This window comes from Psychrobacter sp. C 20.9, from assembly GCF_001921765.1.
GTDB classification, from domain to species: Bacteria; Pseudomonadota; Gammaproteobacteria; order Pseudomonadales; family Moraxellaceae; genus Psychrobacter; species Psychrobacter piscatorii_B.
This window is the reverse complement of sequence record NZ_MRYC01000025.1, coordinates 1-42,367: the sequence shown is the minus strand read 5'-3', so window position 1 is coordinate 42,367 and position 42,367 is coordinate 1. Positions and strand designations below refer to the sequence as shown.

At 43.7% G+C, this 42,367-nt stretch carries 33 protein-coding genes; 16 read left to right on the top strand and 17 right to left on the bottom strand.

Annotated elements, in window-relative coordinates; translation table 11 throughout:
- Nucleotides 1-139: 139 nt before the first annotated feature.
- Nucleotides 140-895: a ribosome biogenesis GTP-binding protein YihA/YsxC gene (yihA, locus tag BTW00_RS13115; protein ID WP_058024225.1), complete on the bottom strand. Its 756-nt coding sequence runs from the start codon at nt 893-895 to the stop codon at nt 140-142.
- A 392-nt stretch (nt 896-1,287) separates the two neighbouring features.
- Between yihA and BTW00_RS13110 the strand changes: the two genes are divergently transcribed.
- From BTW00_RS13110 to BTW00_RS13095, 4 genes are all read left to right on the top strand, one after another.
- The gene (locus tag BTW00_RS13110; protein ID WP_075107766.1) at nt 1,288-1,623 is read left to right on the top strand and encodes a cytochrome c5 family protein; all 336 of its coding nucleotides are present in this window, start codon (nt 1,288-1,290) and stop codon (nt 1,621-1,623) included.
- Between the two features lie 319 nt (nt 1,624-1,942).
- A complete protein-coding gene (locus tag BTW00_RS13105; RefSeq protein WP_075107765.1) occupies nt 1,943-2,611 on the top strand; it encodes a cytochrome c in 669 nt (222 codons plus the stop codon).
- Nucleotides 2,612-2,902: 291 nt separating this feature from the next.
- Nucleotides 2,903-4,033: a hypothetical protein gene (locus BTW00_RS13100; RefSeq protein ID WP_075107764.1), complete on the top strand. Its 1,131-nt coding sequence runs from the start codon at nt 2,903-2,905 to the stop codon at nt 4,031-4,033.
- The gene (locus BTW00_RS13095; RefSeq protein WP_075107763.1) at nt 4,021-4,392 is read left to right on the top strand and encodes an RnfH family protein; all 372 of its coding nucleotides are present in this window, start codon (nt 4,021-4,023) and stop codon (nt 4,390-4,392) included. The genes BTW00_RS13100 and BTW00_RS13095 overlap by 13 nt, the downstream gene beginning before the upstream one ends.
- A gap of 50 nt (nt 4,393-4,442) precedes the next feature.
- On the opposite strand, the gene BTW00_RS13090 is transcribed toward BTW00_RS13095, so the two are convergent.
- A complete protein-coding gene (locus BTW00_RS13090; protein WP_058024230.1) occupies nt 4,443-4,862 on the bottom strand; it encodes an outer membrane protein assembly factor BamE in 420 nt (139 codons plus the stop codon).
- A 327-nt stretch (nt 4,863-5,189) separates the two neighbouring features.
- Between BTW00_RS13090 and fur the strand changes: the two genes are divergently transcribed.
- On the top strand, nt 5,190-5,624 hold the full coding sequence (gene fur, locus BTW00_RS13085) for a ferric iron uptake transcriptional regulator (RefSeq protein WP_058024231.1): 435 nt from the start codon (nt 5,190-5,192) through the stop codon (nt 5,622-5,624).
- Between the two features lie 136 nt (nt 5,625-5,760).
- Here the strand turns inward: fur and BTW00_RS13080 are convergent, their stop codons facing one another.
- A complete protein-coding gene (locus BTW00_RS13080; protein ID WP_071002369.1) occupies nt 5,761-6,882 on the bottom strand; it encodes a PilT/PilU family type 4a pilus ATPase in 1,122 nt (373 codons plus the stop codon).
- A 119-nt stretch (nt 6,883-7,001) separates the two neighbouring features.
- Entirely contained in the window at nt 7,002-8,057 is a 1,056-nt protein-coding gene (locus BTW00_RS13075) for a type IV pilus twitching motility protein PilT (RefSeq protein WP_075107762.1), read from the bottom strand.
- A gap of 314 nt (nt 8,058-8,371) precedes the next feature.
- Here BTW00_RS13075 and BTW00_RS13070 point away from each other — a divergent pair, with 314 nt between their 5' ends.
- Nucleotides 8,372-9,100: a YggS family pyridoxal phosphate-dependent enzyme gene (locus tag BTW00_RS13070; protein ID WP_075107768.1), complete on the top strand. Its 729-nt coding sequence runs from the start codon at nt 8,372-8,374 to the stop codon at nt 9,098-9,100.
- Nucleotides 9,101-9,148: 48 nt separating this feature from the next.
- On the opposite strand, the gene BTW00_RS13065 is transcribed toward BTW00_RS13070, so the two are convergent.
- Together BTW00_RS13065 and BTW00_RS13060 are read right to left on the bottom strand one after the other, a co-directional pair.
- On the bottom strand, nt 9,149-10,423 hold the full coding sequence (locus BTW00_RS13065) for a hemolysin family protein (RefSeq protein WP_075107761.1): 1,275 nt from the start codon (nt 10,421-10,423) through the stop codon (nt 9,149-9,151).
- A gap of 221 nt (nt 10,424-10,644) precedes the next feature.
- Nucleotides 10,645-12,336, bottom strand: coding sequence for an NAD+ synthase (locus tag BTW00_RS13060; protein WP_075107760.1), 1,692 nt, complete (start codon nt 12,334-12,336; stop codon nt 10,645-10,647).
- An 822-nt stretch (nt 12,337-13,158) separates the two neighbouring features.
- Between BTW00_RS13060 and BTW00_RS13055 the strand changes: the two genes are divergently transcribed.
- The 3 genes from BTW00_RS13055 to epmA all read left to right on the top strand — a co-directional run bounded on the left by BTW00_RS13055 (nt 13,159) and on the right by epmA (nt 16,615).
- Nucleotides 13,159-14,316, top strand: coding sequence for an AI-2E family transporter (locus BTW00_RS13055; protein ID WP_075107759.1), 1,158 nt, complete (start codon nt 13,159-13,161; stop codon nt 14,314-14,316).
- A 77-nt stretch (nt 14,317-14,393) separates the two neighbouring features.
- Complete coding sequence (locus BTW00_RS13050) at nt 14,394-15,512, top strand: 4-phosphoerythronate dehydrogenase (RefSeq protein ID WP_075107767.1); 1,119 nt, start codon at nt 14,394-14,396, stop codon at nt 15,510-15,512.
- Nucleotides 15,513-15,598: 86 nt separating this feature from the next.
- Nucleotides 15,599-16,615 carry an EF-P lysine aminoacylase EpmA gene (epmA, locus tag BTW00_RS13045; RefSeq protein WP_075107758.1) on the top strand — a complete coding sequence of 339 codons (1,017 nt, stop codon included), beginning with the start codon at nt 15,599-15,601 and terminating at the stop codon, nt 16,613-16,615.
- 160 nt (nt 16,616-16,775) lie between these two features.
- Here the strand turns inward: epmA and BTW00_RS13040 are convergent, their stop codons facing one another.
- The 6 genes from BTW00_RS13040 to BTW00_RS13015 all read right to left on the bottom strand — a co-directional run bounded on the left by BTW00_RS13040 (nt 16,776) and on the right by BTW00_RS13015 (nt 21,937).
- The gene (locus tag BTW00_RS13040) at nt 16,776-17,417 is read right to left on the bottom strand and encodes an NAD(P)H-binding protein (protein ID WP_075107757.1); all 642 of its coding nucleotides are present in this window, start codon (nt 17,415-17,417) and stop codon (nt 16,776-16,778) included.
- Between the two features lie 235 nt (nt 17,418-17,652).
- Complete coding sequence (locus BTW00_RS13035; RefSeq protein ID WP_075107756.1) at nt 17,653-18,102, bottom strand: DUF188 domain-containing protein; 450 nt, start codon at nt 18,100-18,102, stop codon at nt 17,653-17,655.
- A complete protein-coding gene (locus BTW00_RS13030) occupies nt 18,102-19,430 on the bottom strand; it encodes a 5-(carboxyamino)imidazole ribonucleotide synthase (protein WP_075107755.1) in 1,329 nt (442 codons plus the stop codon). The genes BTW00_RS13035 and BTW00_RS13030 overlap by 1 nt, the downstream gene beginning before the upstream one ends.
- Nucleotides 19,431-19,628: 198 nt before the next feature.
- Nucleotides 19,629-20,180, bottom strand: coding sequence for a 5-(carboxyamino)imidazole ribonucleotide mutase (purE, locus tag BTW00_RS13025; protein ID WP_075107754.1), 552 nt, complete (start codon nt 20,178-20,180; stop codon nt 19,629-19,631).
- Nucleotides 20,181-20,279: 99 nt separating this feature from the next.
- Entirely contained in the window at nt 20,280-21,245 is a 966-nt protein-coding gene (locus BTW00_RS13020; protein WP_075107753.1) for a metallophosphoesterase, read from the bottom strand.
- 83 nt (nt 21,246-21,328) lie between these two features.
- The gene (locus BTW00_RS13015; protein ID WP_058024243.1) at nt 21,329-21,937 is read right to left on the bottom strand and encodes a rhomboid family intramembrane serine protease; all 609 of its coding nucleotides are present in this window, start codon (nt 21,935-21,937) and stop codon (nt 21,329-21,331) included.
- A 414-nt stretch (nt 21,938-22,351) separates the two neighbouring features.
- On the opposite strand from BTW00_RS13015, the gene BTW00_RS13010 reads away from it, so the two are divergent.
- The gene (locus BTW00_RS13010; RefSeq protein WP_075107752.1) at nt 22,352-23,974 is read left to right on the top strand and encodes a hypothetical protein; all 1,623 of its coding nucleotides are present in this window, start codon (nt 22,352-22,354) and stop codon (nt 23,972-23,974) included.
- 458 nt (nt 23,975-24,432) lie between these two features.
- Nucleotides 24,433-26,025: an OmpA family protein gene (locus BTW00_RS13005; RefSeq protein WP_075107751.1), complete on the top strand. Its 1,593-nt coding sequence runs from the start codon at nt 24,433-24,435 to the stop codon at nt 26,023-26,025.
- A gap of 153 nt (nt 26,026-26,178) precedes the next feature.
- Here BTW00_RS13005 and nagZ read toward each other — a convergent pair whose 3' ends face one another.
- Nucleotides 26,179-27,264 carry a beta-N-acetylhexosaminidase gene (nagZ, locus tag BTW00_RS13000; RefSeq protein WP_058024246.1) on the bottom strand — a complete coding sequence of 362 codons (1,086 nt, stop codon included), beginning with the start codon at nt 27,262-27,264 and terminating at the stop codon, nt 26,179-26,181.
- Between the two features lie 556 nt (nt 27,265-27,820).
- Here nagZ and BTW00_RS12995 point away from each other — a divergent pair.
- Nucleotides 27,821-30,031: a carboxy terminal-processing peptidase gene (locus BTW00_RS12995; protein ID WP_075107750.1), complete on the top strand. Its 2,211-nt coding sequence runs from the start codon at nt 27,821-27,823 to the stop codon at nt 30,029-30,031.
- A 550-nt stretch (nt 30,032-30,581) separates the two neighbouring features.
- Here the strand turns inward: BTW00_RS12995 and BTW00_RS12990 are convergent.
- Nucleotides 30,582-31,067 carry a peptidylprolyl isomerase gene (locus BTW00_RS12990; protein WP_075107749.1) on the bottom strand — a complete coding sequence of 162 codons (486 nt, stop codon included), beginning with the start codon at nt 31,065-31,067 and terminating at the stop codon, nt 30,582-30,584.
- Nucleotides 31,068-31,394: 327 nt separating this feature from the next.
- Here BTW00_RS12990 and BTW00_RS12985 point away from each other — a divergent pair, with 327 nt between their 5' ends.
- Nucleotides 31,395-33,419, top strand: coding sequence for a M61 family metallopeptidase (locus BTW00_RS12985; RefSeq protein WP_075107748.1), 2,025 nt, complete (start codon nt 31,395-31,397; stop codon nt 33,417-33,419).
- Between the two features lie 109 nt (nt 33,420-33,528).
- On the opposite strand, the gene BTW00_RS12980 is transcribed toward BTW00_RS12985, so the two are convergent.
- Together BTW00_RS12980 and BTW00_RS12975 are read right to left on the bottom strand one after the other, a co-directional pair.
- Complete coding sequence (locus tag BTW00_RS12980) at nt 33,529-34,380, bottom strand: DUF305 domain-containing protein (protein WP_075107747.1); 852 nt, start codon at nt 34,378-34,380, stop codon at nt 33,529-33,531.
- Nucleotides 34,381-34,653: 273 nt separating this feature from the next.
- The gene (locus BTW00_RS12975; protein ID WP_075107746.1) at nt 34,654-35,268 is read right to left on the bottom strand and encodes a pseudouridine synthase; all 615 of its coding nucleotides are present in this window, start codon (nt 35,266-35,268) and stop codon (nt 34,654-34,656) included.
- 617 nt (nt 35,269-35,885) lie between these two features.
- Here BTW00_RS12975 and icd point away from each other — a divergent pair.
- Nucleotides 35,886-37,145: an NADP-dependent isocitrate dehydrogenase gene (gene icd / locus BTW00_RS12965; protein ID WP_075107744.1), complete on the top strand. Its 1,260-nt coding sequence runs from the start codon at nt 35,886-35,888 to the stop codon at nt 37,143-37,145.
- 259 nt (nt 37,146-37,404) lie between these two features.
- Here icd and BTW00_RS12960 read toward each other — a convergent pair whose 3' ends face one another.
- Complete coding sequence (locus tag BTW00_RS12960; protein ID WP_058024254.1) at nt 37,405-39,624, bottom strand: NADP-dependent isocitrate dehydrogenase; 2,220 nt, start codon at nt 39,622-39,624, stop codon at nt 37,405-37,407.
- Nucleotides 39,625-40,244: 620 nt separating this feature from the next.
- On the opposite strand from BTW00_RS12960, the gene BTW00_RS12955 reads away from it, so the two are divergent.
- A complete protein-coding gene (locus BTW00_RS12955) occupies nt 40,245-41,588 on the top strand; it encodes a GNAT family N-acetyltransferase (RefSeq protein ID WP_075107743.1) in 1,344 nt (447 codons plus the stop codon).
- A gap of 76 nt (nt 41,589-41,664) precedes the next feature.
- Nucleotides 41,665-42,168: a chorismate lyase gene (locus BTW00_RS12950; protein ID WP_075107742.1), complete on the top strand. Its 504-nt coding sequence runs from the start codon at nt 41,665-41,667 to the stop codon at nt 42,166-42,168.
- Nucleotides 42,169-42,367 lie beyond the last annotated feature (199 nt).

The following is a 42,367-nucleotide window of genomic DNA, read 5'->3' as shown; positions in this document are numbered from 1 at the left end:
GGGACAGGACTCTTTTTTGCCGCTTCATCGTTAAAAATAAGCGCTTAGAATGACTAAACTTATTATTTTTAACATCGAATCGCCTAAAAAATAGTCGCTGTCAGTGCCATGGTCGAATGTTCAACACGCCCTATAATTTCTATTTACTTTCTTCTTGACTGCTTTCTTTTTCAATGGCGTCTTCTAACTCATCGCCTTCTAATAACGCAAAAGACGATTCAATGATTTTGTCATTATCCAGTTGATAATCGTACCATCTACCCATGACACCAGCCAGCTCATCCAGACCTTCTTTTCTCAAGGCTGAAAATAACTGGATAGTACAGTTTAAGCCGAGTTTTTTGAGTCTTTTGCGGGTATTGAGTAAGGCATTTTTGGACGCGCCATACTTAAGCTTATCCGCTTTAGTCAGCAAGATGTGTACGGGTAGGTCACCATCTTTTGCCCAATGCAGCATCTGCTCGTCAAAAAACTTGAGTGGGTGACGAATGTCCGTCATAAGTACTAGGCCAGCAAGGCTTGAGCGCGATACTAGATACTCTTCTAGCTCGACCTGCCATTCTTTTTTCATCTCAAGTGGTACAGCGGCATAGCCGTAACCTGGCAAATCAACCAGTCGTCTATCAGGGTTACCGATACTAAAAAAGTTAATCATTTGCGTGCGTCCTGGCGTTTTGGACGAGCGTGCAAGCTGGCGCTGATTGGTCAAAGCGTTGATGGCTGAGGATTTACCAGCGTTCGAGCGTCCTGCAAAGGCAACTTCTAATCCCATATCAGGTGGGCAAAGCTTAAAGGTAGGCGCTGATGTCATAAATTCAGTCTGCTGAATTTTCTGACGGGATTTGGTGTTGAACAGCGCATGTTCGGCAGCAACATCGGTAAACGGGGTATTCATAAATGGCTCATTAATCTTAAAAAATTAGATACGGGTATAAAATTCTGGTTAGCTGGTGGGTTGGCTTAAGCCATGACTTCAATTCAGCAAATATACAAAAAGTGGTAAGAGGCTCTTCTTTATCAGCGCTTACACCTTGTAAAGTTAGCGATTTGATATTATCCGCTATTCTATACTATTACCTGTCTTACTTATTGAAATAACTGCGATTAGCATCATATAAATAGTAGGATAACATTAAAGTTAATTGTTGATTAGAATAAGTTTTTAGTGTTGACAAAGCTGAATATAATTTATCTATGTTTGCATGACATATATTGTTACAATATTTAATAAAAGACATTTAATAGAACGATTGATGTGACACGTGAAATCTCACGAGGAGGTGCTCTATGTTTCCAATCAATAGACTTCTTAGTAAGGGCTATCATGCTCTAACAGTTGGCAGTGCTGCCTTACTGCTAAGTGGCATCATGATCAGTAGCGCAGGTGCGGCTGATATTGCTACTACTTATGATAACTCATGTGCAGCCTGTCATGATAGTGGCGCACTAAATGCTATCAAAAAAGGCGATAGTGCCAAATGGCAGAAACTTATTGAGCAAAAGGGCATGCCGACACTCATTAAATCTGTCAAAAGTGGCATGATTCAAATGCCAGCAGGCGGTCTTTGTAACACCTGTAGCGATGATGACTACCGCAAGCTTATCGAGTATATGAGCAAGTAGTCCATTTAGACATGAAGCTTGAAGCGATAAAATAGAGCGCTGGGTTTACAACCTGAGTGCGCTTTTTATTTTTGCCCTATACTTTAGGCTATGCTCATCAGAAAACTGATGAATACTACGATTAAGTAGGCAAATGATACAAAGTCTTGCTATAATAATCGAAAATAAACCCTGATGTTAGTAAGTACTTTCAGACTGCTTGTGTCCAAGACCTCAAAATATATGCCACGCCTATGATTAAAGAGGCGACTATATTAGGTATCTTATCCGTGCAATCACTCTAAATAATGCTTACGCCGAGCTAGTAGGATTTGTATCAATGAAAAAGTTAATCGCTGCTGCCAGCTTATGCGTTGCAAGTTTCAGCGTACAAGCTGCTATTATTGTTCCTGAGTATGACGTCGATGCAGGTCAGAAAATTGCAGAAACCGTTTGTGCTGCTTGTCATGGTCTTAATGGGGTCAGTATTGTTCCTGCGCAGCCAAACCTTGGCGGCCAAAATGTAAAATATCTTTATAAACAGTTAGTTAACTTTAAAGCAGGCTATCGCAAAAACGGTATCATGCAGTCACAGGTTGCTAACTTGTCTCAGCAAGATCTAGCCAACGTGGCAGGTTACTACTCTAGCCAAGCGCCTTGGGGTGTTGGATACGGCAACCCTGCAACGAACCAAGAAGCCACCAAACTATTCTTGGGTGGCGATAAGTCACGCGGTGTGATTGGTTGTGCTGGTTGTCATGGTCCGGACGCTGCAGGTAACCCTTGGGCGGCGTTTCCAAAATTAGGCGGACAGCATGCTCAATACATTGCCACTCAGCTAAAACTATTCCGTGCCGCTGGACGTGCTGATGATATCGATAGCGATGATCAAAAACGTGTCAATGATGCTGCGAAAGAAGGTGAGATGGGCATGATGCAAACCGTTGCATCGAAACTATCAGATCGTGACATTCGTATCTTGTCAGACTATGTGAGTGCTATTCACTAATTAAACGGCACTGATGATCACTATCTGATACGCACGTTGTAGATAGAATTATTGATCATGTCTGAATTACTAAACCCCGATTTCGGGGTTTTTTTATAACTGTTTGTCCCTTATATTGAAAAGACAGTGTACAGCTGAATTCCTTTACAGAGGCAACTCATTGCTCTGTATAATTATAAATTACCGTTATTCACTTTATGCCATACCCAAAAATGCGATTAGCTGTATCAAACTCGTTTTACTTGCTGCTGTCGTCCTTGTAAATGGTATTAGATCGTTTGGATTGAGATTATGATGATCCGTTATGCTTCTTATTTTATCGCGGTATTGTTACCGTTATTATTATTTCGCTGGTTTGCCCCTGCTTCAATCGGTGAGATCGATTTTTGGTTATTATGGCTGCTAGCAATGGTGTTGGTCGCGTTGCCAGTTATTTATGCTGAGATAGCTTTGGCTTATCGTAGTGTCGAGGGACCTTTGGCAGGTATGCAAAAGCTCACTCGCGAATCAGATGCAAGCCCAATATGGCGAAGCTTTGGTTGGCTGGCTGCATTGGTTTCTATTGTGATTGCAGCATTGATCATATCAAGTGCCAGTACAGGGATATTAACCGCTTTGACTGAGCTTAATAGTACCCCTGATGTACCAAGTTTTGCGGTTGCCGCAGGGTTGATGGTTATTACTGTGCTATTAAGTCTGCTTGGGACCGCGCCTTTGCCTATTGGCCTCGGATTGATGGTCGTTGGATTAATATTGAGCATCGCAAATGGTGTGCCTAATATTAGTTTTGCTATGACCGATATCAGCTTGGTTGAATGGGCGAGGGCAGTGGCGCTAGCATTGGTCAGTGTTGGTGCGGGTACAGGGTTGTACTGGTTCGGGCAAAACTTGGTCAGTAAGCAGACGGTCACCGCCGTGGAAGCAAGCAGCCAACAAGCACAAAGTAGGGCTGCTCGTGATGATCGTGCCACTAAATTGGTATTGCCAATTTGGATTTTGCAGCTATTAGTAGGGGTCGTCGCGTTATTTATTAGTGGTATGTCGTTACCACCGATTGGACAACTACTCTATTGGGCTGGCGTACTATTCGTCGTTAGCTATTTGCTGCATTACAGTACTCAGCAGTTAACGCATAAGTTTGGGCTGTTAGTCAGCTTGATAATAACTTTTGTTTTAGCGTTGCTACTGGTGGTTGCGATTCCGACGACTTGGCTGGTAGGCATTCTAGTTATAGTGAGTAGCATAGCGGTACTACTACTATCAGTATTTGCAGGATGGCAGATGAAGATCAGTCATTTGCGCAAATCATTGAACTTTAGCAGCGAAGCATTCTATAACTTATGGCGAGTCGCGATACGTCTCGTCGTACCGCTGGCATTGCTATTGGCGTTAATAGGTTGGGTGATACAGTGGTTGAGCTAACAGGTGATGGCAGTAAGCATAGTAATAGTAATGCGCTGCAATCGGAGTTAATGACAGTCTATCTGGCGTATGCGGAAGATGAGCAGCGCCAGCATTATCTGGTGTTAAAGGTTACCCAAGGTACGAGTCTGTATGAGGCACTAGGTCAAGCTGGCTGGCTTGAAAGGTTTGCTGAGCTGGCAAAATGGTGTGAGCAAGCAGTAGACATTACAACGCCAACCGCTAAACGTTGGCATGTGGGCATCTATGCACAAAAACAGCCGCTGAATTATCTATTGCAGCCTTTTGACCGTATCGAGGTATATCGCAGTTTAAGCGCTGATCCAATGTCTCAGCGCAAAAATAAATCTCGCGGTTAAGTTATTATTAATTTTAACTGTTAGTCATTCGAGCTGATAAGTCGTACGGATTACGATGCTGGTAAGCTCTCGATACCTTCGATGCGAGTGACCAAACCATTATCATCAAAGTAAACGACTAAGTGTTGGCTTGCATTTTTGACATCAGCAATGCCTTTACGGCGGCCTTCGGTGCCTGCTTGGTAATCGTAAATGTAATCCCAGCGCTTAGGCTCAAGGGTGTCCCTAATCGCAGGACTGCCAAGGATATAAAGTACTTGGTTCTGATTCATCCCTACTTTTAGTTTTTGTGCTTGGGTTTGAGTAATTGCTGTGCCTTGAGGCAAATCAATCTTATAAACGCTCAATAGTGAGCAGCCAGACATAGCGACAGTAGCGCTCAGCATACTGGTGATAACAATGTTACGTAGTACGCTGGCATGGCTTAACGGACGAAAATTTAATGTCTTTATCATGGTAAGATGACTCATAAGAAATGAATTAGGCGCGGCCAAAGTTAGATGGTGCGAGTCTGACCGACAATCTTGGACAAATGATACGTCATTTACTTGCAATTGCCTACCACTTACGACATTATTTACCAAACACCACCTGAATGGTTTTATTATTTATATTTTAAATTCATAGGCTTGCACTGCGGTTATTCAGGGAATTATAAAGCAGTCCGTCACCTCATCAGCACTGTTTTGAGGGTGTTAAAACCACTTATATTTAATAAAGAATAATCAGCAACGATTATTTATCTCATATTTTTTAGTTTTTCATTTGCTAAGACTGTCACAGTCAGAAGGGATATTATGGCTTCTTTTACCAATCAAGATTTACGTAGAGCAGGATTGAAGGTTACGTTACCTCGTATTAAGATTTTAGAGCTGCTAGAAAGCGCCGAGTTACACCACATGAGTGCAGAAGAAATATACAAAGCGCTCATCGAACAAGGTGAAGATGTTGGTCTTGCCACGGTCTATCGTGTACTCACACAATTTGAGCAGGCGGGCATCGTTGAGCGTCATAACTTTGAAAATAACTTGTCAGTGTTTGAAATTACCCAAGAAGAGCATCACGATCACTTGGTTTGCGATGTTTGTGGCAAAATCATTGAATTCCATAATGAGATGATCGAGGAAGAGCAGCTGAAAGTCGCAGAAAAGCACGGCTTTAAACTATCGGGTCACTCGTTAGTCTTATATGGTATCTGTGCTGACCAAGCTTGCAGAGACAGTGCCAAATAAAGACCTTGGTTATCAATTAAAGCTTTATTTTTATACATGACTCTAAGATCTCTTATATTAAAAAGCCCTCATTATCAATAATAAGGGCTTTTTTGAGTTTAATTTTTCAGTATGTACTGACATCACTCTCAATAGCTTAACTGATGTCTAACGATAAACTATCCGCACCTTCATCTAAATTAGCCTTACCGTTTTTGCTACTGAGCTTAATTTTCAGACGTAAGTCGTTAGGGGAGTCAGCATGCAAAATTGCCTCTTTATAAGTGATCTCTCCTTGTTCATACAAGTCAAAAAGCGCTTGATCAAAGGTTTGCATACCGCTGTCTCGAGAGCGTGTCATGACGTCTTTGATTTCATGCACCTCACCTTTACGAATATAGTCGCTAATTAGCTGTGAGTTTAATAAAATCTCAATAGCAGCACGGCGTCCTTTGCCATCAGGGGTTGGAATGAGCTGCTGAGCGATAATGGCCTGCAAGTTCAGCGACAAATCCATAAATAGCTGATTATGACGACTGGTTTCAAAGAAATGAATAATACGGTCAATCGCTTGGTTGGCATTATTGGCATGCAAGGTTGCAAATACCAGATGCCCTGTCTCAGCGTACTGGATAGCGTAGCTCATGACCTCACGGTTACGAATCTCACCAATCAAGATGACATCTGGTGCTTGGCGCAGCGTATTTTTTAGTCCTGCTTCAAATGAATGAGTGTCGATACCGACTTCACGCTGAGTGATGATACAACCACGATGTTTATGGACAAACTCGATAGGGTCTTCTATGGTAATGATATGCCCATGAGAGTTTTGGTTACGATGTCCAATCATAGCCGCGAGCGTAGAGGATTTACCTGTGCCGGTCGCGCCGACCAGCAAGATAATGCCGCGCTTTTTCATGGCCAGTTCTTTGAGCGCTGGCGGCAAGCGTAGTTCCTCAACAGTTGGGATCTTATTCTCAATTTTCCGTAAAATCATTCCTGCCATATCGCGCTGTATGAATGCACTGACCCGAAAACGTGCTTGCTGTGCTTCATCAGATATAGCAAACTGACACTCGTTCGTCTCTTTAAATTCTTTTTGCTGGCTAGGGGTCATCACTCCTTTGACTAACATCATAGTTTGATCAGCGGTCAAAGGGGTTTTACCGACAGGTAAAATTTTTCCATTTACTTTCATGGAAGGCGCTACATCAGCAGTAATAAAAAGGTCAGAGCCATTTTTATTAATCATCAACTGCAATAATTTATCAATGTCCATATCGTACCTGCATTCGATGTAAGTCGATTAAAAGTTATTTAGAGTAGTGTATTAAAGGTCATTCATAGAGACCAATAACAATCTAGCACCATTCACGCTTTTTTGTGATTTGGCTGAGACTATAAAAATGCCTCAGGTTGCTTGGCATAAGGACGAGCCACATCTTTACTGATGGTGCCTTTGCCAACCAAGTTTTTTAGCGTTTGATCGAGTGTAATCATGCCTTCGCCTGCACCCGTTTGGATGGCAGAATACATCTGAGCAATTTTGTTTTCACGTATTAAGTTACGGATAGCGGGTGTGCCTAGCATGATTTCATGAGCTGCCACACGTCCACCAGCTTGACGACGCAATAGGGTTTGTGAAATAACGGCTTGTAGTGACTCCGATAGCATGGCACGAATCATATCTTTTTCGGCGGCAGGGAATACGTCGATGACACGGTCAATTGTTTTAGCGGCTGAGCTAGTATGCAGAGTGCCGAATACTAAATGTCCTGTTTCTGCTGCCGTCAGTGCCAAACGAATGGTTTCAAGGTCACGTAACTCACCAACCAAGATGACATCTGGATCTTCTCGCAATGCTGAACGTAATGCAGGCTCAAAACCTAAGGTATCGCGGTGCACTTCACGCTGGTTAATCAGGCTTTTTTTCGATTCATGGACAAATTCAATCGGATCTTCAATCGTTAAAATATGCTCTTTACGACTTTCGTTAATATAATCAATCATGGCCGCTAGCGTCGTCGATTTACCCGAACCAGTTGGGCCGGTAACTAACACCACGCCACGTTTGAAGTCTGAGACACGTTTGAATACATCGCCCATCCCTAAGTCTTCCATGGTCAATACTTTAGAAGGGATGGTACGAAATACCGCGCCTGCGCCGCGATTTTGATTGAATGCATTGACCCGAAAACGTGCTAAGTTTGGAATCTCAAAAGAAAAATCTGTCTCAAAAAATTCTTCAAAATCAGCGCGCTGCTTGTCGTTCATAATGTCATAAATGAGCTGATGAACCACTTGGTGCGTCATCGCAGGCATATTGATGCGTGTCATCTCACCATCGGTACGAATCATCGCAGGCATGCCAGCTGAAATATGTAAATCCGATGCTTTATGTTTGACCGTAAAACGTAGCAAGTCTTCGATACTTAAGGGGTTTTTTTCAGCCATAATCCGATATTCCTATCAATTAGTCAGGGTAAGACAAAAGAGCACAAAGGCACGTGGTAAACTATCCATCAATCGCTTTGTTCAAGCGTAAAATATGGAAGAGTGAACTAGGATGCAGTCTTTACCACCGCTATCATATTCAGTAGCATATGTTAAAGCATGTAACAATATCATAACAAGACTGTGAGTATTTAACCATCTACTCCTTTAAGAAAATATGAAATTAGTCATTTTTCAGCTAATTTCATCTATGAATGATGGGTTATTTTTTATTAAAAATTAAGTAAATTTTGAGAGCCTTATATATGACTGATATGAAAGAGACAAATCAAAGTATTGATAATCAGACGCTTGTCGCTAATTGGCAGCAGGTCAAAGAGCAAATGACCCAAGCCTATGAACAGGCATCTGAGCGAGATAGTAGATCTGCCAATACTACCATTTTGCTAGCCGTGTCAAAAACCAAGCCTGCCAATATGATTGCTACTTTGGCGAATGAGGGACAGCAGCACTTTGGCGAAAACTATCTACAAGAAGCCATTGAAAAAATAAATACGCTAAAATCGAATCCTGCATGCGCGGATATCGTCTGGCATTATATCGGCAGTATCCAGCGTAATAAGACACGCGATATTGCCGAGCATTTTGATTGGGTACAAACCCTTGAGCGCGATATCATTGCCAAACGTTTAAACGATCAACGCCCAGATGAGCTCCCAGCATTGAACGTATTAATTCAGGTAAATATTGATAACGAAGACAGCAAGTCAGGTTGCCTACCAGCAGAACTGCCAGCATTGATCATAGCGATTAAAGGCTATGAGCGCTTGCAACTGCGCGGGTTGATGATTATCCCTGCTAAAGCAGACACAGATGCTTTTGCACGAACAAAAGCACTATTTGACGATATAAAAGCCAGCCATCCAGAGTTGGATGCTTGGGATACACTCAGTATGGGGATGAGTGGCGATATGACAGAGGCGATAGGCAATGGGTCTACTATGGTTCGTGTTGGTACAGCTATCTTTGGTGCGCGAGGCTAAAATCCTGCGTCCTAGGCCAATCGAATAAATGATTAATTGGCCAATCAATCAAACCGTATCTTCTCGTTTGGTCACTAGCATTTGCGTGATTTTTAGATTGTCCGTTGCAATGATTTCAAACCGATAATTGGCATACTCGATCGTATCGGTCTTCTTAGGAATTTTGCGAAGCATATACATCATAAAGCCACTGATGGTCTCATAGTTCTCACTGCGCGGTAAATCGACGATATCTAATGCGCGAATGACGTCCTCAATGGGTGTCATTCCATCAATCAGCCATGAGTTGTCTGTGCGCTGAACAATAGGCTGTTCCTCAAGCGTTACCAGCTCACCCATCACGATACTCATCACGTCTTTGAGTGTGATAACACCAACCACAAGCCCATATTCATTCACGATGACAGCGAAGTCTGCGCCAGTCGATTTGAACATCTCTAATACTTCAAACAAAGACAAGGTATCGGGTACAAATAATGCCGGTTTTAATAGAGATTTGTCTGTCAGATTGACCTCTTGCTGATTTAAAACCAAGGCTAGAAAGCTACGAGACTCTACATAACCCACGATATGTTCTAGGTCGTCATCATGGCAGACCAAAAACTTATTGTGCGGCTGCTCAATCATGATATTTACGACTTCTTCGGTACTGGTTTTGGTATCAAAATAAACGATATTTTCGCGTGGGTTCATCACTGAGGTGACGGTACGCTCCTGCATATCAAAGATATTTTCTATCAGATGATGCTCTTGTTTTTTGATCACGCCCGCTTCAGCACCCGCATCCATGACAGCATAGATATCTTCTGGTGTCATATCATCTTGGCGGATGGTCGAGATACCAAAGGATTTAAAAAGGATATTTGCAGCACCATCGAACACCCATATGATAGGCTTTAATACAAAAATCAAGAGAATCATAGGGCGTACCAGTCGCACCGCTATTGCCTCAGCACTCGACATTGCCAAGCGTCTGGGCATCAGATCTGCAAGTAATGAAAACAGACTGGTGATGAGTACAAAAGATATCACTGAAGCCACCGCTTCACTATTAAACATCTGCTCCAGATAAGGACTGATGGCTGATTCACCCACGGCACCAGCCGAGATAGCAACCGCATTGAGTACTATCTGTACGACCGTGATAAAGCTCCCAGGGTGATCCTGCATATTGAGGACATCAAGTGCGCGAACATCGCCTTCTTTTGCCATTATTTGCAGTTTGATTTTGCGTCCTGCGGCAATCGCAATTTCAGCAGCAGAGACAAAGGTACTCAAGGCAAGTAGAAGGAGAAGAAAAACACTGGCAGTTAGCAAGCTCATGACATACTCGAAAAGAAGTAAAGAGGAATTGGGTCAAAAATAGTCAGTAGGTAAAGGGAGAAGATCAGAAGGTGGACGGTAAATTTGTTCATGTATAAAAACCAAAAAAGCTGGGCAAGCACCCAGCTAATAGGAAAAATTCGACGTTTTGTCAAACGATCTGACTTGCACCTTTCAACTCATAAATTCGTAAATCATATAAGCTGAAAGGCAAGTGCGATTTAGCCTTTAATTGACCACTTATTGACCAACGGATAGCGGCGTTCACGTCCAAAAGCTTTGTGGCTGATCTTTGTACCGATGGGCGATTGCAAGCGTTTATACTCGCTATTGTCTACCATCTTGATGACTTTTGCGACCATCTCAGCATCAAAGCCTTTATCGATAATTTCCTGATAGCCCATATCTTCATCGATATAAGACATCAAGATACCGTCCAATACATCATAATCAGGCAAGCTATCCTGATCCTTTTGATCTGGACGTAGCTCAGCAGATGGCGGACGAGTAATAACGCGCTCAGGGATGACAGGCGTGTCTTCTAGGCGATTGCGGTAGCTTGCCAATTTATAGACTTGTGATTTATACACATCTTTTAGTACATCAAAGCCGCCAGCCATATCGCCATACAAGGTTGAGTAACCAACCGCTAATTCTGATTTGTTACCTGTCGTGATGACCAAATGACCAAACTTGTTGGACAGTGCCATCAAGACAACACCGCGAGCACGGGCTTGGATATTTTCTTCGGTTGTATCCGCTGGTGACTTATTAAATAGAGGCGCTAACGTATGACGGATACCTTCGACGGCATCGAAAATAGGACACACGGTATAAGAGACATTTAGGCGACGTGCCTGAGCTTGTGCATCTTCTAGACTGATCTGAGAGGTATATTCATACGGCATCATGACGGCATAGACCTTGTCAGCGCCCAACGCATCAACCGCGATACAGAGTGTCAGTGCTGAATCAATACCACCTGACAATCCGACGATAATGCCAGAGAATCCTGAGTGATTGACATAGTCGCGTAGACCGACGACTAACGCTTGATACATCTCTGACTCACGGCTTAGGGTCAACGGCGCTTTGGCTTGATTGTTGAATTTAGCCGTTTTGACATCTAAAGTGGCCAATAATAACTGATTCATGAAACGCGGTGCTTCATGGGCCACGCTGCCATCGGCTTGCACAGCCATAGAGCCGCCATCAAATACAAGATCGTCTTGACCGCCAACTGCATTGACATAGACGATAGGCAAGTTGTTTTCACGGCTGCGCTTGGCAAGCATGGCTTTGCGGTTGACTTGCTTTTCAATCTCAAAAGGTGAGGCGTTTAAGCTAACAATGAGGTCAGCACCTTGTTTTTTGAGTTCAGCAATCGGGTTTTTGTCCCACAAATCTTCACAAATGAGCAAGCCAATCGTAATGCCTTTATAGTCAAATAAGACTTGATTGCGACCTTTATCAAAATAACGGCGCTCATCAAAGACGCCATAGTTTGGCAACATCTGCTTGTGATAGAAGCCCTTTTGATGACCATTATGTAAGATAGCAGCGGAGTTAAAAGTACCGTGATGATCGACATGCGGATAGCCGACAATCATGACGATATCGTCGATATCACTCAAGGTAGATAAGGCGCTTTTGACACGGCCTGATAGGCTTGGGCGTAGCAATAAATCTTGCGGAGGATAGCCTAGTAGTGCCAGCTCTGGAAATACGATAACGTCAGCACCTTGTTCGCGTGCTTGTAATGCAAGCGTGCGCATTTTTTCAACGTTGGTTGCGATATCGCCTACCAAAAAATGTGACTGCGCTAAAGCAAAAGTGACCGTATCTTGTGGTTTGTTGGTCTTGCTGGCTTCATGTGAGGGGTTAAGATTGGGATTATCAGTGTCTTTTGACATTGTTATTGTTCCTATCGATATATTATTAAAATTTGGTGAGTCTGTATTGATTTAAAATAAAATCAAAGTAAGTCCGAAATTCATTCAAAACTGCGTGCTTGCTTATCAAGCTCGAATGTTGAGTTGATATGACAAGCCTAAATCCTACATAATCGCTTAGACAATGCTTAAAAGCATAATTGCTTATGCCTCCTATCCCAAATGATCGTGCCATCCTAAAATGAGATCTTATGATAGTCTAGAAGAAGACGATACAAGAGGGTCTGGAATCTGCTTTGATAGATGCGATGTTTATGCAACGACAAAAATAAAAGCGTACAAATGCACTTAACTATATTGAAAAGCTTAAAATAATTGCTTTAGTATAACATCAATTGTCGTGACAAATAGAACGCACCAGTGAATTCCCTGATAAGATTGCAGTTTAATAGCTGAATATAAAAGCAGCTGCGATGGCACTGTTTTTCACAGTAAATCCATGCATTATGCGCTAGTCATTCCGGTCATCATCTAGTAAGCTTGCATAGACAAAGTTGTAAGTAAAGATTACAACATAGCGTTATATAATTCGTATAATCTATTGCATAATAAAGCATACTGGTTGCGTTTTTCACCATACTCTTTATGAGAGTGTTGGTTTGTAAGCACACGATATTATTATGTGATTTGATGACGCTAATACCGTTTTTTATGTCAACCTTTAAACCCACCTTCGCTCATGGAAATCAGCTGATAGATTAGATCTATAAGCTGATGTTCATCACACATTGATAAACTTGCCAGCAAAGTTGGCATTTGCTGTCCGCTCTTGGTTTATACGCTATGATTGAAAACTGGACAAAAGAATTTATTATTCAGCGCTTGCTTGCGATTACTTTGTTAGTTGCGCTGTTCGTATTATGTTTCCAAGTGGTGCAGTTCTTTATTGTACCGGCATTGTGGGCGGCAATTTTGGCGTATGTGACGTTCCCTATTTATGAGTTTTTTCACGAAAAGGTCAAGCTAAGTCCAGATTTTAGCGCTGCCATTATGACCGTGAGCATCTCCTTGATAATAGGTGTGCCATTGGTTATTGGTGTGTTTATTTTGCAGCAAGAAGCGTTGAGCTTAATCAGTAATTTGGTCTATCGTATTAAAGTGGGCTATTTGGATGTGCCTGACTCATTTAAAGACTTACCGATTATCGGTCAGCAAATCAAAGACGTACTGTGGCGAATCAATAAAAACCCAGAAGGCACGCTAGAAGCCTTCCGTCTTTGGGTTCAGTCGCACTTGTATTATGGCAAGGTAGCATTTGACGTGGTGTTCAGTGGTCTGGCTAAGCTGGGTATGGCGCTGATGACACTATTCTTTTTTTATCGTGATGGCACCAGTCTGGTTCGTCAGATTCGCCAAGCGCTGCGTAACATCATCGGCAATCGCATCGACGGTTATATTGACTCTGTAGGTACAACCACGCGTGCGGTGGTATACGGCATCGGGCTGACGGCATTGGCTCAGGCGCTATTGGCTGGTATCGGCTATTACTTCGCTGGTGCGCCAAGTCCTATCTTATTGACCATTGTCACGTTTATTATTGCGTTGATTCCCTTTGGTACGCCATTTGTTTGGGGCGGTGTGTCTGTCTGGCTACTGAGTCAGGGACATACTGCAGAAGGGATTGGCTTGGCACTATGGGGCGTGTTTGTTATTAGCTGGGTGGATAATCTCATTCGACCTATTGTTATTAGCGGCGCAACCAAAATCCCATTTATTATTATTTTTATCGGTGTGTTGGGCGGTCTAACCGCATTTGGGTTTGTTGGATTGTTCATCGGCCCTGTGGTACTGGCTATCGGTCTTGCCGTATGGCGCGAGTGGATATCGCAGCATAAGAATGAGATATTTGCGCCGCAAGACGTCACGCTCTCTGACTCAAATGCCATAGCGCCAGTACATAATCCAGCACAAGACACAGTCAGTGGAAATGAGTCTACATAGAAAACCCTTATCGATAGAGAAAATTGCCAATGACAAACAATGATATTGCAGATGCTATGGACAATAAGATAAACCAGATGGCCAAAGGCATCACGATCGTTGCTGATAGCAATATCGCTAGCCTGAATGATTTTTTTAATGACGCTACATTAGGTCAGTTATCTGGGCAAACAGTCAAAATTATACCGGTCGCTGGTCGTGATATTGACGCAAAGCTGCTGTCTGAAGTACAGCCAGATATTTTGTTAATACGCTCGGTCACGCAAGTCAATGAGGCGCTGTTGGCTGAAAATCACAGTGTGCAATTTGTTGGCTCAGCGACTATCGGTACAGATCATGTCGACCAAGACTATTTAGCAACGCGCAATATTACTTTTGCCAATGCCGCTGGTTGTAGCAAGCACTCGGTGGCTCAGTATGTACTGACGGCTATCTTGACCATACGTCCAAACTACTGGCAGCAGCCTGTGACACTCGGTATTATCGGCCTTGGCAATATTGGCAGTACGCTTGCTCAGTATGCCATTGACTTGGGCTGGCAGGTACTCGGATACGATCCATTATTACCAAGCTCTACTATTAATAATGCCAGCCTTGATCAGGTGCTTTCTCAAAGTAACGTGGTGAGTTTGCATGTGCCACTGACAGATGAGAAAGTTGCCAGTAATTCTAAAGGCAGTGACTATCCAACGCGTCATCTCATCAATGCAGAGACATTGGCCATGATGCCTGCTGATACCATATTGATTAATAGCGCGCGCGGCCCTGTGGTCAATGAAAATGATCTCAAGAACGATATTGCTCATACTGGGCGGCAAGTGGTTTTGGATGTGTTTGAGCATGAGCCAACGGTTGCTGATAGCCTCCTATCTAAGCTCACAATCGCCACACCGCATATCGCTGGCTACACATTAGAAGGCAAGCTACGTGGCACACAAATTATCTATGATGCATTGTGTGAGAAGCTAGGGATCATACCTACTCAGTCTATGTCCAACCTGCTACCGCTTAACTTGTTTTTGTGGTCTGAGCTAAAAGCACATCCAGACAGATTGTCAAAGTTTTATGACATTATGCAAGATGATGCCTCATTGCGAAGCAAAATATCTGGTGGAAACTCTGATAAACAAGTGAATGGTCCTGATTTTGACGGTCTGAGACGTGATTACCACTTGCGCCGTGAGTGGCAATCCTAATCTAGCAACTTAAAAATACTATTCTTAAAAACATAAATAATCTACGTCATTGAGGCATTATTATTTATGAATCACGGTAGACAGTCATGAGCCAATCAAGCAGTACATCTAGTCATCAACCTAACTACGCACCCACCATGACACTGGCAATGGCACAACAACGCGCCAAGTTTATCGGTGATATTCGCCAGTTTTTTATCAGTCGTCAGGTACTGGAAGTACATACGCCGCTTTTATCGCAAGCGGGGAACACCGACACTTTTTTGCAATCAGTGGCAGCGCACGTGACCTATCAAGATCGTCCTAGTACTTATTATTTGCATACGTCTCCTGAGTTTGCGATGAAGCGTTTATTGGCTAGCTGGCAAGTGCCTATTTATCAGATTTGTCCTGTCTTTCGGGATAATGAGATAGGCGTGCGTCATAATATCGAATTTACGATGTTAGAGTGGTACCAGCCCAATTACAGCCTCGATGATATGGCAGGTGAGCTTAATGAGTTACTTACGGCGCTGTATGGTCATCCAATGGTGATGAGCCATTATCGCTATGTCGATGCTTTTATGGATTTTGTTGGTATACATCCACTGACAGCGAGCCTATCTGCGCTCCAAGCGGTAGCAGAAGATAGAGGGCTGATAGGGTTTGATTTTAATGATGCTGATGATAGCGAAGAAAACCGTCGTCAGAACTGGTTAGACTTACTATTTAGTCATGCAGTAGAGCCAAATTTGGGACATGATTTGCCGACACTGATCATAGAATATCCACCTGCGACAGCCGCATTGGCAAAGACAGCGCTAGATAAAGAAGGCAATAAAATAGCGAAACGCTTTGAGCTGTATATCAATGGGATTGAGATTGCCAATGCCTATGATGAGCTGGCAGATGGTCCAGCATTGCGAGCACGTTTTGAGCAAGACAATCAATTACGCCAGCGTCATCATCTGCCGCAAATGCCGATTGATGAGCATTTAATTGCTGCATCTGATGATTTGATCCCTTGTAGCGGTATTGCGGTCGGTGTTGATCGATTGCTCATGGTGATAACGGGCGCAAAAACTTTAGAGGAAGTGATTGCTTTTCCGAGCGGTCAAGCATAACCAACAGATAGTTTTTATTCATAGCAGCAAGAAAAAAGGTCGTTACCGATTTACCAATTAAATATTGGCGAATCGATAACGACCTTTTTTATAATCTGATTCAGTGATTTGACTTACGTAGTTATAGCTTGGCAGTCAAATCTATCTAAATAGTGATGGTTTATACTGTAGCAATGGCTTCATTGATGTCGATATCACCATTGTGCAAGTTGAATACTTTTCCAATAGTATTATCGGCGGTTAGGACAGATGCCAGCGTCGTCGCGACATCTTCAATAGCATTTTCACCAGAGCTGGTATCATTGATAGTGATTTTGCCTGTACCGTCACGCTCTTTCAGTGCACCCGGCTGTACGATTGTATAGTCGAGTGAGCTATTATTCACGAGCCAATAATCAGCGTAATGCTTAGAGATATAGTAGTCTTTTAGATCTGCAATGTTAGGGTTGTTATCCCATTTCTCAGTTTCTAGCGAAAAGACAGAGCTAAGCATAATATAGCGTTTGATACCTTTGTCTTGCGCGGCTTGCATGGTTTTTACTGCACCGTGTAAGTCGACCTCTAATACATCTTTACCACCAGATCCTGCAACAAAATAGACAGCATCAATATCTTGATCCAGTTGTTTCTCGATAGACTCTTTGCTGGCGGTAATATCCAAATCTAGCTGAGTATAGCTGTCATTGTCAAACAGCTTTTTTTCTTGGCGAGTCGTACCAATTACTTGATGTTCGTCAGCTAATAATTGCTTAACCAATTCACCACCGACACGGCCACTGGCACCAACGACTAAAATTTTCATAATCATTCCTATTTTTATTTGAGTTCTGTTATTTAAGTGATTCAGTGAATGTGTTTATCTCAAAAACTGACTGTATCCTAACAAAGATAGGCAACACGCTTCGTTATAAAGCGTGCTGATTGAATAGGTTTTGGTTATAGAGTGTATACAGTTTGCAAGGAGACATATGTCACTTAGAAGACATCGTTTTAATAAGTGGTAAGCAGGTCAGTGTCGGATAGGATGATAAAGCGTACTAACGAACTAAGCGATTCAGACCGTCGGCAAAAGCTTTTTTATCGCGGTCGCCGTAGGGTTTTTGACCGCTCATTTCTTGCAGCTCTAGGACACCAGTGCCGCGCATGGTGTCCATAAAATCGCGCATATTGAGCTTTTGTTTGATGTTATTTTTGTCATAGATCACGCCGCGTGTGGTTAGCACCAAGCCGCCTTTGTCCAAAATATCATTGGCCAAGGGAATATCACTCGTAATCGCCAAGTCGCCTGCCTGTATCTGCTCGACGATATAATCATCAGCCTTGTCAAACCCTGATGGCACAACCGTCATGATGAGCAGAGGAGATTTGCGTAGTTTGATTGGCTGGTTGGCGACGAATATCGCCATCGTCTTGGTGCGTTCAGCCGTTTTGATAATCAAATCTTTGGCGATTAATGGTACGGAGTCGGCATCCACCCAAATTTGCATTATTTCTTCGCCTTTTCTGTCTTTGGCGACAACTCTGCCAGACTGTCTGCTTCACCACTGTTATCTTCTAAGACATCGTTTTTAGCTGCAGCATCTGCGGTATTAGATTGAGTATCGATATTCGCGTACTCTTTGTCTAAACCCACTTTATTTGGCAATACGGCAACCAGCTTTGCCATAGCGGATTCTAAGTCAGTCACGTCATTAGGCATCAAGGTAATATGAGCAATTTTACGATCGTCACGCTCGGCTTTATGATAGCTATGATAGTGAGCGCCATCGATATTTAGCACGGCACTGATATCAGGATATTGGCCAAGTACGTTGACCATAATCGCTGGATGGACGTTGTCCGTATCACCGAGTGGTAAGTTGACCACAGCACGGATATGGTTTTCAAACTGGCTAGTAACCGCGCCTTCGATGCTCCAGTGGCCAGAGTTGTGTACACGTGGTGCGATTTCATTGGCCAGTATCGTGGTATGACCGCGAGCATCTTTGGTGACAAACAGCTCAAGTGCCATGATGCCCACATAGTCTAGATGGTTCATGATCTTTGTGATGGCGTCTGTTGCCTGCTGGAGCAAGTGGCTGGTACCGACCGCAGGAGCTTGAGTTTTTGCCAAAATACCGTGATGATGATGGTTTTCGACCAAATCATAACAGCGTATCTGACCATTTTGCGCTCTTGCGGCAATGATAGAGACTTCACGATTAAAGTTAATGAAGCCTTCAGCAATCAGTGGCGCAGGCGTTGGCGTGAGTGACCCTTTGCCACTGACCGCGTCTTTTAGCGCAAGCCAAGCAGTTTTAATATCATTGTCTTGTTTGATCACGAACTGACCTTTACCATCGTAGCCACCGCGGCTGGTTTTCAAAACGATAGGCAAGCCTAACGCTTCACAAGCTTGTTTTAACTCAGCTTCAGAATGAACTTCCATAAATGGCACGGTGGCAATATCGAGCGTATTGAACATCTGCTTTTCTTTTAGACGGTCTTGGGCGATATCAAGCGCAATCAGTGGTGGGAACATACCTTGCTTGCTGCCAGATTTTGACAAGCTCGTTAATTGCTCGACCGTAGACGTTGGTGTGTTCTCGAACTCTAAGGTAAATACATCAGCGGCTGCGATAAAGTCTGTTAGTTGATCGCTATGAAACACGCGACCATATAGGCTGGCAGGGCATTCTGAATTGTCTTCTAAAAACACGCATTGATAACCAAGTGGCATCGCGGCTTCGGCAAGCATCATACCAAGCTGACCACCGCCTAAAATACCGATGGTACGAATGGTTTGGGTAACAGGATAAGCGTTTGCTGTAGTCATGAAAGGCTCTTTGAATAAAAGTGAATGAGGTCTGTGTTGTATTACAATTTAAAACGCAATGGGTGAAAATAGGAAAAGGTGCACTATAGGCACCTTATCTCTAATCGGAATTTCTTAAAAATTATATATTGATAGCTTCAATCGGTAAGCTATCAATATAAAAGACGCTGCTATAAAAGTAGGTCATTTTATATTTATCTAAGGATTGATAATACCTGGTGTTGGGCTAGCAAGAATAGTCTCAGTCTGAGACTGGCGCATTTGATCAAGCTTGGTAGCGATCGTATCATCATGCAATGCCAATACTTGAATTGCAAGTAGAGCAGCATTATAAGCACCAGCAGTACCAATCGCCAAAGTACCAACAGCGACGCCTTTTGGCATTTGTACGATAGACAGTAGACTATCCCAACCGCTCAGCATAGATGATTTTACAGGGACACCAAAGACAGGTAGCGGCGTTTGACTGGCACACATACCTGGGAGATGAGCGGCACCGCCTGCACCAGCAATGATCACTTGTAGACCATTATCTTTTGCGCTTTTGGCATAATCAAATAATCTGTCAGGCGTACGGTGTGCAGAGACAACTTCACAATCAAAAGCAATGTCAAAGTCTGCAAGCAATTGCGCAGCAGCACTCATAGTTGCCCAATCAGATTGCGAACCCATAATAATGCCGACTTTTGGTTGACCAGCAGGGGAGGTGATTGGACCGTTCTGGTTAGCCGCAGTATTGGTGGTGCTCATGATTGGATATCCTCAAAAAGACCATCATACAAAAATTTTGCTACACTCGTAAAGCCAAGTTTGACTTTTAATAATGATATGGTGTTAATAGCATTTATATCACTGGTTTATCTCTGCTTTTTTGTCATGATAATGCTGCACAAAGCGAGAAGCTGTCAGTGGTAATGGCCGTTCGGTATCCAACTGATAGCAAGTCAAGTAGCCACTATCTACCGCTGCCGAATAATCAGTACAGGCGACTTGTGGACTGAGTGGCTCAGGCGTGCCCGTGAGCCAATAGTGACCGACAAATACAGGTTTGTGAGTTTGAATCGCAAAGTCAATATTTTCAGCCAGTGCCTCTACTGGTATCTGTGCCAGCGCCGATGTGGGGGCACGAGCGACCTCACGAAGCGTGCGCTGGTTCAACGCATCAAGCCACCAACGCACCCGTACTCGTCTGCGTTCAGTGCCTTCTTTATCTACTATCACAATACCATCAGGCAAGCCCGTCTCGACCCCTTTTAGTACACGCTCTAAAGCATCAAAAGCGATAGTATCTTCTTTAGCGGTTGCGATTAGACCTTCAGAGGTTAGGCAGTTATTATCCGTCAGCAGTGGCTCTAGAACCGCCATGCTATCTACATCCCAGCAAGCATGGACGAAACAGGCATAATCTGTCTCAATCCACAGAGGTATCTCATATAAGCGCTGCAACCAGTATTCGTGCTGCTCTGAGCCGAACGGTATCTCTGCCAAAAATGCTTCATGTTGGCGTTGATGTACCGCATTATGTGAGCGCAGATACTGGCTAGAATCCTCAGGATCGAGCGTAGCATAAGCCAAGGCATTGTATTCATGATTGCCCATCACCGCATCGGCCACGTCTGCGTCTAACATCGCAAAGACAATCTCTAATGTCGCCAGTTGCTGCGACCCACGGTCAATCAAATCGCCAATGAATAAGGCCCTGTGACCTGCTGGTGGCACAAAATGCTGACCGTTATGCTCGTAGCCCAGTTGATTTAATAAACCAACGAGCTTGTCTGCATAACCATGAATATCACCGATAATATCTATAATCATAATGAAGTATTAAATCTCAAATGTAAAAGTAAGCAACTTGCTTAATTGTCCTGATTCAAAGAATTTCTATTTGAGAAAACAGTTTAAAAACCAGGCGACAATAAAGCATTTATAAAATGGGGTAGTACTTTAGGCTCTAAAATAATCGTAGCAATGACGCCAAATGCGCCGCCCCACATATGTGCCATATGATTGATTTTTGAGCCACCGCGTTTGTCCGCGTAAATACTATAAAATACATAAGCGACGGCAAACAGTATCGCAGGAATAGGAATAATGGCAAATAAGTAAATTCGCTCCCACGGTGCTAGCAAAATAAAGGCAAATAAGACTGCCGACACACCGCCTGATGCCCCAAGACTTAAGTAACTGGCATTGTCTTTATTTTTAAGGTAGCTTGGAATCATGGCAACAACAATAGCCAATACATAAAAAACCACAAAACCATAGCCGAACAAAAATGAACGATATAGCCCTTCAATAGCCCGGCCAAAGAAGTATAACGTAAACATGTTGAATAGCAGATGCATACTGTCGGCATGAATAAAGCCATGCGTGACAAAACGATCCCATTGTCCGTTATTTACAGCGGGTGGATAAAAGATAAGACGGTTGAGTAATTTCTTGTTTTGCCATGCTAATAAGCTGACAATAACAGTAATGATGATAATAAGGGTCGTATGGTTTAACAAAGGAAAATCCTTAGGCCGCGCCTGATAGGTGACAATGCAATAAATGGCAATGCGATAAATGACAATGTTCAAAGCCTAAGCGTTAGGGCTGAGTAAAAACAAATATGACCATTAATTAATATATTGATACTAAGTTAATATATTGATACCAAGTTCAAGTTGCTCGTAACGTAATTAGTTAATACTAACAGCAGTTATGCTGATACAGATATCTATTATGTGACAAAACGATGCATTTTTATGCTTTTATAGTGAGTAATGTAGCAGTGTATCATGTGAGATAAGTGAAACCGCTATATAGACGTCGATGCTGCTAAAGAACGCTTGACAGTTTCAGGACAAGTAGCCATATATACAACGAACAATAAGTGCTTAATTTTTGCGGATTTAAAAAGTCGAGAGAGGCAGTGATCCATGAGTATTATCGATCAATTAGAACAGACCGTTACCCCCGCTATATTGGGCGAGCATAATCGTAGTGATAGCGTGGCTTATATCAGCTTGCTTGAGCAGTTTTATGCCATTTTAGCCACGCGCTTAGCGGTGCCACAGGTCTACTCGCAACTACTTCGTAACGATCAGGTGATGGCTAATGACAGTATTGCCGAGCGGCCTTTATTTGAGCAGCTATGGCAAGACCAAGTACTACAAAAAACGATTATCCAAGAGCTGTCAGCCGCGCATCATATTGATGAGTCGATCACTGCTCAATTGCTAATTAATGCAGCATCCTTAGCATATCGTGAGCTAAAGGTTTTGGCCAATGGACAGTTTTTGCCAGCATTCTTGCAAGGAGAGCAGTCGACGCTGCGCCCATATTTACCTATATGGTCAGCGTCCGTTATCACTGCTACTCAAGGCGCTGGACACGAATCAATGTCAAACTTTGTCGCAGATAATGGTATCGCGCCATCAAGTGATACCGTACCGACTAAACTTAGTGAGCCTGATCTAAGTACTGACGCAGTCGCTGCAACGACAGCTACTACAGCCGCTTATGTGGAAAACGCTAATATAAGCGCTACTGACGCATTAAATGACGATGAGCATTTTGGTGACAGTAATGACGCTATCCATGCCAGTCCAGCAGCTCATCACTTGGCAGAAAATAGTAACATCAAGCGAGAGCGCGTGCGCACTCGCAATCAGCGAAACGACCTACTGGTGCGAGTATTTTTATTGATAGTAGCACTGGCTGCGATGGCATTGGCTGCTTGGGCATTATTAATAAAACCCAAAAGTGACCTACCAGTAGAACCGGTTGCTGTCGCGCCTGTGGTTACTCCAGCACCAGCACCAACGATGACTCCCATCGAGTTCATCGTTGGCGTAGATGATAGTGGCAACCTCTATACTTGTAGCGCGACGGTCGGTGATGCAGCGCTACAAAGCTCTTTACAACAGGCACTCAATACGAGCTTTGGTGAGCAGGCGAGTATATGTGAATTTACCGTACAGAATGGAATAGCAACTACTATCGCAAACATGCCTGCGGAGATATTGCCCAATGTTCTGACCATGCTCAGATCGACACCGTTCGCCCGTCTACACTTACAAAACGATCGTCTGACAGTAGAGGCGCCGGATGACATGCTACTACAACAATTGGTCACAAACGTACGTAGTTTAGCACCAACCATGGCAGTCGATAGTTCTGCGCCATTGCCACTGCCTAACAACAGTAATGGTGATAAGACATATGGTATGGCTGGCACTAATGGCGTAAACAATCAACTCGGCGATGGAACAGACGCTAATAACCAATACAGTAATGACGGTATGAGCAATGGTACTGGAGAATATCAAGCCGCTGATGATGACACAGGTGATCGCGTGATACCTGCGCCACTACCTAACAATAATGATGGATTTAATAATAATTCCAACAACGTACCTGCCAATGTTCCAAGTAATATTCCTAGCAACGTCCCTTCTAGTAGTAATAGACCGAGCAGACCGTCAGGCCCTATTTCTGAGTCAGAAGTAGATGACATGGCGAGCAGTGTCATCGTTGCAGAACCGGCACAAGTCAGATAAGCAGGTATATTATATGAGCAAACATATCAGGCGAGACAATCGAATACACTTAGTCTGAGTGGCCTTTTATAAATGCTCTGTATATTAAGTAAAAAAGCGGTATGAATGTCTCATAGCGCTTTTTTTTGATAATTATTTCGCTCTTTTTCATATTCATTGTATGCAGATTAGAGAATGAGCGACTCTAACCATGATTCAATTGTTATTAACTTGTACCTGAATGCACTGGTAGTTACGCGTACAGGCTCAAATATTACTTAATGTATCATTTGCACAACAACGCGGCGACTGTAAATACAGACTTAACAATTTTATAATGTTTATGAATAAATATACTTATCAGGTAAAAAAGGTTCTTACAAAGACATTTTTTGAATTAAATAAACGCAGAATATTAAATAATTTTATAGGTTAAGCCATTCAATGCTACCAATAAAAGTTAATAGGAGAATTATATTATGGATATTATCAGTCATTTGACACGCACAGTCAGCCCAGCCGTATTAGCAGACGATCATAGTCCTGCTAAGCAAAATCTACTTGAGCAATTTTATGCAATTTTTGCTGCTCGCCTCGCGAATAATGATACCTATAGCCGTTTTGCTAATGAAAATATCGCTCGTGATGATAGCTCTTTTTATGATCGTGTATGGACAGAAGGGGCTCACCGTGACCAAATCTCTCGTGAGCTCGCTAATGCACATGGTGTCGATGAGACAGCTTCTCGTGGTCTGATTGCTATGGCAGCGCCGCTTGCTTTTCACGAAATCAAAAGCTTGGCTGGTACTACCCCTGTACCGCAATTTCTCAATGACAATCTCAACAGTTATCAGCATCATATCCCTGCATGGGCGGGGGCTGTCTTACCTGCGAGTGCCATTGCAGCCACTCCTGCTGCGGCGCCTATATCCGATACGGTCAGTACCGCGCCACTACAGAAAGAAAAAGAGCCACAAGGCAGCTTTATGAAAGCCCTATTACCGATTATCGGTTTGATTATTTTGGGTGCATTGGCTTGGGCTTTATTAAGAGGCTGTCAGGAGAACCCTGAGCCTGTTGCTACGCCGATGGCTACCGCGCAGCAAGACGAGCAAGGTAATAAGCAAGCAGTAGTAGCAACTGACATCGAGCCTGCCTCACTCCGTATCGCCACTGGCGAAAATGGTGAGCTATACGCTTGCCGCATGAGCGTAGGCAACGAGACGCTACAGACCAATGTAATGAATGCACTAACTGGCGCATTCGGCGATGAAGCCAATAAGTGCCGCGCTGATGTCGATGATAATTTTGCCATAGATATGCCAGCTGCTGCACAGCTTACTACGATATTGCCGATCGTCAAAAATGTACCGAATGCTAGCATGGTGATTAAAGGCGATACCATCACGGTCAATGCACCTGATGATGCGGCATTGGCCCAATTGGTGACTGATCTACAAGCCGCTGCACCAGCGATGATGGTAGAAGCTGAAGGTCCATTAGATCTGCAAGGTGAGATTGACGAGAGTGTGGCGGCAGCAGATGCTGCAATGACCAATCTCGGTGACGATCCAGACCCACGTGATGTCGCGCGTGCTCTGAGCCTTCAAGTTATCAACTTCCAAGTGGATGAAGCTGTCATCCCTGATGTCAATAAAACCATTCTTGATCGTGCTGCAAAAATCATCAATGAAGTGCCTGACATGAACCTGATGATTATCGGTCATACAGATAGCCAAGCATCGGATGCTTACAACATGGAGTTGTCTCGTGAGCGTGCTGAGTCGGTAAAAGATTATCTGGCGGCTCAAGGTGTTGATGCGAGCAAACTTAGTACAAAAGGTATGGGTGAAACAGATCCTATCGCTGATAACTCAACTGAACAGGGGCGTTTCCGTAATCGCCGGATTGAGTTTATGGTCAATGACAAAATGGTCGATCTGAATGATGACATGATCATCAACAGCGACTCGCTTGACCCAGATTTGAATCCGCTAGACAGCAATAATGATGATTTGTTGCCTGATGGCGATGATGCGACTCAAGGTACTGCGGTAGATCCAACGAATTAATCAAAAATCATCTAATTTAATAGTAGTTAAGTCTAAAAAACCGCACCTTAACGTGAACCGACCCCCGTAAGTTGTGTCCAACTTATGGGGCAGTTCATAACGATGCGGTTTTTTATTTGCCAAATTTTTCAACGGTTTCGTATGAATACAAGGCTACTTATAATCAGTAGGGTCTTTTGATTCATTGGCAGGTTTATCAACTTGTGTATCAGACTCAACGTTAAAAAAGCTCTGAGTGACATTGTTCTTTGCTTGTTGCCAATAATCAAACTGCTGGCAAGTAGACTCAAGATCACCTTGCCACTTTGGTATATTGCCGCACATGGTTTTGATACGCTTCTGGTTAGGATAGGGTAGTTCTTGCGCTGCCGCCGCCGCTTCATGAGCGGCAACACGATCGTTACACACCAGTGCAATATCGCAACCAGCTTCAATGGCAGCTTTTACGCGCGCGCTGACATCGCCAGCGGCCTTTGCCCCTGCCATTGATAAATCATCAGAGAAAAGCACACCATCGAACGCGAGCTGATCACGAATAATGTCTTTTAGCCAAATTTTAGAAAATCCAGCGGGCCGATTATCTACTTGCGAAAAAATCACATGGGCGGGCATCAGGGCGTCAAGCAGTGACAGCGTTTGTGTAAAGGGTTGCATGTCACTATTGATGATCTCGTCCAAGCTACGTGTATCGATGGCCTCTGATACATGAGAGTCAGGAGCGATAGCGCCATGACCAGGGAAATGCTTGCCAGTAGTGGCCATGCCAGCCGCTTTCATGCCGCGCATAAACTGCGTGGCTAGGGCAACGATTGCTTGTGGCTCCTGATGAAAGCTACGGTCACCGATAACTTGGCTGATACCATCTCTATCCAGCACAGGCGCAAAGCTCAAATCAATACCTACTGCCATCACTTCGGCTGCCATCAGATAGCCACAGTCATATGCGCAGCTGAGCGCACGGCTTGGATCGTGATTGAATAACTCTCCAAGCCTACCCATAGCAGGTAGCGGTGTGAACCCTTCACGCAGCCGTGCGACTCGTCCGCCTTCTTGATCGACACCGATTAATATATCTGGGTTGTGGTACCGGATATCGTCACATAATGCGCGTACTTGGGCTGCATCAGCGACGTTGCGTCCAAACAATATGACCCCGCCAATCTGTGCTTGTTTGATCAAGCTGACGTCTTCTGCGGTCAGTGCGGTATTATCGATATCAATCATTAAAACGCCGTACATTGCGTCATCCTTATTTTTTTGTGTATTGTTATATTATGGGGTTGACCGATCATCGATGTCCAATCGCTTAGCAGTCATTACTCATGCACTTTATTATGACAGTTATTATCAATTGAGCCTAATGTGGCAGATTATTGGCATCAAATCAATTTGTGGATAGTCGGCGAATTAATGCTAATAGCCTTAAGTCGCTATGTGTGATAAAAGTGAGAGAAAGTTTGGTATGTGCAGGCGTTGCGTGTAAGATTGCTTATACAGTTTGAGACAGTTCAGTATTTATGCACATGATAATATTGATTTTTGACTATATATCAGGATTCGATAATAAGCGTCAGAATCTGTACTCAGAATCTATATATTATTCAGAATCTATATATAAAGGCGACGGAATAATAAAGCTATAGCGTTGTAAGCTCATAGTAATAAGTAAGCTAAGGCAAAGTAAGACAGACATTGAGCAAAAACAGACGACAGTCATGGGCAATAATACATTCAGCAGTTTTTAATTTTTATAACACAAATAATATCACTAACTTCAAATAACTAGGTACATATGATGAAAAAACAACCAGCACAGTGGTTACTCAGTGCAGCGTCAGTGGGCATCGCCGGTATTATCCTGACACAAAGCTACGGTACTGCCGTAGCAGAAACCAATACGGGAAGTTTTGTTCAGACACCTGAGCAAAAGGTCACTACTCGCCAAGTTGCCGCTTTGCTGGATCGCAGTCATTACCTTAATCAGCCATTAGATAGTAAAACCGGTAGCGAAATCTTATCAATGTATATTGATAGTCTCGATCCAAACCATACCTTGTTTTTGCAATCTGATGTCGATGAGCTGAAGAAAAAGCACGCTGATGATTTTGGCGCTCGCCTCAAGCAAGGCGACCTATCCGCAGGGGTAGAAGTCTTTGATCGTTATCGCAAACGCTCAAACGAATACTTTGCCATGGCAACCAAGATGCTCAAGAAAGATATTGATTTGACCGGTGATGACACCATCATTCTTGATCGTGAAAAGCTCGGACATTTCAAAACCAAAAAAGAGCAGCGTGACTATTGGGAACGTCAGCTAAAGTTTCAGCTGATGAGTATTACGCTGGGACAAGAAGACGAAAAAGCCAAAGAAAAAGTGTTTTTAAGCAATCCAGATATCACTCGTGGACAGGACTTGGTACGCAACGATGAACGTACGCCAAATGAGATTTTGCAAAATCGTTTGTCGCGTCAGCAAGAGCAGTTTAAGCGTCTCAAAGATGATGAAATCATGGAGACGATTCTAAACACCGCCATGCTGACCTATGATCCGCACAGTAACTACTATGCGCCGATTCAGGCAACTGAGCTGCAGATTCAGTCGAGTTTGCAGCTAGAGGGTATCGGTGTCTCTATTCGTCCTGATCGTAAAAACCCAGATTACACCCGTATCGTGACCTTGGTAGATGGTGGCCCAGCCGCCAAGTCTGGCCAAATTAAGCCCAATGACTTGATCGTGGGTATCGCAAAAGATGGCGAAACCATGACGGACGTGGTTGGCTGGTCAACGCGTGAGATCGTCAGCTTGATTCGTGGTAAGCGCGGTACATCGGTCACGCTCAAGCTGCGTCAACCTAATACGCCAGATGCCAGTGCCCGTACGGTCACTGTGGTGCGTGATATTATCCAGCAAGAAGAATCAGGCGTGACGCAGCGAGTGGTCGAGGTGCAGCGTCCTAATATCGACAAAACACCAAAACGAATTGGTGTTCTTGAGATACCGAGCTTTTATCTGAACTATCGTGCGCGCCGTAATGGCGAGGACTACCGTAGTGTCAGTATCGATACTGAAAAAGCGTTAAAAAAATTGAACGAAGAAAATATCGATGGGCTCGTGGTGGATTTGCGCAACAACCCTGGTGGCTCGTTAGATGAAGTTGCCAAAATGCTAGGATTCTTTATTAAAAGCGGTCCATTGGTACAGATTCGTGATAACCGCGGCAATGTCCAAGTGTACCGCGATAATGATGGCGGCGAGCAGCTCTATGACGGAAAAATGGTCGTCCTAACCAACCTAGCATCGGCCTCAGCCAGTGAAATTTTTGCCGCTGCTATTCAGGATTATGGTCGTGGATTGGTGGTTGGTAGCACAACGACAGGTAAAGGCTCTGCGCAGATTCAACTGGATAGCTTGGCGCTAGGTTCTGCAACTTTAACTCAGCGTAAATTTTACCGTATCACAGGTGGTAGTACGCAGAATAAAGGCGTGGTACCTGATGTTGAATTGGTCAATATCTATGATGATGCGACCTTTGGCGAACGCGCCCAGAAAAAAGCCTTGCCTTGGGATACCATCAGAACGGCGCCTTATAAGCCTGAAGGGAAGTTCACTAGTAATACACTAGCGACGCTCAATCAGCAGTCTAAGATTCGCCAAGAGAAAAATCCGCAGTTTGTGTATCTATCAACGCTGAATGATATTCGTAATATGGATGATGAGAAAAAACCAGTTCGTTTAGATATTAACAGCCGCCGCGCCAAAATGCAGCTGATTGAAAAACGGTCTTTAGAAGCTGAAAATAGACGTCTGATTGCTACTGGTGAACGCCCCTATTCTAATTGGAATACGTATCAGGCCGCGATGGATGCAAAGTTTGAAGAGCGTAGCCGTATGAAAGCTGCTGAGCGTCCAGAGCTGCCAGAAGATGAAGCCTTTATTAATGAAGCGGCCTACCTAATGCTAAGTGCTGAACCCAAAAAACTGCTCAGCCCTGAAGAGAAGCTATAGATTCTCAAGTACCCATTATGTCCATGTAAGCATATGCTTACATGGATTGACGTTTAGACCACTTACTAGTGATAGGACAATCTGCGATTATAACTGTACGGCACGATTCATTGATACTAGGGATTGGTATCTTAAAGGTCGCATCAGGGATAAGTGGTTTGCTGATTAGGGATGATAAGGCTGGATGCCTGTCAGTTATGAGATACCCCGGGATTAGGTATCACATAACGCTAACATGGATGGTTGGTAATAAAAGCCGCATGACGATTGTCGTTATGCGGCTTTGTTATGTCTGGATCTAAGAGTTATTTCTGGCGCTAGCTTACGCTTCTTTGATAGATTTGTGAGAATGGCTATTGAGCTTAAGGATGCTCACAGAAGCGCAATGAATGCTTCATTGTTAGAACGCTCTTTTTATCTACATCTAATCAATCAGCATTTATGACAGACATAAAAAAAGGCCAGTAGACAGTGCTACTGGCCTTTTTGATGAGAGGATAAGCTCAAATATAACCTATTCTCTAACTGTCTCACAATACTCTAGAAGAGATTAGTGCTCAACGCCACCTGCGCCATGTATATGGCCGTGGTTTAGTTCGTCTTCAGTTGCTGCACGTACTTCTTGAATTTCAACGTCAAACGTCAAACGCTTACCAGCCAATGGATGGTTGGCATCAACAGTTACTTCTTGGTCGTTTACGTCAGTGACTGTCACTAGCATCACTTGGCCACCAGCTTCTGACTGGAACTGCATACCAGGCTGAATATCATCAACGCCTTGGAAGTTTTCGCGTGGTACGCGCTGTACCGCTTGTTCTTGATACTCGCCATAGCCATCAGCAGGCTCAACCACTGCGTTGACTTTTTCGCCAGCAGATTTGCCTTCTAATTGTGATTCTAGGCCTGGGATGATGTTGCTGTGACCGTGTAGATAAGCAAGTGGCTGACCTTCTGGAGACTGGTCAAGGATATTGCCTTCGTCGTCTTTTAATGTGTAATTGAATTTGACGGCAGTATCTTTTGCGATAATAGTCATAAAATATCCTAAATATATCTATATAAAAAATTAAGTACGGTTGCAATAAACCTAAAAAAGCCAATCAGCAAGCCAACCAAATAGCCACAGTATTAGTCAATTATCATCAGTTTATTAAAGTAACTTTAGCAGTTAGCATCTTTAATTGAGATGGCGTATGTAAGTTTCAAGGCAAAAAACATAAAAAATGCCAATTAATGCCACAATTTACAATAATAACTGCTATTTTCTATAGTTAATCGATAACTACTGGCCACTCAGGGTTTGGGAGTTGCGTTTTTTGGGAAGGGCTCCTACTATAATAATAAAATAAGGAAGAGAAATGTTATGACGTTATCTGTAAATACGGCGACTAATCCGTCATCAAACGGCGACCCAGTGAACCACGATAATACTAACGATATAGCTAATATCAGCTACCAATTCGATTTTGCCCGTTTTTCTGAGCATTTGGTGGATGTGTCACTGTCTTTTATGGCAACAGATGATGCGCCTCAGCTTTGGCTACCGGCATGGATACCGGGCAGTTATCTGATGCGCGAGTTTGCTCGCAACATCACCGCTGTGCATTATCGAGTAACAGACAGCCAAATAAAAGAAGGTGACGAGTTTTCTGAAACTTATCGTGCACAAAAGGTAGATAAACATACGTGGCAACTCCCAACTATCACAGCAGGACAAAGGGTAGTCGTCGAATACGAAGTCTACTGTTACGACCTATCGGTACGTACCGCCTATGTCGATCAGCAGCGTCTATATGGTAATTTTACCTCACTTGCACTCGCGGTCGATGGGCAAGAGCAGATTCCTGTACAAGTCAGCTTGATGGTTCCAAAGTCGTTTTTGGTAGATAAAGAAGAGAGCAATGTAATCTTGGCATGTGGTTTGGCGTCCACGCATTTGCGCGTTGAGGGGCAAGGTACCGATCAAGGCACCGATGGACAGCACTGTTATCAATTACAGGCTGATAGTTATCACGAGCTGATTGATTATCCTTTTGAAATTGCAGCACAGAATAAATTTGATTTTATTATTCATGACAGTCAGCATCAGACGCTTCATCATAGTTTTTATCTGTCTGGCAAGCATAGCGCCAACATGGGTAGACTACAGCAAGACGTCACTCAGATTTGCCAGACCTATCTAGATTGGTTGGGAGATGCGCCATTTAGTGATTACACCTTTATGACGTTTGCCAGTGGTCAGGACTATGGTGGACTTGAGCACATCAATTCTACTAGTCTGATTACCCCGCGCCGTGACTTACCAAATGCTGATGAGCCAAAAATACCAAGCACTGATTATCAAAGGTTTTTGGGCTTATGCAGCCATGAGTATTTTCACTCGTGGTGGGTCAAAACCGTGCGTCCTGATGTCATGGTTGATGTTGATCTACGCCGTGAAGCGTTCACGCCGATGCTTTGGGTATTTGAAGGATTTACGTCTTATATCGATGATTTTATGCTGCAAGCATCTGGCGTGATCGATAAGTCAAACTATCTCAGGTTATTAGCGGAACAAATCAATCGCTATTATCAAACGCCTGGACGCGATAACCAAAGTGTCGCCGAGTCAAGCTTTGATGCTTGGATTAAATTGTACCGAACGGATGAAAATACGGGTAATGCAGGTATCAGTTACTACAATAAAGGTGCATTGGTGGCGCTGTGTTTGGATTTGATATTGCTAAAAAATACCAATAATCGCTATCGTCTATTCGATGTGGTCAAAGCGTTCTATACCCAAGCAAAGCAAAATGACAGCAAGCGTATCGGCATCAATAGCGCGGATATGGGCGACGTGATTGGGCAGTTTATGCCGATAGCGGAATGGGAGGATTTTGAACGCCGTTACGTCAACGGCGTAGAGGAATTGCCAATTGAGGCGCTGCTGCTCGCAAATGGTATCAAAATGCAGGTCAATACCAAAGAGACCGCGGATAAGCATGTTCCTTGGGGTATGCGCTGTAATGAGACACCTGCTGGACTCAAAATCAATCGGGTGAACCGAGGTAGTGTTGCCGCCAAAGCAGGTATCTCAGCCCATGACGTTATTATCGCGATTGATGGCATCAAGGCGGATAGTAAGCAGCTAGCATCGCTGAGTAATGCAGAGCATCCCGTTGAGTGTCATCTGTTTCGCCGCGATGAGCTGATGTGTGTGCAAGTGCAACCTGATGCACTGCCACAAGCTGACGGGAATGACAGTGATATGCCTGAAAAAGAATTTCCTCATAAGGTCAGTCTGCGCTTAGTAAAAGGTGATCCAACGTTAGCAGATCATAGCGATCCTAAGCAAGCAGAATCCGCTTGGGAGCCATGGCTAGATGTGATGAAGCGTCAGTCAGCATAGTGACATCGAGAGATATAAGTAAGCAAAGCAAAACCCCCTAATAAGCAAATATGGTTATTAGGGGGTTCAAGTAATAGCTGAAAGGTTTTTTGGTATGCTGAATGGCTAGCTACTCTTCCTTGGTTTTATTATCAGGGTCCTCGCTGGCAGGCTTCTCGTTTGCAGTAGTGTCGCCGTTAGGCTCGTCAACCTCAGCATTATCGTTTTCAACATCGCTCGTCGCTTTAAGCGCGGCAATCCAGTTTTGCATGAGCTCAATCTCTACTTGCTGAGTATCGATGATATGCTGTGCCAATTGACGCATTTCTTCATCAGTACCGTATTCGAGCTCGATTTTTGCCATATCTACGGCGCCAATATGGTGTGGTAGCATGCCACGTGCAAATGCCATATCCGGCATAGGATCAGCAATACCCAATGTCATCTCACCATGCATGCTTTCCATGCCCTTAGCGTAGGCCTGTTGCATAGCAGCGGTATTGGGCTTAGGTTTGGCTGCGTCAGGATGGCTGGCAAGCCATTTGTTTAGGATATCAATCTCAGCTTGCTGCGCCGTGATGATATCTTGAGCAAGCTGGCGCATGGCATCATCTGTACCGTACTTTAGCTGAATTTTTGCCATATCTATCGCGCCGCGATGATGCCCAAGCATGCCTTTGGCAAACGCGGTATCAGGATCGTTATAACCCATACCGATCATCATCTCATCATGCATACTGGTCATGGACTTTGTGTAGTCTTTGAGCATATCCGTCATCTGAGTGTCATCTGTGACGTTTTCGCTATCTACCGATGTATCGTGGCTCATATTCTCATGCTCAGCATGAGTCATGTCGGTCATTGGCGGGGAGGCTTCTTCTACAGTCGCTGATTGATTATCTGCTGCTGGCTGACATGCACTTAATAGCAGTGCAGCAGACATGCTGGTGGCCAACAGAACAAAACGATGAGAAGCAATCATGATATATCCCTACTATAAGAAGACCAAATGATAAATAAATGAGGTCTATTTTACATAACGAATGACGTGCTGAATCTTAACAGATAAACCTTACCCATTCGAGACGCTATGTTTAACAAGACGTAATATATTTGCTTTAAATGAAAATATATGTCGGTAGCTAAGCGTTTAGACGTGGCAAACTAATACCTAATACCTAATACCTAATACCTAATACCTAATACCTAATACCTAATACCTAATACCTAATACCTAATACCTAATACCTAATACCTAATACCTAATACCTAATTGCTGATAGTGCTCACTAGTTAAATGAATACGCACAAACTCGCCAACTGCTATGTCACCCAATTCAAACCCTGCCACCGACCAACGTATCAAACGCAGACAGGGCAACCCAACGTGCGCTGTCATTCGTCTGACTTGACGGTTTTTACCTTCATAAATTGTCAGCATCAACCATGAGTCCGGCACGTTTTTACGCTCACGTATCGGCGGATAACGTTGCCAGAGCGCCATCGGTAGCTCATCTTCACTGACGTGTTTAACCTCAGCAGGCAGAGTTTTGCCATCTTTGAGCGTCACGCCACGTTTGAGCTGATTGAGTTGCTCAGTAGTAGGAATGCCCTCAACCTGTACCAAATAAGTCTTACCTTGCTTACGTCCAGCATTGGCTTTTGGCGGATGGGTAATCGCTTTATTGACTCGGCCATCATCGGTCAGAATAAGTAACCCTTCGGACGTTGCATCAAGCCTACCAGCAACTCGCAAAGACTTATCAGTAAAGTGCTGCGATAGGGTGGCGTGGTCATTGTTGCTATCGTCTCTGAACTGACTTTGCACTCCATAAGGCTTATTGAACAAGATGAGACTAGAAGTCGGCATAAAGTGATATTTCCTGAAGGTAAATGAGTGATTAGCAGTCTTTGCGTATGTTTAATCAAGCAAAGTCAGTACTAAAAAATAAGAACAGAGATATCGTGTTTGATATACGCTGTGCGATGTATTTTGCTACAAAAGTAGGACAGCAACCACGCAAATTTACTGCTACTCTAAATCCATATTTTTATAGGGGTATTTATATTTTTGATAGTAATAAATCTATCAACTACAAGATAAAATGATTGTCCAGCCCTTTGTTCTATTGCTATCAACAAGATAATGTATTATAACCCTTCAAATATTATAAAGTTATAGATGCTGTATTTTATTAATAATTTATAAATTGTATATGTGATATTTCTTATTAATTAGTCAATAACACTAAATTTAATAATGAGCAGTTTCTATACACAGTTTTAGTTTATATTTGCATCAATTCGTACGTTTTTAATTTGAAGCTATTTTTTAGTATCGTTCAATCCAATGCCGTAAGTGTCTCACACATCAGACTTTGTTTAGCTAATAAGCGTCTAGAGCGCGACCATTATAATAGAAAAGCTAGCATAATAACGTGTTCAGTTCGCTTGCGATGTATAACTTACCACTAAGGAGTTTTATCCATGTCATATGATAAGGTCATCGTACCAAGAGACGGCGAAAAAGTAACCGTGAATGCTGATTTGTCGCTAAATGTGCCCAATCATCCGATTATTCCGTTCATTGAAGGTGACGGTATTGGGGTGGATATCACACCTGTCATGATAAAGGTGGTCAATGCAGCGGTCGATAAAGCCTACCACGGTAAAAAATCAATTATCTGGATGGAAGCTTACTTGGGCGAAAAAGCGGCCAAAATATATGACGGTGAATATTTACCAAGTGAGACATTAGAGATTTTAAAAGACTACGTCATCAGTATCAAGGGACCGTTGACCACGCCGGTGGGTGGTGGCTTTAGTTCGTTGAATGTGGCTGTACGTCAACATCTTGATCTGTATGTCTGTCAGCGCCCAGTACGCTGGTTTAAAGGCGTGCCAAGCCCAGTACAGCATCCTGAGCTGACCAATATGGTGATCTTTCGTGAAAATACAGAAGATATCTATACAGGTATCGAGTGGAAGGCAGGCAGTGATGATGCCAAAAAAGTCATCAATTTCTTAAGAGAAGAGATGGGTGTGACCAGCATTCGCTTTCCTGAAGACTGCGGCATCGGTATCAAGCCTGTCTCAAAAGAAGGCTCGCAGCGCCTAGTACGTAAAGCCATTCAGCATGCTATCGATAATGACTTGCCAAACGTGACCCTCGTGCATAAAGGCAATATTATGAAATTTACGGAAGGCGCGTTTAAAGATTGGGGGTATGAGCTGGCAGCGGAGCGTTTTGATGCTGAGCCATTAGATGGTGGTCCATGGATGACGATGAAAAATCCCAAAACGGGTAATGACATCATCATCAAAGATGTGATCGCTGATGCATTCTTGCAGCAGATTCTGATGCGTCCGGCAGATTACTCCGTAGTGGCAACACTCAACCTGAACGGTGACTATATCTCTGACGCGCTAGCGGCGGAAGTAGGCGGTATCGGTATTGCCCCAGGTGCCAACAAAGGCGGCGCAATCGCTGTTTATGAAGCGACGCACGGTACTGCGCCTAAGTATGCTGGTCAGAATAAAGTAAATCCAGGCTCATTGATATTGTCTGCGGAAATGATGCTGCGTGATATGGGTTGGTGTGAGGCGGCGGATCTCGTCATTAGTGGTATCCAAGGCGCGATCGCCAATAAGACAGTCACTTATGACTTTGAGCGTTTGATGCCAGATGCTATCTTGCTCAGTACTTCTGAGTTTGGCAAAGCCATCATCAAGCACATGGATGCGTAATCGCATTAATGCCTAGAGCGTTAAACTTTATTATATTTATTCAAGGCCACTTACTGATGTAGGTGGTTTTTTTATGTGTTTGAAATGGATAGACATAGGCAAGTTGTTTATTATCATTTTGAGATAGGCACAAAAAAACACCTCAACGTTCTAAGACGGCTGAGGTGTTTTGTTTGCTAATACTTAAACTTACCTAATCGATCTGTGTATACAAACCAGAGCGATTAGGATTAATGTTTCAAGATCAATTGCTTATTACTTATAGCGATGCCAAGGCTTCGTTAAACAAAGCGCTTGGACGCATGGCTTTTTTCGCAAGCTCCTCATCAGCATAGTAGTAGCCTTTGATATCGACTGGCTTACCTTGAGCGTCGTTAAGTTCTTTGACAATCGCGTCTTCGTTTTCTGCCAGCTTTTGCGCCAATGGCGTGAACTGTGCTTTTAGTTCGCTATCTTGATCCTGCGCCGCCAGCTCTTCAGCCCAATATAGCGCTAGATAGAAGTGACTACCACGGTTATCAAGCTCACCAGTTTTACGTGATGGTGATTTGTCATTCAGCAGCAGTTTTTCTGTCGCGGTATCGAGCGTATCGGCTAATACTTGAGCTTTAGCATTGTTGTCGTTGCTGGCCAAATGCTCCAAAGAGACGTTCAAGGCCAAGAACTCACCAAGTGAATCCCAACGTAGATGGTTTTCTTCGGTGAGCTGCTCAACATGCTTTGGTGCAGAACCGCCAGCACCCGTCTCAAACAAACCGCCGCCTTTCATGAGTGGCACAACCGATAGCATCTTAGCACTGGTACCAAGCTCTAGGATTGGGAATAAGTCAGTTAAGTAATCACGTAAGATGTTACCAGTCGCAGAGATCGTATCGAGGCCACGTGCGACACGCTCTAGGGTATAACGCATGGCGCGAACCTGAGACATGATTTCGATGTGTAAACCGTCAGTATCATGATCTTTTAGATACATTTTAACTTTTTTGATGAGCTCGTTCTCATGTGGACGGTATGGGTCGAGCCAGAAGATAACAGGCGTATTTGATTCACGGGCACGGCGTACAGCAAGCTTGACCCAATCTTGGATAGGCTCATCTTTAACCTGACACATGCGCCAGATATCGCCTTTTTCAACGCGTTTTTCGAGCAAGACTTCATCGGTCTCCACGTCAACGATACGCGCAATACCAGCATCGCTAGATTCAAAGGTCTTGTCATGCGAGCCGTATTCTTCTGCTTTTTGTGCCATTAGGCCGACGTTTGGTACGGTACCCATGGTCGTTGGGTCAAAGTTGCCATGCCATTTGCAGAAGTTAATCATTTCTTGATAAATACGAGCAAAGGTAGACTCTGGCATGACGGCTTTACAGTCATACATTTTGCCATCAGCGCCCCACATTTTACCGCCTGAACGAATCATCGCTGGCATAGAGGCATCCACGATCACATCACTTGGTGAATGGAAGTTGGTGATACCTTTGGCCGAATCAACCATGGCCAGACGTGGACGATGCTCCTGACAAGCATGTAGGTCGCGCTCAATTTCTTCACGCGTTGAGGTTGGCAAAGTAGCAATCTTATCGTATAAATCTGCCATACCGTTGTTGACGTTGATGCCAAGCTCATCAAAGAGTTCGCCATGTTTTTCAAACGCATCTTTGTAGTAAATGCGGACCGCATGACCAAACACGATGGGGTGTGAGACTTTCATCATGGTGGCTTTGACGTGTAGTGAGAACAAGATACCCGCTTCGCGGCAATCTTCCATTTCACGCTCATAGAATTCAAGCAAGGCTTTTTTGCTCATGACCATCAAATCGATAACTTCTTTGTCTAGTAGGTCGATTTTAGGTTTCAATACTTTTTTGGTGCCGTCGTCTAGCAATAGCTCCATGCGAACCGTGCGCGCCTTATCTAGGGTCATAGATTGCTCGCCATCATAGAAGTCACCGCCATGCATGTGCGATACATGTGTGCTTGACCATTGCTTCCATTCACCCATTGAATGTGGATGCTTGCGTGCATAGTTTTTGACGGCTTTTGGTGCGCGGCGGTCTGAGTTACCTTCACGTAGTACAGGGTTTACGGCACTGCCTAAGCTCTTACCATAGCGCTTACGTAGCTCTTTTTCTTCATCCGTTTGTGGATCATCTGGAAAGTCAGGGATGGCATAGCCTTTACCTTGCAGCTCTTTGATGGCTGCTTTGAGCTGCTGTACAGAGGCACTGATATTTGGCAGTTTGATGATGTTGGTATTGGGGTCTTGAGTCAGGCGACCAAGCTCAGCTAGGTTGTCAGGAACACGTTGCTCTTCGGTCAAGTATTCAGGGAATTCAGCCAATATACGTGCCGCAACAGAGATGTCACTAGTTTCAACTTCGACACCTGCGGTCTTAGTGAACGCTTCTACAATAGGTAAAAAAGATAGTGTCGCAAGCGCAGGGGCTTCGTCAGTTTTTGTATAAATAATTTTTGACATTTTATTTGAATCTTCCTTTAGTTGTCGTTAATAATAAAGCTCGAATATAATGTTGAATATGGGTTAATGATACTATGCAATGCTCAATGATATCGTTCGAACAAGTACGTCGTATGTAGCTGCTTAGCAATATTTAAGTTAGAGATATTCAAGTTTGATAAAACATTTTCTTTTACTGATGTTCACTACAAGGGCGTTCTCAGATGGCACGTTGACTGCCCCGTAAAACTGCCAGACAGCAAGTCGCTGACGGTATATTATAATAAACCCACTATACATTCGAGAGGATGTCAATCACATACCATGAACTAAGTATACTGTTTTCGCTCATATCTTAGGGTTTCAAATTATACTAAGCTGGTAGTAACCTTATTCTAACAGTCATTTGTTGCGATATCATCTTTTCAATAATATGACGGTGTTTTATTGACCTTTATATTATTCTTGAGAGGACATAAGGATAATCCTAAAAACCACCAATGTCACGATTGGTGGTTTTTTATTGCGTCTCAAAAAAACTTTGCAAATTGTGACAGCAAAACCGCAAAAATTTGCTAGGCTAGGTCATCAACAGATTGGTTATCGATAAATATATAGCGATTATAAGAGTGACGGTGAGTATGAGTTTAGAGTATGCGCTGATGAATGATACTAGCTGGCAGAGCCAGACCTATTGGCAAACGCCAGACACGCCTTTTATGTCATTTGCTTTTTGGCAGGCGCTTGCTGAGACAGGCGCGATTGGCGAGCAGGCAGGGTGGCTACCGATATTTATTTTGGTGCATCGTGTCAATGATGATACTAAGGATGCCGCTCTACAACCAGTCGCGGTGCTGCCAGTATTTGTAAAAGGCCATCATCGCGGTGAGTTCGTGTTCGATCATTCATGGGCAGAGGCGTATGCGCGCTATGGTCTCGACTATTATCCAAGATTGGTCACTAGTGTGCCGTATACGCCGATTACGGGTCAGCGGCTTTGGCTGGCAAAAGGGGAAAGGCTAAATGAAGAGATAATCAAAACAGCCATCGCAGGTGTCGATGATATCGCTCAGCAAGTCGGCGCCTCAAGCTGGCATGGGCTATTTGTGACGCCTAATCTAGCCTCTATTGCGACCACGTCTATGCCGACCGAAATTGATATAGAGCGTGCGCTAGCAGCACAAGAGCGCGGCGTAGAGTCCGCGCCGATTGAGATGCCGATATTCGAGCGCCAAGGTTGTCAGTTCTTATGGCAAAACAAAGACCTGCTCAATGACAGTCAGCCCTTTGCAGACTTTGATGCGTTTTTGATGACGCTAAAAGCTAAAAAGCGCAAAACCATCCGTGCGGAGCGTCGTAAAGTGGCGGAGCAAGGTATCATCTGCCAGCGAAAAATCGGCGATGCTATCAGCGATGCAGACTGGAAGGCTTTTTATCACTGTTACGTGATGACTTATGCGGTACGCGGACAGCAGCCTTATCTGACGATAGACTTTTTTATGGCATTGGCAGCGAGTATGTCTGAACATATTATGCTCGCGCAAGCACTCGATGCTAGTGGGGAGATTATCGCCAGTAGTTTGTTCTTGTATGACAGACCTGTCAGTAATAGCGACAACGACAGTATTGATGGCGATGCTAATGATGTTGATAATAGTGCAACCTTGTACGGTCGATACTGGGGTGCGCTTGGTGAGTATGACAGTTTGCATTTTGAGCTGTGCTATTACCAAGGCATTGAGTTTGCCATCGAGCAAGGGCTAGCGTGCTTTGATCCAGGCACGCAAGGGGAGCATAAGCTGGTTCGTGGATTTATCCCAACGACCACGCACTCGCTTCACCGTATTTATGATCCGCGTTTTGTCCCTGCGATTGGCGATTTTTGTGCCAGAGATCGGATGCATATGGCACAATATCGCAAGCAAGCCCATGAGGCACTACCATTTAATGCGGACAATATGCCAGCCTTTGATACGCTTCATTGATATACACCATTAATGCCAACCATTAATAATAGCCTGCAGGCATTTACTTTACACATTTCACGATTAGCCGTTAACTATGTCCACAAACTCTATTGCTAGTATTGCTACCTCTCTGCCTCCTATTGAACTCGTATCGTGGCTCAATGCTGAAGGTTCGCTCACAGCCATGCTAGAAGAGAAGGCAGGGCAGCCGTTACGAGTGGAGCGTAGCTTTGAGGGTTATCGGCTATTGATGCTGCAACAAAAGCAACAACTGGGTCTGCAAGGCTCAGCGCTAAATCGTCCACTGCTGGCGTGGATACGTGAAGTACAGCTATACGGCAATGACGAGCAGCCATGGGTCGGTGCGCAAAGCATCTTTCCGCTATCAAGCCTAAAAGGTAACGCGCGACGCTTGCAGCAGCTAAAAGGTACGCCCATCGGTTATGTGTTATTTAAACGTCGGCGCACAGTGCCAAATCAGCGATTTGTGCGACAGACGAGCGAGGGCTGGCAACGGCAAACGCGCTATGACTGGTATGGCCGTTCATTACTTATCAGCGAAACCTTTTTGCCGGCATTTTTGTCCAGTGATACTTAAGAACGTTTTATTCTTATATACACAAAGAAAAGACTAAGGTCAAAAATTTGCATTGAGTAAAACCTTTAGGGCGTGTTGAACATTCGCAAATAGGCACTGCTGATCGCTAAAATTGTTCCAGACAAGGCACAAAGCGACGATAATGCAGATGCCTTAGCGAGATTTGTAACGCAGTATGGGGCAATTTTAGCATCAGCCC

Excerpts from the sequence above, each read along its gene's own strand:
- yihA (WP_058024225.1), bottom strand. The coding sequence starts at position 895 with ATGAATACCCCGTTTACCGATGTTGCTGCCGAACATGCGCTGTTCAAC.
- BTW00_RS13110 (WP_075107766.1), top strand. The coding sequence starts at position 1,288 with ATGTTTCCAATCAATAGACTTCTTAGTAAGGGCTATCATGCTCTAACA.
- BTW00_RS13105 (WP_075107765.1), top strand. The coding sequence starts at position 1,943 with ATGAAAAAGTTAATCGCTGCTGCCAGCTTATGCGTTGCAAGTTTCAGC.
- BTW00_RS13100 (WP_075107764.1), top strand. The coding sequence starts at position 2,903 with ATGATGATCCGTTATGCTTCTTATTTTATCGCGGTATTGTTACCGTTA.
- BTW00_RS13090 (WP_058024230.1), bottom strand. The coding sequence starts at position 4,862 with ATGAGTCATCTTACCATGATAAAGACATTAAATTTTCGTCCGTTAAGC.
- fur (WP_058024231.1), top strand. The coding sequence starts at position 5,190 with ATGGCTTCTTTTACCAATCAAGATTTACGTAGAGCAGGATTGAAGGTT.
- BTW00_RS13080 (WP_071002369.1), bottom strand. The coding sequence starts at position 6,882 with ATGGACATTGATAAATTATTGCAGTTGATGATTAATAAAAATGGCTCT.
- BTW00_RS13075 (WP_075107762.1), bottom strand. The coding sequence starts at position 8,057 with ATGGCTGAAAAAAACCCCTTAAGTATCGAAGACTTGCTACGTTTTACG.
- BTW00_RS13070 (WP_075107768.1), top strand. The coding sequence starts at position 8,372 with ATGAAAGAGACAAATCAAAGTATTGATAATCAGACGCTTGTCGCTAAT.
- BTW00_RS13065 (WP_075107761.1), bottom strand. The coding sequence starts at position 10,423 with ATGAGCTTGCTAACTGCCAGTGTTTTTCTTCTCCTTCTACTTGCCTTG.
- BTW00_RS13060 (WP_075107760.1), bottom strand. The coding sequence starts at position 12,336 with ATGTCAAAAGACACTGATAATCCCAATCTTAACCCCTCACATGAAGCC.
- BTW00_RS13055 (WP_075107759.1), top strand. The coding sequence starts at position 13,159 with ATGATTGAAAACTGGACAAAAGAATTTATTATTCAGCGCTTGCTTGCG.
- BTW00_RS13050 (WP_075107767.1), top strand. The coding sequence starts at position 14,394 with ATGGCCAAAGGCATCACGATCGTTGCTGATAGCAATATCGCTAGCCTG.
- epmA (WP_075107758.1), top strand. The coding sequence starts at position 15,599 with ATGAGCCAATCAAGCAGTACATCTAGTCATCAACCTAACTACGCACCC.
- BTW00_RS13040 (WP_075107757.1), bottom strand. The coding sequence starts at position 17,417 with ATGAAAATTTTAGTCGTTGGTGCCAGTGGCCGTGTCGGTGGTGAATTG.
- BTW00_RS13035 (WP_075107756.1), bottom strand. The coding sequence starts at position 18,102 with ATGCAAATTTGGGTGGATGCCGACTCCGTACCATTAATCGCCAAAGAT.
- BTW00_RS13030 (WP_075107755.1), bottom strand. The coding sequence starts at position 19,430 with ATGACTACAGCAAACGCTTATCCTGTTACCCAAACCATTCGTACCATC.
- purE (WP_075107754.1), bottom strand. The coding sequence starts at position 20,180 with ATGAGCACCACCAATACTGCGGCTAACCAGAACGGTCCAATCACCTCC.
- BTW00_RS13020 (WP_075107753.1), bottom strand. The coding sequence starts at position 21,245 with ATGATTATAGATATTATCGGTGATATTCATGGTTATGCAGACAAGCTC.
- BTW00_RS13010 (WP_075107752.1), top strand. The coding sequence starts at position 22,352 with ATGAGTATTATCGATCAATTAGAACAGACCGTTACCCCCGCTATATTG.
- BTW00_RS13005 (WP_075107751.1), top strand. The coding sequence starts at position 24,433 with ATGGATATTATCAGTCATTTGACACGCACAGTCAGCCCAGCCGTATTA.
- nagZ (WP_058024246.1), bottom strand. The coding sequence starts at position 27,264 with ATGTACGGCGTTTTAATGATTGATATCGATAATACCGCACTGACCGCA.
- BTW00_RS12995 (WP_075107750.1), top strand. The coding sequence starts at position 27,821 with ATGAAAAAACAACCAGCACAGTGGTTACTCAGTGCAGCGTCAGTGGGC.
- BTW00_RS12990 (WP_075107749.1), bottom strand. The coding sequence starts at position 31,067 with ATGACTATTATCGCAAAAGATACTGCCGTCAAATTCAATTACACATTA.
- BTW00_RS12985 (WP_075107748.1), top strand. The coding sequence starts at position 31,395 with ATGACGTTATCTGTAAATACGGCGACTAATCCGTCATCAAACGGCGAC.
- BTW00_RS12980 (WP_075107747.1), bottom strand. The coding sequence starts at position 34,380 with ATGATTGCTTCTCATCGTTTTGTTCTGTTGGCCACCAGCATGTCTGCT.
- BTW00_RS12975 (WP_075107746.1), bottom strand. The coding sequence starts at position 35,268 with ATGCCGACTTCTAGTCTCATCTTGTTCAATAAGCCTTATGGAGTGCAA.
- icd (WP_075107744.1), top strand. The coding sequence starts at position 35,886 with ATGTCATATGATAAGGTCATCGTACCAAGAGACGGCGAAAAAGTAACC.
- BTW00_RS12960 (WP_058024254.1), bottom strand. The coding sequence starts at position 39,624 with ATGTCAAAAATTATTTATACAAAAACTGACGAAGCCCCTGCGCTTGCG.
- BTW00_RS12955 (WP_075107743.1), top strand. The coding sequence starts at position 40,245 with ATGAGTTTAGAGTATGCGCTGATGAATGATACTAGCTGGCAGAGCCAG.
- BTW00_RS12950 (WP_075107742.1), top strand. The coding sequence starts at position 41,665 with ATGTCCACAAACTCTATTGCTAGTATTGCTACCTCTCTGCCTCCTATT.